We start from the raw sequence: 57,671 nt of genomic DNA, 5'->3' as shown, positions 1-57,671 counted from the left end.
CTCTCGGCTTTGGCGGTCATATGAACGCCATCGAAGGGGCAGCTTCATTTGCTGAAGTCTTAAAGCTGAACACAGACCGTGAGCTTGAGGAAGAACTGCAAATAAATGAAGAAGATAAACAGGCGATTGTCACACTGGGATTGATCAATGATGATGAAAACAGTGTTGGCAAAGTGCATATCGGTATTCTTTCTGCGCTTCAATTAAAGCCTGGCGCACAAGTGGAAGTGAAGGAGAAAGAACAAATTGCGGGTAAATGGATGAAAGTTTCTGAATTAAAACAGGATGACATCTACAACCGTCTGGAAACATGGTCACAGTTTGTTGTTGATATTCTTGAATAAAAAAACCCGGTTTCTCGCGATGAGGAGCCGGGTTTTTTTATGAGACGCTCGTCCCCGTCTCGGCTATGATTCTAGGATCACAATAGCGTCAAAGCCGGCATTTTTCGCTCTGGCAGCGAGGGTGTCTGCATTGTCTTTGGATGAAAATGCGCCAATCTGCACTTTGTATAATCCGTCCTTTAAAAGGACAATCGAGTCAAAACCTTTGGCTTCGGCTTTACTTGCGAGCGAGTCGACATTCGCTTTGACTTTAAATGCGCCGATTTGAACCTTATATAACCCTGAGCTGGAAGTCTTTTTAAGGTTAAAGGCTTGCTCCAGCCCGTTTGCATGTCCTCTCGCTAAGCTTTGAATAAAACTGCTCGTTTTCAGCTTATTTGCATCGGCAACGGTATCAATGAAGCCGTTCTCGGTCAAGAGGGCAGGCATTGCCGACTCCCTTAGGACGTGGAAGTTCGCCGTTTTTTTGCCGCGATCGGCAAAGTCGACAGCTTGTATCACTTCAGAGTGAATTGCCGATTGATAAGTCGTCGTCGGGGCTCCTACACCTGGATAAATATAGCTTTCAAAACCTGTGCCTCCCCCGGAATTAACGTGAATGGACAAAAAGAAATCTGCTCCCCAGTTATTTGCGGCATTTGTCCGGTCGTTTAAGCTGACAAATTGGTCGCTTGTCCGGCTCAGCAGCAAAGAAACGCCTTCATATTCATTAGTTAATATCGTACGTAAGGCTAAAGCGATTTGCAGGGTTAACGTTTTTTCCTGAAGGCCATTACCTGTTGCGCCTGGATCAGACCCGCCATGGCCAGGATCAATAAAAATTTTAACCATTTTTCATCACCTCATTACAGGATATGAAAAAACACGGCTTCTGCTTGTACGATTATCATTCAACTGAAAAATGAGGAAATAACCCTTTCACACCGGGAATTATTTCTCGGGAAAGCGCACAATTCAACATGAAGCGACAACAGATACGGCCCAAAATGAAATATGTGCATATGCCATATGTTTGTATGTACTATGGGTTCGGTTAACCTGCACTGATTCCTGCTGATTTTAAGCTTTACGTTCATAAGCATTTGAAACGTAAATTGATGAGAAAAGCTCCTTTCATTAAAGACACCACTTTATAAATCGAAAAAAAGGAAAACACTTCAGGTATCTTAGGGTGGGTAATACGCTTCGTACAAAAAATAGCCCGTTGTATGAAAAAAGGATTGGCGAATGGAGAAAATAATGAAAAAGAAGTTCACCATAATACTCTGACAAGATGATTAAAAACAAAATCTCATGGTTTGTCCACCCCATGTCCGTGAATACAATAAGAAATAAAGTATTTCTCGGGAAAGCGCAGGATTCCTTATTGTTCCCGAAAAAAGCAATTGTTTCGACACATGATAGGCGTTTGTCACAATCGGCATCCGCTTGAATATCATATAGAGAGAACAGAGAGGTGAAGATGTTGGAGCGCGCTGTGACTTATAAAAACAACGGACAGATCAACATTATTCTGAACGGGCAAAAGCAGGTTCTGACGAATGCTGAGGCAGAGGCGGAATATCAGGCTGCATTGCAAAAAAACGAAGCAAAGCACGGCATTTTGAAGGAAATCGAAAAAGAGATGAGCGCATTAGTTGGGATGGAGGAAATGAAACGCAACATCAAGGAAATATACGCCTGGATTTTTGTGAACCAAAAACGCGCGGAGCAAGGCTTGAAGGTTGGAAAGCAAGCGTTGCACATGATGTTTAAAGGAAATCCGGGAACGGGAAAAACGACGGTTGCACGGCTCATCGGCAAGCTGTTCTTTGAAATGAATGTCCTGTCAAAAGGCCACTTAATAGAAGCGGAGCGGGCTGACCTGGTCGGGGAGTATATCGGACACACCGCCCAAAAGACGAGAGACTTAATCAAAAAGTCATTAGGTGGCATTTTGTTTATAGACGAAGCCTACTCGCTGGCAAGAGGCGGCGAAAAGGACTTTGGGAAAGAAGCGATCGACACACTTGTCAAGAACAAGGTTTTAACTTTTATGCCACTTCTCAACTCGATATCCCTCAGCCTCAACGTCAGCATAAATACGTATGGCAGCAATATTTAGAGCAATTTAATGAGATCAAAAAAATGCACTTTGAAGAGCTTAAAACTGTAGGAGAGATTTCTAAGGAACTAAATATCTCAGATTGGATTATTTTAGATTTATTTAAATCACAAAATGTGGACAAGCTTTCATTTCAGGAATTGTCTAAGCGTAGACGAACTAAGGACTTTGCTTTTCTTTATGATCTGCATTTCAATAAGAAAATGAGCCTGAAGGAAATTAGTCGAGCTTTCGATTATTCTCCACCTTATATCCGTCAAGTTTTTAAGGATCAGGGAATTAAACACTTAACCTTTAAAAATCAGTATAAAAATTAAATTTGATTCTACATCTAGTTTTGGCTTTATCGGATATGTCTGTATATAATAATTAATTCTCGATAAAATTCCCATTTTATTCAAATCTGAAAGTGGCTTGATTGCATACCAAATATAAGGTACCCTGTATATGTATCATAGGGGTTTAACAGCCACTATAACTCCAGAGAGCTCCCTCACATAGCTCTCTGGTTTTTTTAATTTATAGGATGAAGAAAAATCTTATGGTAATTAATTAAAAGAACAGGAGACTATGAATGGAAATCTTAATTAGACAAGAACTCACACATGAATATAATACGACTGAAGAAATTGTTAAAAGAGCTTTTTTAAATGAAGAATATAGTGACAAAAAAGAGCATTTACTTGTAAATAGGATTAGAAAATCAGATGCATTCATTCCTGAACTTTCATTAGTCGCATTAAATCAAGATAAAGATATCGTAGGACATGTCCTTTTATCTAAAATAAAAATCATAGATGGCGATAACACTGTCGATTCTTTAGCACTTGCTCCAGTTTCTGTTGCGCCTGATTATCAGAAAAAAGGAATTGGCAGTAAATTAATTCGTACTGCGTTAAAAAACGCAATAGAGCTTGGTTATCGTTCAGTAATTGTTTTAGGACATAAAGATTATTATCCAAGGTTTGGTTTTAAGCCAGCTAGCTTATGGAATATAAAAGCCCCATTTGAGGTGCCTGATGAAGTGTTTATGGCTCTAGAATTAGCAGATAATTCTCTTGAAGATGTGCAAGGTATCGTTAATTATTCAAAAGCTTTTTTTGAGTAAAAATTAGATGATTGATTAGATATTTTAAAAAGAGGTTGTCCCGAGAATTTTTTAATCTGTGGATAGCCTCTTTTTGTGTAAAGAGCCCAAAAAAATAAAAAAGAAAGCCACAAAGGGCTTTCAATTAGCGTTCACATGCATAGTTGTCATGATCCCTGTCCATTTTAGATTGGTAAGCAGGGTGGGAGCTAGGCACTCCATTCGGATATTTCTTTCTTAACTCTGTGCAATTTTTAAATGTTTCTGTTTCTCCAGTTGTCTCTGAAGAAGCTTCTTTTTCAGTTGTAGTCGAAGTTTCACTTGATGCTTTTGGAGTAGTAGGCTGTTTAGCTGCCGGTTTAGATGTTGTTGCTTTTTTAACTGCAGTGGTTTTCTCTTTCACACAGCCATTAAATCCTCGGTCGGTCACATATCCATTCTTGCTCCAGATTGAAAGCTTCTCTGATTTTGCTTCCTGCTCGTCTTTCTTAAATTGGTCTATGTATTTGGTGTTTGGCTCATATACATATGCTACTCTGGCCAATCCTTCTTTTAGCAATGTTTCCTGAACAGATTTGCCATCCACATAAACATAAGCTAATAGTCTTCCGTATTTATCTCTGCGGTCACCTTTATCGAACTCCAGTTGCAGCTTACCACTGTTGACCAATTCCTTGTTTCGCTTAGACGCATCTTCACCATATGGTTGAACACAAGAATTTGGTTTCTTAGTTTCAGGTGTATCAACGAGCAAGTAGCGGACTGTATCTACATTTCCGTTGTAGGTAACTTTAATTGTGTCACCATCAACAGCTCTATCTAGAGTAACATCGACCAATTCCTTTTTGTCTTTTTCCTTAGACTTGTCAGCAGTTTTTTCTTTAGTAGATTCCTTTTGTTCTGTTTTCTTTTCTACATCTGTAGACGCTTGTGGTGTTTCTTTTTCTGTGCTTACTTTTTCAGAATCATTTGAGCTGCAGGCTGCCAATGATAAGCTCAAAGTGAATGCTGCAAAACCTAATAATACTTTCTTCAACTTCATTTCCCCTTTTAGAATGTTTGTTCTCTATTTATATCGGTAAACCATCAATAATTATAATCCTGTATCCAATTATTGCGAATTTAATTTTTCCTTAATATCATCTCATTTCTCTTTAAAACTTCCAGGCGCATGTTAAAATTTCACTGAATTCATAGTCAAAAGGGGAATGTTTTATGCTTGGAATCAACGTTAAAAAATTAAATGAAAACTTAATTATCAATTGGCAGCTATCCAGAATTGAAATTCCAATCAAAGAAATCAATGATGTTTTTCTTGATCCAAACTATGGGGGAGAGGAAAAAAGTGCAGTAAGGATTGGATTTCCTTATGGCTCTACGGATAGGGTAGTGATTAAAACAGCAAATAACACTTACATTTTGTTCACCACTAATGCTGCTACTATTATGAGTAAAATTGTTTCCTAATACCAATTAATGTCCTATTAGTAATGCTTTCCTTATAGCTGTATGACATGGTAAAATCTAGATAATTGTTGATAGGGGGATGGGATATGGAAGAAGGCAAACTTATTCATTTGACACTTGCTGGTATTAAAGAAGCTGTTTCTAAGTATGGCACTTTTCCAATGATTCAACCAGGTGGTTTCGTATTAGAAGATGCCACATTTGAATTTAATGAACCTGCAACAGAAGAAGAAATTAGAAAATTAGAATCACATTTCAATGTAAGTTTACCGAGGGATTATAAGGAGTTCTTAGCTCTACATAATGGATTGGAATTTCTTGATGGAATCGAAATACTCAGTATTGAAGATGTTATGAAATACAATGAAACAGAAGACCTTCCAGAAAAATGTTTTTTGATTGGGTATCATTTTGATGGAAGGTATATTATAGATTCAAATAGATATGAAAAAGGGAACTTAGATTACCTATTTTATTTGGATTCAATTGAACATTTTGATGAAGCGGTGGATTTAAAAGCCAATTTTGAAATTTGGTTTGATCGACTTTTAAGTTCGAACGGAAATAAGTACTGGGAAGTTGAAAGAGATGCTAAAGCTTACTATAAGAACATAAATTAAAGATGCATCCAAAGATTTTTTAGTTTCACATGTTAATCATTAAAGGCAGTCATATTTGGCTGTCTTTTTCTGTTATTGAAATAGTTGATTGTGGTAAAATTTACATAGAGTAAGAATGGAAGGAGAATGATATGAAGGTATTTGAAGCTGATTCATTACTCTCTGAAGCGGATAAAAGAACTAAAGAGTATAAGGAACTAAGGTCACAAATGATTAAGCTCAGGAAAGCATTTAAAGACGTTGCTGATCTAGATGACAGTGAGTTTTCCGGTAAGGGTGCAGACAACATTAAAGCATTTTATCATGATCATGTCGGCGTAACAGACCAATGGATTGATTTAATTGATATGAAGATTGCTTTCTTAAGCAGCGTTTCTGCAAAACTTGAAGATGCTAAGATGTCTGATGCTTACATAGAAGAATCTTTTTTAGAACATGAGCTGGCTAACGCCTATAAAAAATCAAAATCCATTATGTCTGAACAGAAAAAAGCAATGAAAGACATATTAAACGACATCAATGACATTCTTCCTCTTGAAATATTCTCAACAGAAGACTTCAAAGACATACTTTCTTCTGCAGATGACAAACGTGAAAAAACAATTGATAAGCTGAACAAACTTGATGAGGATTTAAAAACAGAATACGCTGAGACTGAGCCTAACGAACAATTCATTCAGCAAGATTTTAAAAAGCTGCAGGAGTCAACAGGCAAAGGAAAGAACGCTACACCAATTCACTACAACGCCAAAGCGTACAGAGAAAGTGACATACATAAGAAAAAAGGCGATATTGAGAAGCATTCTGATGCTTACTTAAACGTGAAGAAAGAAGAAGCAAAAGAACGTGAAATCAAAGAATTAAAGAAAAAACTTAATGAAGGTGTATCTGATCCAGATGAGTATTTAGAGATTGCTAAGAAAGTAGGCTACGAGAATCTGGAGCCAGCTCAAGTGCAGCTTGCTGTGCAAATCGAACAGGCCAAACAGATGGAAGAAGCAGGAGAAATCACATGGGATATCGTAAAAGGTGTAGGAGTAGGTTTATATGATGTCGGAAAAGACACTGTAACCGGCATATGGGATTTTATCACCGATCCAGGGGAAACACTCTCAGCGCTGGGAAATGCAGTTCTTCATCCAGTAAAAACATATGATGCTGTTTCAGCAGCAATAGAAGAGTCATACCAAAAAGATATGGTGAATGGGGATGCCTACTCTAGATCAAGATGGGTGACCTACGCTGTTGGTTCAGTGGCTGTAGCTGTTTTTGGAACCAAAGGTGCAGGAGCCATTAATAAAGCAGATGCAGCAGGCAAGGTAATAAATAAAGCTAGTCAAGCAGGGAAGAAAATTAAGGACGTCAAGATTCCAGATTTGCTGCCTTATAACCCTAAGTACGATCTTGCTATGGCAGGAGGCGTGCCATACAATGTAGTAAACGGAGAAAGTTTAAAAAATAGGTTATTACAATTAGCTGCTTCAGCAAACCCACGTTCAGTATTGCCAAGGACTAGAGGGAAATGGATCGGTAAACCAGGTGATGGGCAATGGTATTCTGATATACCTGAAGTAAACACCGCGACAAAAGGCGAACCGATTACTTTTAAAGATGGGCGTCCTGATTTTACTCCATGGACTGTTGCCAACATTAAATTTAAACCTGGAGAGTTAAACGGAACTAAAAAGGATTTTAGGCTTGTATATAAGAAAATTAAAGAGATCAAAGGTTTTAAGTCTCAAGCACAGGCGAAAAAATGGCTCTCGCAACAGGGGCTTACCCCACACCATTTGGATAGTACCACAATTCAACTAGTACCTAGTGTAATTAATAACAAAATACCTCATATTGGAGGAGCATCTGACCTAAGAGGAGGATATTAAAATGAGCTTCACTAAGATCGAACAAAAGTTGAAAGAGTTTACGATAGATGCTGAAACAGATCCCAGCATTAATACAAACGAACAACTCAAAGAGCTTGAAAAAAATATGGGTAAACCATTACCTTCAGATTATAGGGACTTTTTGAAGAAATATGGAGGATGTTATCTAGGAAGTAAAAAAACAACAGATGAGATTGAGTATGACGTTTGCTATAAACCTATAGAGAAAGACCCTTGGATGGGTAAGGATGATGATACACAATTGTTAGAGGGTTTTTATGGTTTGGCGAACGATCACAACAATCTTCAGAAAGCGATCGATACATATTCTGATCGCTTTCCTAAAAATATTGTCCCGATTGCAAGCTCTGCAGGTGGTAATGAAATATGTATGGACATCGATGATGAAAAGATATTGTTTTGGGATCATGAATCAAGTCATCCTGAGAAAGACTTTTTCCTGATTGCTAATTCGTTTGAGGAGTTTATCCTAAGTTTAGTTGATGAACCAATTGAAACTGATGATAATGTTAGCGATGTTGAAATTGAGATTTTGGACAATGATTTTGGAAAGATGCTCTTTGGGAAAGACAACTAGTCTTTTTTAAAACGCTCCTCTAAGCAAAAGTATTGCAATTGTATGAGATGTTGCAGAAATAAGCATCTCCAATCTAAATAAAATAATGGTTTTATCCATAAAGCAATAGTATTGCAAATACCATTTTTATATGGTTATAATTAGGATGAAGATTATACGTTTTTACGTATAAAATGCATTTGTTTAATTGGATTGCATAAAATAAAAAAGACCAGGGTGCTACCAACACCCCGGCTCTGTACAAAAAGCTGCCCATCAAAGGGCTTGCTCGATGTGGTTTCTTGATAGACCTATCCCTTCAGGTTCTGACGCTCAAGGGAGGTCTATTTTTTATTTATATACGTCAACAGGGCAATTATAAACGACCCGAATGCAAGCATCAGCATTAATGCCTGAAATGTTGACATAGCCTCACCCCCTTTCATTAGGGGATGAGCAAGACTCCCTTGAGTGAGCAAACTAAATGTACAGGAAATATTATACTATACATAAATGCCCTTGTCGTTGAAAATTCACAATAAATTACCAATTTGAATCATATGTTTTAAGATTAGATAGAATGTATCTCACCAATTGATTTTAGAACCTCCTTTGCATCCTCTACAAAGAAAGGGTCATGAACTAAATTTAACTTACCTGGATTTTCACTAAAGTATTTAGCCAATTCAACTAATGTTTGGTCGCGCATTTCTTTTGTAATCAATTTTTCTGTATCGTAAAATTCAATCTCTCCATACCTTGCTTTATAAAAACCCACTCTATTTATGTCTAATAGGGGAGGAGCTCCTGTTGCAGCGTGAACTTCTTGAGCGAGTTCATTTAATATAAAATAGCCGATCAACTGAAGGTTATCATTTTTATCCAAAGAGTTCTTTTTCGTTGTTTTAAAATCATACAGCGTCCCATCTATCCAAATATCTGCGTCTGCACCGCCTACTAATGGAGAGCTGACGCCAAAAGAAGGATTAAAAACAACTTTGCTGTTTTTTGTTAATATGCCACTGTTTATGAACTTATTTTCGAAAACCTCTAGCAGGCTCATTAGGTCATTGACTATTTCATCAGAAGAATCTATGCAAGTATAAAAATCAACATTTGTCTCTCCAATTGTTGGAGATCTGTATAACTGTTCTAGTTTGGCTAGCTTTAATGCTTTTTGACATATATCTGGAGAAATTTTCGACTCACTTCTGATAAAGTCCAAAATGTCGTTTATTAAGGGTATATAGAAAGTATTCGTTAGCGAATAGTTCTTAGTTTTGTTACTTAACTTCCTCAGTCCCTCATAGGCAGTTAAATGATCTCTTGCCTCCTCTTTATTCGTAAACTGTCCAATTCTAAACCTTGCTAAGTAATCAAAAGCAACACCGACTAAACTTGAATCGTATTGATTTTCAAGCGCATAGGGAACATATGTTGAATATTCTTTTGAAAAAGGAAGTTTACCACTCAGGGTATAGTAGTCTTCTTTTAATGGCTCTATAGAAGCAAGGATATTTTTAAATTCCTTGTCTTTTTGTTTTTTGCTTGTTAGCTTGCTAACCAATGACATTACTTCATCTCCTCAATTAACTTATCCATTTGTTAATAAGTGTATCACGTTTAAATTGTCAAAGTATCGATTTATTACCAACATTTACATCGAACTTTTGTTCTGGTTTATCTTGAATAAAGAACGTTTGTTCTGTTAATATTAGATCAATAAAGGAGTGAGTCGATATGCTTAGGGATCGAGGAACAATCAAATGGACATCAATGATGCTTCCAGAACATTTAACACAACTTAAACAAGATTTGATTGATGTATCAAAAATTGAAAAACCATCCTTAGATGACCAACAAATTGAGGAGATGGATATTCTCGTCTCTGAGGCTTTGGAATTTAATAAAGAATTGAAATTCAAGCTTTTTAATAACGGATTCGTTGAAAATGTTATAGGCAGAGTACATTACATTAATTTTGAACAACAAAAGCTTCACGTAAAAGACCAGAACGACAATACAGTTTATATCAACATGAATAACATCATAGGAGTTACATACAATGATTGATTACTCACAATTTCCAAGAAAGAGTATACTTTGTGTCGATATGAAATCCTTCTATGCATCTGTATCGGCTGTAACAATGGGGCTTAATCCTTTAACATGTTATCTTGCCGTTGTAGGGAATATGGAGAGACAGGGAAGTGTAGTATTAGCTGCATCTCCTGCACTTAAAAAAGATTTTGGAATCAAAACAGGATCGAGACTATTTGAGATACCTGAAGATCCAAGAATACACATTGTAAATCCGCAAATGAAGCTTTTCATCAGAGTTTCAACTGAGATTACAAAGCTGTTTTACAGATTTGTGCCAGAAAAATGTGTTCATACGTATTCAATTGATGAATCTTTTTTAGATGCAGGAAAAGAAGATCCTGAAGAAATGGCCAAAGCAATTCAAAGCAGTATGTGGAGAGAGTTCGGTTTGTTGTGTACTGTAGGCATTGGAGACAATATGCTGCTAAGTAAGCTTGCGCTTGACCTGGAAAGTAAGAAAACGAAGAGTGGTATTGCACGTTGGAGATATGAAGATGTGCCAAATAAACTCTGGAATGTTCATCCGTTGTCAAAAATGTGGGGGATAGGAGGGAGGATGGAAAGAAATCTGAACCGAATGGGGATATCGACTGTAGGCCAGTTAGCCAAGTTTCCCTTAGAATTGCTTGAAAAGAAGTTCGGAATAATGGGAAACCAGTTGTATTATCATGCACATGGAATTGATTTATCTGAAATAGGAACTCCGTTAATGCAGGGGCAGATTAGTTTTGGTAAGAGTCAGATTTTACTGAGGGATTACACAATGAGAGAAGAGATTAAGGCTGTTCTTCTGGAGATTTGCGAAGAAGTCGCAAGAAGGGCACGTGCACATAATAAAGTTGGTCGAACAATCAGCTTGGGAATTGGCTACAGTAAAGATGAGCTTGGCGGTGGATTTCACCGATCTAAAACAATTGACCTTCCCACAAATATCACAATGGACATTTATAAATGTAGCCTAGTACTTTTTAATAAGTTTTACTCGGATAAGACTGTGAGAAGTATCTCAGTCACGTTGTCAAATATTGAGAATGATGTGAATCAGCAGTTGAGTTTATTTGAAGTGGATAATGAAAAGAGAAGAAAGCTTGGTTTCGTTATGGACGAGATTAGAAACAAATACGGATCAAAAGCGATTCTTAGAGCAGTTTCTTATACATCTGCTGGTACTACGCTTCACAGAGCAGGGTTGACTGGTGGGCATAAATCATAAAAATAACCCCCTTCAAAATTTGGAGGGGGGAACAAGAAAAGCATATTAAGAAGTATGACCTCTACTTGCAATTTCATATGAATGACCATCAGTAAAACTAATACTGGCTGTATGTCCTCTACGTGCTTCTTGGACATCTTTTTGAGTGTTAGTTAAATAAATGCTTGTAAATCCAATTAAAACAATGGCTAAAATAAAGATAGATGCATGCTTAAGTTTCATAAAGACAATCCCCTCTCTGAATTTGTTTACGGGCATAAAGCACTTTCTCATAATAAGCAACAGCCACTTTATGGTCTTCTTTTTCATTGTAATACTTCGCTGCATCTGATGCTAAATCCTCCACGTCTGAAAGCATTGACTTTAATTCTAAATAATTTAGAATTGAATTTAATTTTTCATTGTCATTATCTACATACAAGGCATGTATGAACTCAAACATTTTTGCCATAATCTCATCGTTTAAATTTTTGGACAAAGACAGACCGTGTGCGCACCAAGAAATTCCCTCGGAGTGATTTCTCATTTTAAAGGTGGTTTTTGTCAACATAAGTAAGATGTCTAATACACGATTTGAATGCTCATACCCATTATCCTGGTATACTCTAATGCCCTCCTTGAAGTACTCAGATGCCTTTTCATAAGCTTCCTCAGCAAATGAACATAAGCCAAGATTGTAAAGAGATGATCCGATTAATCGTGACATATCGATTTCTCTTGCTTTGTCTAGAGCATCTTTAAAATGAGGGATCGCTTTTTCAGGGTAGTCCATATCCAAATAGTTCAGACCGATAACAAATGAGCATTGAATAACTCTTACAGTGTAGTTTTCATGTGCTTTATAACTATCGATTGCTTGAACAATGTGGTGCATCGACATATGTGTTTGCTTCATATGATAATAAATTTCTGCAACTTTATAGTGGAATTCAGCTCTTTCAATTTCATCTGCAACAAGTGATAATTTTCTCTCGGCTTGCTTATAGAAGCTTATGGCATTAAGATATTCGTATTGTTCAAATTCATACATTCCCCGGAAAAAGTTAAAATAATATTCAAGAATCCCTTTCAAATCAGTTTGACTACTTTCGATCTTTTCTAATAAGTCTGAAATTTTAGGTCGTTCTTCGTTTAATGTTTTTGGTTCAAGGTAGTCCAGCATCAGCTGATGGCGAAAACACATGAGAGAATAGTACAGCAATAAATCTTGATCTTCTTTCATATGCCTTATTTCTTCCTCGACCTCAGCTTTCAATATTTCCGAATCTGGGACACTAAATAATCTTATGTATTTATACCACTCATTTATTTTCACTCCAACTTTAGAAGAAGAGATCATCTGCTCCAACACAAGCCCTCCTATATTAAATATCTAAATATGTAATATTTTATCATATTTAAATGAATAAGGAAGATTAATGTTATCTTAAATAACGAAAAAAATACCCTCCTCGATTAAGAGAAGGGTAGGGGTTTTATCTCGGTGAATCATAATCCATTGCTTGTTCACTATCAGAAATACCTTGAGTTGTTGGGTCAACAATGATACCCATTGCAGTTAAAAATGTTAGAAGTGCATTAAATTTCTCAGTCAAATCGTCACCAAATACAGTCAAGTCATATCCGAAAGCAGAGGCAATTGCTTGTACGAATAACAGCGATGCAGAGAAAATTGCGACAAGAAATGTTTTCTTTTTCAGTCTTACTTTCCAGTTGATTTTAGTCATTTAATCGTCTCCTGTTAATTTTATTTGAGGCCAAAATGTATGAGTAACCATGCACCGATAATAGTGGTAATTACACTTGGCAGCACCTTGTATACGAGGTCTTTCGTAAATTGTGAAGGATCAATTTTGCGAGTAGAATCAGAGCGTTCTAATATTTCAACTCGATTGTCCAGTTTTTCATACGATTTACTTAGATTTTTTAAACTGTTGCTCATTTCGTTAAGAGTACTGAATTGTTCTCTTGATTGTGCTTGAGAATCTTTATTAATTTCGACTTGCTGCTCAACAAGCGTAGCAATACGACCAATAACATTTGTTCTTTCTTCAAGAGAGTCAATCTTGTTATTGGTGTGTTTTGCTTTTTCTTCTAGTGCACTTAATCTTGAAATGGTGCTTTGCTCAAAGTTATCCATTTGTCACCAACCTTTAATGAATATAGGAAGGTGACTTTACATCACCTCCTAAATTAAGAGGATATTCGCTGATATGAATAGAGCAGCAAAAATCCTCCGAGATTATTGAATATAATTAAATCTTTGAACCGAATTGCCCTGAGATGTATCCACGTTTACCGTTATAAATAACTTCCCAGTAACCTTTTGAATTGTTTTTACCTTTAACTGAACCAGAAATTGAAATAGTGCTTCCAAGCTTAACTGTGCCAATATTTTTAGAACTATTTCGATCAGGTTTGTCCATTACGATTGCTGCACTTGAAACACCATTAATTTTGATTTTTCCTACTGATTTAATAGATGAGGAGCTTGAAGAAGTTGATGTTGTTTTTGGGGCAGAGGAAGAGGTTTTAACTGATCCTGTAACATCAACATATTTGTCAGAAGCAGTGATGTAGTATGTAGCGCCCTTTGAGTTCTTAACTTTGTATTGATAGGCAGATCCAACTTTAACTTTCTCTACAACTGTAGGGAATCCGATGCCTTTATTTACTGTGCCGACAACATCTTTATCTTCCCAAGATGGTTTTGAATAGAAGCGAAGTCCGTCAACTTTTGATTTTAGTGAACCACTTACTGCTGATGAAGAGGAAGGGGAGGAGGTTGTTGGTTTAGTTGGAGTAGTTGATTTACCACCGAGAGCTTTTAATTCAGTAGCAATTGCAGTTTTAACTTCATCCCAACGACCTTCATCTAAAACACGGTGAGGGCAATATTTACCTGACCACTCTTGATGTTTCTTAACTCGCTCAACTCCCCAGCCACGTTCTTTGAGTAGTTGTGCAATAAACTTGATTGCAAGAGCTTCTGCTTTTCTGTAGCGTTCCCCACCTGATTTAGAGTAACAAACTTCCACACCAATTGATTTGCGGTTTCCTGTACCGTGGTCTCCATCACCGCAGTGCCATGCATTCCGGTTTGTAGGAAGTCCTTGAACAACTTCTTTATCATCTACAGCGAAATGATATGATACTGTTGCGTTATTATTTCTCATATAGCTAATTTCATTATTTGCTGATGCATCATTGGCTGTATTATGGAATGTGATATATTCAGCTGTCATTGCATAAGGACATTTAATTGTATATTTACTTGATGGTACCAGCATTTGTCTCGCTTGAATTGTCATAAAAACATCTCTCCTAATAATTAAATTTGAGCACAAAAAAGAGAGAAGGGGACTAAACCCAATCTCTCTTTATCTCACGTATGCTCTTGTTATCTCTGTCTTTCAAGTATGTATTTTGAATAAAATCTATATTTTATCTAGAACATAACCACCTCCTAAAAGAAATACATAAAATTTATTATGCTTTCTTAAGAGCGGCTATTTCTTTTGCTTGCTCTTCAACTTTTGCTGAAAGCTCTTGTACAGCCTTGATTAGAGGAGCAATAAATTCTGTATAACCAATTGACATTACATCTTCGCCACCAGAAAGTTCATGGTGTTGGAAACCACCAAAATCGATACCTTCAGCTTCAATTACCTTTTGAATTTCTTGGGCGATAACACCGTGATGATATCTATTTTTCTTTTTAGAACCGTCTCGCTCATGGGTGATTACTGTACCATCTTCTTTAATTTCAACATACTCATCACGTATGTCCCATTTATAATCAACAGGTCTGACTTTATTTATGAAATCTAGGCCTAGAACTGTGTCTCGAATATCAGCTTTATCACGGAGGTCAGATCTATTTTGCAGTGCATTAAATGAGTATGGAGTAGAATTTCCATCACCAAGTTGAATCTGATTGCTTCCAGAAACCCTTGAATTGAAACCAACGCCGGTAGAGTTGCTTATATCTTTCATTTCATCTCCACCAGTTGTAAATCTTAATGCACCATATCCTAATGCAGTGTTTTGATTTCCTGTAGTGTTATTTTTAAGAGCCATGTAGCCAAGTGCAGTGTTATAATCGCCTTTGTTGTTTTCGAGTGAAAGACCACCGATAGCAGTGTTAAAACTACCTTTTTTCATTTTCCATGCAGCCTTTACACCAATAGCTGTATTATCATAATTAACTGCCATTGGTGTAGTGTCGGAGTACTCTGTGATTTTTACTGCGCCTGATTCATCTCCGATAATATCTGTAGAGACAGTGAAACCAGAGGATGTCGAATTAGCGACAGTAAAGTAAATAGCTTCCCGTCCACCTACTGACATTAAAACTTTATATCCATTTTGGAAAGGATGATTCCCCATGGAGACTTGAATATTATTGTCTTTCCATACGTAAGTTCCAGTAGTCGTGTAATACTCTGACACTTGAGCCATACCAGAGATTTCATTCTGGGCGATCTGTGTAGTGCTTACTGTGAAGGTATCCACAGTGATGCTCTTAACCGTAGTAGAAAACTTCTCTCCACCATCTAATGCTAAAGACAAGTTCTGGCCAACAATAAAGGTGTGACCAATATGAGTAAGGGTGATGTCTTGACCTATCCAAGTGTATCCTGCTTGAATACTAGGGAAGAATCTTTGCTTTCCTTCGAATGAGACATCAGAATCGAGTTGACTCATAGCATAGTAACCCATTGCAACGTTCCGCTGACTATTTTTAATTTCCCGTCCAGCGTTTACTCCCACTCCCACATTGCCAATTCCATTTGACCAATAAAGGGAGTTAGTTCCGACTGCAACTTGGTATCCGGCAGTTTGAGGGGAATTATTTATAATTGTTTTACTGTCCAGGTTTAATGGGGCATACCCAGACATAGCAGCAGCACCTAAAGCAGTGTTCCAAAGACTCTTTTCATTTGTCTGTAAAGCGTTTCTACCCATAGCGACGTTAGAATACCCGTCTTTGTTAAAGCGCATAGAATTATCGCCCACAGATGTATTCCGAGTCCCTTTGAAAGCATCTCCTTGTACACCGGTAACATAATATTGACTTTGTAAACCAATGGCCAAGTTATAAACGCCATATTTATTATTAAATAGTGCTCCGGCTCCTATTGCTGTAGTGTTTTTAGTGTATTCACTTGCATTTGAAAGTGCATTTTCACCGATAGCAATAATATTATGACCTGCAATACCTTTATATTGATCTCCTGGTCGGAAGTTTTTAGCAGCATTGTTCCCGATGATGATATTTGAATTTCCTGTTTGAAACGATGATACATATCCAGAGAAATATTTATTTCCGTCAATGATAAAGTAACCGTTCAAGTATTTATTTTTATTCGGAAAGCTATTAACGACATATGTTTTACCTGCCAAATCAAACACATTATCTTGGTAAGTCGATTCTATGGAAGAAAACACACTAGAGTCATCAGTTGTTCCATCGCCTTTGGCTCCTAACCAGGAAATATTGATTCCTCTATAATTAAATTCACTAATAATCTTTTCAGACAGTGTGTTTCCTGTGGCTTTAATAGCGTCTATATCGCCAATTTTATTAAATTTCTGACTGATGTCATCTGCAGTAAACCTATTATTCTCTGATTTTAAAGCTACAGCGTCAATAGGTACCCATTGTTTGGTTTCTTCATCATAATAGCCCATTGTATTTACTGGAATTAGATTGTCACTCAATAATGTTCCTCCTTATCCTTTCCTTATCCAAACCATGCTACCGTCAGGTGCATCTTTAGAAGGTTTTACTCTTTTTTTGCTAGGCGGGCTATTTGTCCTCAGCCACACTGTTCGAATATTGTAAGGTTCAATATAACTTGAAACAACGTTATAACCATCGAATTGGTCTGAAATGCTAATATTAATCCAGTCAAAACCATCCCAGCGATATTCAATACCTGTATCTCGAACAGTAACAACCCACCCAATTTGAGGATTTGGGTAAGTATCCATTAAATCTTGATATGTATAAACCATCGGCAAATATATTTTTCTAGTGTTCTCAACTACATACTCGTAATCAGAAGTTGCTTGTCTACACCAGTTTGTTATTTCGATGCATCGTTTTGTTACTCGTTCACATTCAGCAATTCGCTCATTCATCCGAATTATTGTGTCTTCAGCATCATCGATAAGTCCTTGTAGAGTCTCAATAACCATATTGCCTTGGCGTTTAATCCAAATTCGAGAGGCAGGGAAGAAGGAAGCTCCTTCACCACTATAATTAAAGGTTAGCGATTTCCCTTCATTTGAAGCATTAAAAAAGACAACTCCCATAAGGTAGTCAACCTTAAAATAATTGTCTTCTAGTTCACCATCTTCAATTTCTCGCCATTCCTTCTTATCTCCAATAACTTCTACACGAAACTCTCTGTTAGGAATCTCAGTTAGGAGTGCTCTTCCGTTGTATACAGTTAATGTCTCGCTATAAGTTAGATACGGGTCTTCAACAGAACCTATTCTCTTTTTACTTAAAATTGGGTCATTATATAATTCAGCAAAATCAGCCAGTTTAATCACCTCCGTTAATTTTGTTGGTAAGCTTCCCAGATATATTTAACGTTTAATTTATTTCCTCTGCAGTTACTATCTGAGCCTGTGATAAAAAGGTTGTTTCCCAAAGCACCATAGCTTAAATCTCCTCCAATAAGGGAAAGTCCGGTTGAAGTAACTTGATAGGCATAGCCCCCCAATTGACTTTCAATTACTAGTTGACTGTCTTCAGGTGAAATCGGGGTTATTCTAACTAAATCGGGGGTAAAGGCAAGCGGAATTTGTTTACTTAAAGTGCCGTCTCCTGTGTAAACACCTTTAGCAAACTTGGGAGGAACGGGGATATTTTCAGTTAATGCATAGTCAGAAGCTGCTCGTCCACCTAACATCTCTGCATTTCCATCTATTGAGCCACTAATGACCCCTGATTGATCACGTACTGGTATAGAGTTTGGTGAGGTGGTTAATGAAGCTGTAAAACCATTCAGAGAGTCTGCTGAACCAGCAGATGAAACAATCCATTCCTCTCCGTTAAACAGTTCCTGTTTATTAGTCTTTGGGTCAATCCAAATTGTTCCTGTCTCTGGATCTTCTGGCTTAGATTCCGTGGAAATTGTATAAAGACCATTAACTTTTCCACTAAGGCTTCCTTTTACTTCAATTGAAGGAGTAGGGAGGTAGGGGTTTTCAGAAGGATGATTTGACTTAACTATATCCGAAAGAAGAATTTGATTAATATCGATATCCGCATCTACTCTTCGATATGCTTGAACACCAATTGTATAGTACATATTTGAAGGCAATCCGGTAAAAGTAGCTGTTCGCCTGTCATATTTAACATTTTGTAAATTTTCACTAGCTTGCACAGAGCCAAATGTGTACTCCTCATTGTCATCACTACCGTGTAAGTAAACCTCAAACCCATCAATGTTGTATTTGTCTTCATTGGAATCAACATAGTTCCACTGAATGGTAATATCAACTGACCCGTTATCATTTACCTTATGGGTAATTGCCGTGCCGTCAGAAGCAATAACAGGGGGTGCTGGCTGCACTGAGATTCTGTCATTTCGAATATTGAAGTTTTCAGTTACTTTGTCCCATTCAATCTTTCTTTTGTTTAATTCAGTACTTATTTTGTTTGTTCTGTAAACGGTCTTAATGACTTTCTCAAAATCAGATTGAACTCTTTTTCCATTTGTAACTGTGACACTAATATTTGATTGTTCAAAATCAATTGTTATTGCTGAAAGAATGGCTTTAATATCGGTATTTAAATCACTCTGTTGAACTCCTACTATGTCTCCCAAACTGAACCTATCCCAGTTATGTTTTTCACTAATACAGTTAAAAAAGTTTACAATATCGAGTGTTACATTCACTGGCGGTGTATTACGACTTTCGAGTTCTTCGTTGGCATCATCATAAAGTTCATTCTCATCATAGATGCTGTCATTTGACCACTCAGTTGTCGAAATGAAACGTGAGAGCAGTTTTTGCTGATTTTCACTAAAATTGTTCTCAAAAGAAAGCTTTTCTTTAAGCTTAGAAATTGAAGCAGATATTTGAGAAATTGTTGATTCAATCGTAGCAATTTGGTTTTTCTTTTCTGCAACTGCTTTCTGCTTTACGGCAAGTTGAGCTTTTAGTTGACTTGTGTCATCTCCAGCTTTCTTCGCAACTTCAATTCGATCTAATAACTTTTGGACTTCTAGATCAAGTGTGTAAAGCTCATTATTCAATTCGGTTAAACCAGTTTCAGCTTCGTTCTTTTGGGTGAGAAGTTTATTAAACGCATTTCCTTCGCTATTAACAAGATCATTATAATCAAGAATTGCATGACAAAGTTCATCTGGCATATAGGCACTGTGGGAAATTACATTTCGTTGTTCGTCACGTTGAAAGGGGAAGAGGAAATAAGAGAAATCATCAATGTACGATTGACCAGTCGGGTTCACTGAATTAATACTTATGCCATCTTTTCCAGTAGCATACAGTCTTGTTACCAATTCGTCTGCATCATCAGAATCGTCCATGCTAATCATATATTGCCGAGGGTTCAGTTTGAGGCCTTTGTATTTCGAAATGTCTGATTCTTTATAAAAGCTTACAGTTTCTTTTAATGTATCAAAGACTGGAACTGCATCGAACTTCTCGCAGATTGAATATAAAAAATCAAGCTTGTTAGTTGATGATACATCAAACTGTCTTCGTTTTACGTTAAAGAGAGTATCTATGTATCCAACCGTCCAACTGGTATTCTTTAAACAGTCTGTAACTACTTCCTGCAGATTTTTAGATGTCTCCTCATATTTAAGAACGCTTATTCTGCTCAATTCATGTTGAAGAGATCTACACTCAACTTGTACAGTATCCATTTCACTGCTGAAAGACTTGGTTCTTTTTGTGATAATAAACCAAATCGCAAGCCCATAGAACTCAGTTTTAATTAGGTACCAGGGTTTTAGTAAATCTACAACATGATTCCTTTTAATGACCCCATCATAGGTGGCCTTAAGCGGAATAGAGAAGGAGAGTTCGTGAACGCTGCTTCCATGATTTAAAGTTACAGTTGGATTCAGAACTTCATCAATGTTGGCTATTTTAGTCTTATCTGGCTTAGCAAGGGATAAGCGTATGTTTTTTATCTCTGTATCCTTGCGAATAGTTATCAATTTTTCACCTTCTTACCGATACTTAAATCTGAAAGTGAATCTCAGTTTGCATTTTCCGGTCACTTTTAATCGATTTTTTCCGTAATCCAATCTAATATAATTGTCATTGAAATCATCATATCTTTCATTCCCATATAAAGACGACTCGATTATTTCTTTTTCACCATTCACTTTAACAATTTCTCTGTCTTTTAGATTGCTGAATATAAAGGGATCAGTATAATCACTCAGGTTCTCGATTTTTACATCGCCGTCGCCAATTTTAAGAATTTCAACAGTAGGGTAAATCGCAACATCGCCTTTGTTATGGAGTTCAATGGTTTTCATTCCTGATGATATATCAAAGGAATGAGTACTTGTGTTTCGACTATATGCATAAGGGGAGTTGCATTTCATTGTCAAACGAACATATCCATGTCTAGCCGCATTATGGACTAGATCACTGGTATCTACGGGCATTGCATAATACACAATGTCTAAATTTTCACTGAAAGCTAAGGGCTTGTAATCATCAACATCTAGCCAGCGCTTAATTGCTCTTATTTTTTTCTCATCATAATTTTCACCAACATAAAAGTTTAAAGGAAATTGTTTTGCTTCTCTTTTGACACCTTCAGTGTACGGCTCTGATCTTCCTTTTACATAAGTTTCATTAACTGATCGTGAACCCAAAAAAGATTCCTCAACTAACCCAGACTCTGTATTAACGTTTTCCACTCCGTAGTCAATGGACTTTTCGTTGTCAAACAGGAAATATTGGCTCTGTCTAATCAATTTTTCACCCCCAATATAAAAAGAGCCGGCTTTAGCCGACTCATGTTATGTTGAAATTCAGTCCAGTATTTTTAAGACCATTTGCTAATTGTTTGTACACTAAGCTTGCAGTTTCTTTAGCATTACTAGCTTCTGTTACATTAATTGTGAATGAGTTCTGATTGTTTGATGTATTTCCTTGAGGTGTAGAAGGGGTTACAGTAGGTGTCGAGAAGTTCTTAAGAGTTGGAATTAAGCCTTTAGTTAGACTTGTTTGACTAGCAACTGCAGCGTTCATTGCTGGTGTAACAAGAGAAATACTCTTACTTAAAACATCTGAAATTTTACCAGGTTGACCCCATTTAGAGGTAGTCTTTACTGAATTATCAGTGGACGTTTGACGAACTTGTTTCACAGCTTCCAGCATGTTTTCAGTATCTGTCTTGTTTAAAATAAGTTCCTTGTCATGTAAGAATGCAAGCTTTCCTGCTCCAAGTCCTGTGCCTGTATATCCACCAGAAGCAAATGATGACACCTTTTTACCTGTTGTATTTCCAGTTGTAACGGTATTTAATGCACTGGCAGCGTCCTTAAGCTTATCAATCAAGTTATTGGAAATACTTTTCCCAATCGACTTCATATTCTCGTTAATGAACTTGGTGAATTCATTAAGCTGTTTAGCGATATCAGTGATTTTACCATCCATAAGCTTATCTTCAAGCTTTTTGAATGCTCGTTCATCATTTACCAGGTCATCGTACTTGTTGTTAATTGATTCTTCATCTTTATCAAGCTGATCTTGAAGGGCTTCTTTCCGTTTTGTGTTGCTACGATCTTTTACATACTCATCCAAAGCTTCCTGTTGTTCTTGAAGTTGTTTCTCTAGGTCTTTGACTTGTGATTTAGCCTCAGAGGAGTCGTCCATGGAAAGTTTACTGATCTTATCTTTTGTTTCCTGTATTGCTTGGTTTTTCTCCTTCAATTCCTTTTGATATTTAGCTTCTTCGTCTTCTTTGTCGATCTCATCAATCTTATCTTGTGTCGCTTTCTGATGGGCTTTTAACTCAATATCCCGCATTTTTTCGTACATCTCTTTGTAGATGGATACAACTTCATCAGCCAATGATTTATAGATATCCTTGATCGACTTCTTGGTGTTATATAGCTCAAGGTTAAAATCTTTCTGTTTATCTTTCCAGTTTTCGATTTCTTCAGTGATCTGTTCCTGGATGTCAGGGAAACCTCTCGCAGCTTTCTTTTGCTCTTCAAGCTGTTTGATATATTTTTTGGCTTCCTTTTGTTGTTGCTGAATGAGCTTTATCTGCTTGCTATAGTACTTAACCTTGTCCTCATCTTCTTCAGTCATTGAAATTTTATTATCAACATCTTTAATTTTCCCTTGGGTTTTAGAAGATGACTTTTCAATTGACTTAAGCGTCTCATCAACTTTAGATTGGACAAGTTGCTTCTGTAGCTCACGAACCTGATCTTGAACAGAAATTAAATCTAGTTTGGCTTGTTTAAGCTCTTCTTGAAGCTGGGCACGTTGAGCGGAGTTCAATGCTTTATTTGTTTTTATTTCTTTTTGAATCCAATTAACTTTTTGTTGTTGGATTTTAGCTTGTTCTGCAACAACTTTTTTCTGATCAGAGGTGTATTTGCGGAATTCCTTGCTGTCAGAAGTGTATCGGTTAGCCATTGATTCATCTTTAGCTATCCGAACATCAAAATCCCCAATTCTTTTATCAAACTCATCGAGTTTGGATTGAACTAGTTCATACTGAAGTTCTTGAATCTGATCATTGACTGAATCTATATCTCCTTGAAGGGAGAGAAGATCAGATTTAGCCTGGGCTATCCCTTGTTGCCGTTCTGCCTCAGCTTGTGACGCATCTGAAATAGAAGTTCCAATACCTTGCATGTACTTTTCAGGATCGATTGTTTTTCCATTTTGTTCGATCTGTAAATGAAGGTGATTTCCAGTTGAGTTCCCTGTGCTACCAACTTTACCAATAGTTTGACCGGCTTTAACTGATTGACCTGTTTTAACAGAAGGAGTGTTAAGCATGTGCATGTACTTGGCAACTGTTCCATCATCTTGTTTAATAACAACCCAGTTACCTGCAGTTTTACTGTAGCCAGCAATTTGAACTTTACCACTTTGAAGAGATTTAATTGCTGTACCTGCTTTTGCAGCAAAATCAGTTCCTTTATGTGGGGAGGAGCGGAGACCAGATTCCTGTTGTCCATATTTGGAGCTTACCCTAAAAGCGCTATTATTTGTATAATAGCTGGCGATTGAAGAAGTGGCAGAGGAGAGGGATTTGCTGTAGTTGGCCATGATCTTCTTGACGTAATTCTGTGTTTCTTTAAAAGGAGGGATACCACCATATTTAATTACGTTACCAGGCCCAGCATTATATGCAGCCAATGCTTTTTCAACATTACCGCCAAACTTTTCAAGCTGTTGGGCGAGGTACTTTGTTCCACCCATAACATTTTGATAAGGATCGTAAGCGTTATTTACTCCTAAGCTTTTCGCTGTTGCTGGCATCAGTTGCATTAATCCCATGGCACCTACACCAGATCGTGCTTTAGCATTAAACCCTGATTCTTGCTGAATTACAGCTGCAATAAGGGCAGGGTCAACATTGTATTTACTAGCTGCTGAATTTATGTAGCTTGAATACTTGCCTGAATATGAGCCACCAGTTGAAGTAGAGGTTCCCCCAGATGAAGATGTAGTGGTTACAATACCGTATTGAGCAATGTTACCGGATTTAATTTGATCTTTAAGTAGCTTAGCTTGTTCCTGCATAAGCTTTTTCTTTTGCTGGAGTGCTTTAATTTCCTTCTTAATTGCATCTCGATATTTCTGAGAGTATTTCGGATAATCATTGACCTGCTTGTTGTACTTGTCAATCTCAGCATTAACTTTTTCTAATGCTTCCTTGTATTTATCAACAACATACATAGAAGTTTTGGTTTCTTCATTGGCTTTTTCTTGTTGATCTGTCCAATTCTCCAAAGATGTTCCAGCTTCAACAAGTGCCTGTTTATTCATTTCTTGCGTGCTGGCGGCTTCTTCAGATGCTGAAATATAAGATTCTAAAGCTGATTTAACGCTTTGCATTGCTTCAATTTGACTATTGGAGTACCCACCAGGTTGAAGCATTTTCTCTTCAAGCTTTTTAAGTTCTTTTTTTGCATCTGCAACATTATTAATTGACTTAACTTCTAGGTCTGAAAGTTCAGCCTCAGACATATCAAGCTTACGTTCTTTTCGTAGCTTTCTTAGGCTGTCAATCCGTAAAGTATCAGCGTTTAAGGTTTTGATAGCGTTGTTAACTTCTGTTTTCATCAATTTATTGCTATAGGTAACCATGTCGTTATAAGCATCAAGTTTAACTTTTCTTTGTTTGATAACTTCATCACGGTTAATTTTCACAACGCCATTTTCGATGCTAATAGCCTTGGCAAGTTCCTTATCTTTTTGAATAAGGGTATTAGCTTCATTTGCAGAAATGCTTTTACCTTCAGCCATTTTTTCTAGAAGATCATTGAGAGGAGCCACTTGATCTTTGGTGTTATTAAAAATATCCCCATTTAAGGCATCTTGAACGGAATCAAACTGCATAGCATCTGCCATTTCTTTAATAGCTACCTTAATATCATCGACACTATTTGCATCCAGAGCTTCTTTTAACTTCTTACCAAAATCTTCTGCCTCGTTACCTGCTTCTGCCAGCGTCTCACCCAAATCGCCAACTTCAGATTTAACGGAAGATAAGCTCTTATCTCCATCTTTTATGTTCTTCTGTGCTTTGTCGAAGCTCATTTTAAAAACATCAATAGAGGAATCGGATTTAGAGTATGTTTCTAAGAGACTTTGAAGATCTTTTTTTGCGTTATCGAAAGCTTTTTCATCGCCTGAATCTAAAGCTTTTTGCATTTTTTCTTGAAGCTTTCCTAAAGAGGAGGAAAATTTTTCTAATTCTTCAGGATCTAAATCATCTTTTAAGTTAAGTTTGTTGACAACATCACTAATACTCGTCTTTAAAGTATTACTGATATCAATTGAACTATAAGCATTTGCAATTGAAAGGACGCTATCTTTAACTTTAGCATTTCCACTCTCAATGTCAGATTGAGCTTTGAGCATGCTTTGTTTAGCTTTATCAGCAGCAATCTTATAGTCATCGTCATCGGCAATGAGATCCCATTTAGGTCTACCTTTATCATTGTAGTCCGCTATTTGCTTGTACTGCTTTAATTCATCCTTAGACTTTTTAATTTCCTTAGAAGCGTCTTCGAATGTTTTCTTTGCACTGTCTCTTGTTTCTTGTTTCTTTAAAGCCAAATACTCTTTAGTATTCTCAATCGCTTTTTCAAGCTCTTTATTTGTCTTAAGAATTGCATTTCCTTGAGAATCATAGCCTTTAACTAATGCAGGGAAAGTTTGTGCTAATTGCTGAGTGACTTGAAGGTATTCTTGCTCTTCATCTGAAGTTAGAGATCTGGACTCTTTAACCTTTTGAAGCTCTTTATATTGTTGTATTAGTTTATCAGTGGAATCCTTATTAGTTGTAATTGCTTCGACATTGGTTTGCTGGCTCTGCTCAAAATCATCTTTAGCTTTTTTAGCCTCTGCAAAAGATGAAATTAATGATTCAAGTGCCCATCCTAAAACAGCGAATGCACCGCCAACTAATGTTGACACAAACAACCCTCGAAGAGCAGTTTTTAGAACTCTTGAGGCGACAGCTGCACGAGTCATACCAGCTTCTAAACCAGCAGTCGCTAAAGTTTCTTGCCCCATTGCACGTGTACCCCAAATTAAGGCGGTGGCTAATGCCCGGGTATTCTTACTAAGCAAAAGGGTTGCAGTGCTTACCGCAGCTAAAAGGGGAGGTAGGAACCCAACCGATTTGATTACTCCTGTTGAAGCATTAAGCAAAGAACCAGCAGCCTGAGTAAATTCAATTAATCCATCGCTAATAAAAGCATCTGAAGCTGCAATAGCAAATTCAGTAAAGTTATTTTGAAGCTTATTTATCCTAGCTTGTAGACTATCAGCATACTTTTGCTGCTCACTCCATGCGCTTCCTGTCGAATTAGCTGCAGTTTTAGCCGCATTCTGAGCAATAGAGAAGTTGTTCATCATTGCATTAAAACGGGATAATTGATAAATGCCAGCTACTCCAATTGAAGTATTTTGTTTTTGAGCATCAGAAAGCGTATCCCACTTACCAGCAACTTCACTAATTAAATCACTTGCTGATTTAGCTTCACCGCCAGCTGTTTTAACTGAGATACCAATCTGTTCTAACGCTTTAATTGAACTTTGATTATTCCCAATCCGCGCGAAAATTGTCTTTAAGGAGTTCCCGACTATATTACCAGACTCACGGGTTGTACTAGCAATTGCTGTTGTATAACCAATAAGATCATTTAGCTCTACCCCGAATGTAGAAGCAGTTGAACCAGCTTTACGGATAGAATTGGCCAGATCTAGAGTTGTAACAGCATAGTTATTATCAACCTCATTTAATTTATCTGCAATTGATATTGAATCATTAGCTGCAATATTAAAGTTGAGCATTGCTGCCGTAAGAGTATTAACTGTATCATCGGGATTTAAATCGGAGACATTTTGAAGAACTTGAGCAGTTTTCGTTAACGTGGAGAGTTCACTTTCATCGAAGCCCATTCTTCCAAAATCACCTGTCATTTGGAGAATATCTGTGATTTTATTTGATAGTGTATCACCTAAGTCAATAGATTCTTGGAGAAGTTCATTATATTTATAGTCCGGCTCATTCATAACACGGCGAATATTTGTCATGAGAGTATCAATTTCAACTGCCTGGGATACCATTTCTTTAAGTCCAGAGATAGCTCCATAGAATAAGGAACCGGAGATTAAATAGGTGGACATGCTTTTGAAGGTTTGGGTTAGTTCTGCTCCATAAGAAGAGGCTTGGTTAGCAGCTGCTTGAGCGCTGGAGGCTAATTCTCTAAATTGCATATTCAAGCTTTGAATTTGTGATCTGATATTATTGCTTCCAGTGCTTACATTAAGACTATTTACTGCATTCAAATAATCTTGAACAGCTTGTCTATTACTAGAGCCCATAGAACTGCCATACCGTGTATTTAGGTTTTGAACATTTACTTGTGCCTGTCGCTGATATAATTCAATGGTTTTCTTTAATTCGTTGTTCTTCGCAACTGCCGCAGATTTATCATCTAACATCCTTATCCTATTTTGCAGTGCTTCAATTTGTTGAGCGGATTGAGCTGTGTTTATTTTTCGGCCAAGAGATGAGATGGTCGTATCAGTAACAATACCTTGCTGTCTAAGCTTCTCTAAATCTTGCTTAAGCTGCTCAATTGCTCTCCTTTGTTGGTCATAATTAGTTGTAGTTTTTGAAGAGGTCGAATTAGTTTTCGGATCAGTTGTATAAACAATATCATCGAACCCGTGGCGATTTTTCTGCACAACCTTTGTTGGTTGTCCTTGCAGATTTCTCTGCTCGGTCTTTTTTTGAACCTGTCCTAGTTTCTCAGTGGCCTGTGTAAGCTTGTTAACCTCTTGGGTTTCTTGCTTTAATGCTGAATTACGATTGTTGATTATTTTTGTTTCACGTTGGAGTATCTCACCATTTTTCTTATATTGCTGGGTGAGCTTTTCAACTGATCCGTCAGCATTCTTAATTACTGTTGAGGTTTCTTTAACTGTTTGATTATAGGATTTTAGTTTTTTCTGATATGTATCGACAGCAGAGGAGAATTCTTGCAGAGCTTTTAAGGTGGTAGAATCAATATTCGTATTGAGCTTGAGGGAGTTGAGTTTCTTTTCCAGAGATTTAATTTGCTGATTTAACTGTTCAACAGTTTTGGATGAGGTATCAGCTTGTGGGGTTAGTATGATTTTGAGGTTTTGACTCAAGTAAGAATCACTTCCTTTCAGTAGGGGAGAGGGCAAAATAAAAAGTCACCCAATTATTGAGCGACTTTACTTGCTTTACGAATAGCTAATTCAAAAACACTTTGCCAATATTCAACTTCCTTAATAGCGTTTATACAAACAGGATCAGAATTTAAAAATCCTTTTTCATTAAAAGGCAAGAAATTTATATAGTAATTTGGACAATTAAAATCGTCATTAATTATTTTAAGTACTACTTTTTTGATATACTTATGATTTACTGTATTGGCTGATGACCCACCTATTATCGCACCTATTCCACCAGCAACTACTCCACCGATTAGAGCTCCGGCTATCTGGTTACCTCGTTCAGCCTTAGCTATAGTTTGATCATCGATAATAACTGTTGATTCAATTACATTAGAGAATGGTATACATGTCTCACTAATATTTTCGCCATTTTTGGAATAAAGCTTGAAAAGTTGTTTGTCTTTATTAAAAGAGATTTTAGTATTATTTTCTGGTGAAATATAGTAACGATCAGCTTGAAACTCAATATCATGCTTCTGTAAATTATATTTCGAATATTGATGTGCCGTTTTATTTTCTTTCTGCTTTATTGAAGATGTAATTGCCCAAATAATTGAGATTGGCAATACAATACATAATAAGAATAAGATAAACCAATACATTGGATCCATAATAGCCACCACCGGTATCATTTTCCTACATTATACCACTGTTTCCAGTCATGGAGAACTGTATAAATGGAAGGAGAGATCATTTCTTTTCCATCTCGGATTTTACCTGTTCTAAGTAGCTTCTGTATTTAGCTGCTCCTGAACGATGTGTTCTACCTTTATTCATGCCCCAAGTCATCCCCCAAAAAATTAATGCGGAAAAAATAAGTCCAACACTAACCGAAGTAAGAGTAGGGTTGCCCTTATTTTCATATGCTAAGTAATATATAAGTTGGGTTGCGAAAAAAGTGCTTACTGTAGTTAAACCAGGTATAATCTTAGAATTATCAGAGGATTCCTCGATTTCTATCATTCTTCCGATTCCCAATATTATTATGTCCAAATCTAATCCTCTTATTCTTTGCAATTCAGCTATTTTATTTCTTTTCGTCCAATAGCCAAAGTACTCTGTGATATATGTAATTAATTCATCATCAGACCATTTAAGCAAGACTTCCTCTAGATTTTTTGCTTGTCTGTTGTAAATATTCTTTTTCCAGATTGGCCACCATTCTCTAATCTGAACTTCAATAAGATTATTGGCGAGCTTGGTTCTATTAGCGCTTTGGTTCACTTTATCTACCTTAGCTTGTTCGAGCAGTGTTTTAAAGTAGGTCGCTGTGGTCATAATTCTTATATCCAAAAGGACGGCTGATAACAGTATCAAGATGCAAAACATCGTATATATAAAATAAAATTCACTTTCAAGAGGTTGTTTATAATCACTAAATAGAATTTTATACGTACCAAGTAGTAAACTTAATATGAGAATAATAACCCCTGCGAACTTGGAATAAACAAAACCCGATTCAATTCGTGCCATACTTGCAATTCCAAAAGAGAGTTCATCATCATTTAGCTGTTTAAGAGATTCGTATTTCTTCATATCCTGTTCCGAATGAGGCATCCCTTTTGATGGGAACTCAGTTCGTATGAATTTTGTTAATCTTCTGGGCTTTAATGTTTCAAGCTTATACTTTACAATTTCATTAAAATCCACTATGATTCACCTCGACTATATTATCGGGTAAATATGGAAATTTATAAAGAGTTTCATGCATAAGATTTTATACGGCAGTTAAAATGACTAGTGAGTAGATACTAAATTGCAAATGATTTTTATACATAAGCAAAATCCCTCAAAAGAGGAATCTTGATTCTGAATAAAAGAGGGATTTTAACTAAACAAATATTTGATTCTTTTCTTCTTCAAAATCCCGTAAATCATAGTGCTTGATTGTTGTTGAGACATCTTCATGATGAGCTACATATTTGCTTATCAATTCAATTTTGATTTTCTTAACTTCTAGGAGATAAGTGATGCACGAAGCTTTAAAGAGGTGGGGGTTTATACGTCGACCAAGGATGTCTGATAACACATCAGAGCAAAAATAATCAGCCCAAGACTCTGACATCTGTTTAGGCTCTCCGCCATACTGAGTAGTGAAGAGGTATTCATGATCATAGCCACGTTTTTCATGCCATAAACGAAGATACTCCAGTGCTTCTGTGTTAATCATGTACTCAAGAGGTTTTCCTTCACCTTTACCTTTTCCAAATACCTTATGACTCATCACGTATGACTGACCCTCTGGAACAGGGTAATCTAATATTTCTGTTTTTAACTGTATGAGTTCTGCTCTTCGCCCGCCAACATTAAAGGCAGTAGCAAGCCATGCCATCCCCAAATAATTTTCGTCCTCTTTTAGGGCGTCCATCATCAGTTTATAATCATCATATGTAACTTTAACTTTTTCATAGGTAGTGGTTTTAGGAATAGCTGGAAGCCCGCGGGTGAAATTTCTGAATTTCTCATAATTATGATCATCTTCTGCAACAACATTTTCGATATAATTATTTAACGATGATACACCGGCTTTTTTTAAAGCAATCCCACTTGAAGACATCCCACGATTCTTTAAGAAACTTTGATACCTAATGAAATCACGCTTTGAGATCTTATAAAGTTTTTTCCCGTTAAGAGAGGTATGTACCCACCAAAAGAATTGGCGAAGGGAGGAGTAATACTGCTTTCGTGTTTTATCTCTAAATGAATGAGCATCTAAAAACTCTTGAACCAAGTTTCTGTGCTCTTCATCTACTTGCTCCCACATTGATTCCGTGACCTCGGGGAGTTTTATTGCTCGAGATCTGAGCATATTCTTTTCAATTGATTTGGCCATTAATTCACCGCCATTAGTCTGTTTTAATTCCATCTGCCTTTAAATCTTTTTTTAGCGCTGCAGTTAATCGTCCATCTTTTAGTGTCTCAGAGGTTTTCTTCATAAAAGGACGAGGTTTACCGTAGCCATATCCATATGAATCAGGGTATGTATACCCCTGTCCGGTTTCAATGACTGTAGCAACATCTTTCCCATCATCTTCTCTAATATTGTCCAAGGATACCCCGTTACTCTCGTTGGTGGTTATAAAAGCGTCTTTAAGCTTTCCTGTACGTTCATAAAGTAGGGGGCTATAGGTGCCGTAAACATCTTCTTCAACATGATCTTGACCTGTTTTCGTCATGACTTGCTTAACGTTAGAGGAAGATTTATGTATAGACTGAATTGCAGCTTGTTCAACCATTGCTTTGATTTCTTTTATGTTTTTCACCATTACAGTGGATCAGCGCTGCTTTCAATCTCTTCGACCTTTTGAAGAATAAGATTATTTGCTTCTTCCTGAGATTTTTTTGATAACTCATCTATGTTTTGTTGCAGCATAACAGTGGCTTTACCCAGTTTTTCTAAACTCTCTTTAGGGAAGCTGTTGATAATCAAAGGGAAGAACTCTGAATCTACAAGTTTAAGATACCATTTGACTTTATTTTTAATGTCATTTGGAATGCCCAAGTCCGTAAATTCTTTAACTAGTGAAAAGAATGCCCATTGAACTTGATTTATATCCTTAAATGATTTAATCCCTGCTTTTTTTGCTTCTTCTTGATCAGAAATCAATCCGGATAACATTTTTGTCAATCGAGAAGGAGAGAAGTATGGATAAATAAATACATGTACGTCATCAGTTAATTGGACTTTTTCCTTCTTGTCATATTTACTGACGCTCTCCTCAATTAAACCTAAATTCAACTTCTTTGATGTCATCTTATTTCCTCCTTTAATATCCTCCATATAATATTTCTTAAGCAGCTACATAGTCTTCATTAGTAATCTTTTTATATTCATCTGGAGTGATATCTCCAAGTTCTACAGCCTTTTTTAGATCATCTTTAGTTGCCCATTCATACCGGTATGCCATTTCCCAAAATTCAAAATCAGTCATTTTATAACACTCCTAATTTTATAGAAACAACAGTTTTTCCAAGATTGGAAAGCTTGTTCTCTAATTGTGTATTTTTTAGTTTTTCCGATACCAATTGCTTACCTAACGCATCATTCAGGGTTTTTAAATCTTCAATGGTTAACACTGGCTCAGGATGTGTTTCCGTAGTTGGTGGGATGACTTTATCAGCAATTAACTCTTCAGTGGTTTTAGCAACTACCTGACCATTTACAATCTTATAAAAGCCTTCCTCTAAATTTTCTCCGGTTGCAAAAAAGTGTTTTGATAAATCATATTCATTACTATCAAAGTAGGAAGAGAGTTCTTTATTGCTGTCATCAGGCAAGCCAATGTTTCTTTTTATAATTTTTTTCGTTATTTTATCGATAATAAAAACGTTTATAGCAAACCCTCCTTTCAATATTTCAAACCAATAATGTATCTTAAGGCATCATCTGCTTGTGTAATGCTTATTGAAGTATTTGAAGTAATGCTGGCAGAGAATTTCCCCCTAGAAGTAGATACATTAATTGTGTCGGTCAGAGGCCTGAAGGTGTACGTGTAGAAACATCTAACTAATGACGTTCTAACATCCCCAGTTGAAACTCCTCCAGTTACAACAAGAAGTTTCTTGTACTTTGTTATGTCATCTTTTAAAGTGACTTCACCTGTAGTAACACTTAATAAATCAGTTAAATAAACCTCATTCTGTAATTCGGTTATCTTATCATTAAGTAATTTTGCGCCTTCTCCGTTTAATACTTTGGAAGTATCCCCACTGGTAACAGAGGAAGTGATATCGCTCTTTAAAAGCCATGAATTTCTTTCAGTAGCGGTAACATGTTTAGTTGTATCGCCAGCGTGCAAATCAAATTCACTTTTTGTAGCCTGCTTATCGTTAGTTAGATTTCCTAGTCCGATTTGTGAGGCAGTAACACCATGTGGATTAGATTTATTGCTGGCATGGGTATCAGTGTAAGCTTTTGCATTAGCAAGTGCTTGATCAGCTTTTGATTGAGATCCTGCTGTTGTTTCTTTGGCGTTCCATGAATTTCTTTCAGTGGTTGTAATATGCACAATAGTATCTGCGGTATGGGAGTCAAAATCTGATTTAGCTGCCTGCTCAATGTTTAATACTTTTCCTAGGCCTAACTGATCCTTAGTAACTTGGTGAGGGTTATTTTTATTTTCTGTATGACTCTTCAATTCATAATTTTGTTTCTCTATGAATTCATCAACTATTTCAGTGAGCTTTTGTTCGTGAACAACCATATGCTTTTCGGCTTGTGTAGTGATTTCCTTTAGGTTGTTTATTTGTTCATTGTTTTGTTTTAATTGACCAACAAATTTACTGCTACTCATTAGCTCACCGCATTTCCTTTAACAGATACATCACCATTAACTGCGGAAACTTCAAACATTACTTTAAACAGTCCAGCAATATCAAAGTCCCAATATTCATTTGTGTTCAATGTACTGCTGGCGAGTTGAAAATCAGTTTTGTTGGTGCCACTTAAAGCAGTCTTTTCACCGTTTTCATCGACTGCATAGAATTTAACTTCCCGGGAAGTAGAGGAACCAGAGATCTTAACAGTAAGTTCCCGAAAATGACTCACTACAAATTCTTCACCTTCTGATGGGGAAGTTGTTGCTTCATGAAATGTAAATGAAGTCTTGTCTGGAATCGTAACTACGACATTTTCAGTCGTTTCTGTCAACAACTCCACCTCCTTAATTTGAATAAAAACTGTCTTTTATCTAGAAAAACAAGAGGGGAGGACTTATTCAAAAAGCCCATCCTCTTGTAGCTTATTCCATATACCTTCCCAAGCTGGGGTAGAAGAAGGGGATGACTGAAGCGAACTTAAAGGTTCGTATTCATTGAAGTCGCCTTCAAACCGTTGCTTGAAATCATCAACACTGATATAGGATCCATCTGATAGCAATAGGAATTTTTGTTCCAAACCATCAAATTGTTTGAACAGACCACACACTTCATCAAATGTCATTATTCCATCCCCCAAACAACGATTTTTAACCCAGTTAGATCAACTGTACCGGCTGCTTTAACTGTCAGATGTATTTTTGGAGCAGTGAAAGTTAATTGTTTTTGTAAAGGGTAATTCTGAACAAAAGCAATGCTGTTGAATAGAACAGAATTATCATTACCTGATGTAGTTGCAGAATAAAATGGGATGTTTTTCGGTACGGAATAAATACTTGCTAAAACTTTGCTGTTTGAGCTGTCTGTTTGAGTTGTGTACATAGCAACACCGTAAGTTCTGAAAACACCAAGTGAATCGATTAGATCAACTGTATAAGACTTAGTTGCACCTGTAGCTACGGTATCAGCATCAGTAACAACAAATTCAGAATAGGATTTTTGAACTTGGGTTTTAATTGCTGCAGTGTTTTTAACCAAAACAGGGACAGAAGCCGTATTAGTTATATTTACATCAAGTGCAGTGTTGGCCACATTAACATTAAGAGGCTGGTCATTATTGAGACCAACCTCCAAGGGGACAGTGGAACGTTCAATTGATACAGCTGTTATGGGATTACCTGTCCCATCATCTTTTGCAGAGGTGTATTTATCACCGTCCTGGTTTAAAAAAGCAATAATAAACGCCTCCTTAATTATTCAGTTGTTCCGCCAAGATCTGAACTTTGAGATGAGCCAGTTCCTTCATCACTAGTGACAACGCCCTTTGTCCCATCAGCTTTACGTTTCACACGAGCAAAGTTACCGATTTTTCCGTTATTATCAGCAAGGGCTCGATAGCCGATTTCCGGAGTATATGCATTTCCTGCTTCAAACGACATATCTGCTTCACCAGAGAAGTTTACTTTAGGGAGCTGAATATAAAGGTCACTGTAGATTTTTGAAGTTTTAGGATCGTATTCAATTGTGTGAATTTCAAAGTAGTAATTCTCAGAGAATTTTTCACCGTTAATTTCAACAGTCTCGGCTTCAACTTCAATTTGATAATGAACTGCTAAAGCTTCACCCTTGGTTGCAAAGGTATCAGGCACAGTAACTATTTTAGATGCAGCGTCAACTTCAATTTGATCTCCATCTTCGTTAGTTAATGAAACTTTAGACAATGGGAGATAAGAAAGAGTAACCGTACCGGTATCACTAACTGTTAAGCTTTCATCTTCCCACACAGAAATTGTTTCGTTTTCAATTTTTACGCCTTGCTGCATTGCCATGAAATCAAGATCAAAGAAAGCATTTCGGACATTACCCGATACTTCTTTACTTGAATTAATAACATACAGGTCTCGGTTACCCCATCCGCCTTTTAAAAAGTCTTGTTGAACTTGTTGGGAAAACTGAGTCATTTGTGTAACACCTGAAGCAATAACCTTATTATCGCTCAGACGTTTAGCTGTAATTTTTCCAACTTCATGGATTACTGTTTGTTTTGCCAAATTGTTTCCTCCTAAATAAAAATAAAAAGAGACTAAAGTTAATTAGCCTCCAAATAATTGCTCGATATTTTTAGCATCTCTAGTGCTCAGGTGATAAGACTCTTCCTTGTAAAGATTAATGTGACTGCTCCAATCACTTACTTTGACATCAGGAGAGACAGTAGCAAAAAGTGTGGTTGTGTTATAATTCATTACTTCAGCCATCCTGTAGAACGACAAATATAGTTGATACATTGTCATTTCAGATATTTCTTCATATGTGTATCCGTTAAATGCAGCAACACAGCTTACTATATCCTTTAAATCACTTTGAGAATCTTGTTGCTTGAGTGATTTACTTATATCGTGGAACTCCTGAAGTTCATCATTGTCAACGACCTTGTCTTCAGTGATACAATGCATGTCTAGTATTAGTTTTCTGAGATGCGGAAAATTATGTTTTCCAATCAATGATAGGGAATCCTTGTTTATCAATACTTTTGAAAAAACTTTGAAATAAGCCTCGTGAAAATCAGGGAGTACCGAATGTACAATTTCATAAAGATCTCTCTTTTTCATTTCAATAATAAATGGGTCAAGCGAGCCATCCTCATTAAACCTTGAATATTCTTTAATGAGACTTTTCTTATTCATCCTCAACATGCTTAGTTCTTTGGTGTAGAGAGGATAATCTTTTAAGCGGATGAAATCAATCTCACCTATTTCAGTCTGGATCGGTTTTCCCAAGAAAAAGAAATCCTTTAACTCATTCATTTGCTTGCTCCAAAAGTAAAGATCATCTTGTAGCCCAGGTATCCGTCAGGAGGATTACTTATAAGCAAACGTCTATAATCTACTGTGACACCAAAACCAGCAATATTTTTATTGAAAAACAATTTTGAAACCCTGTCGATGATTTTCAAACTTCGATACTCAGATATCTCAAATGTATTAATGTGTGTGTATACATCGATCATCAAATCTTGATTTAATAACATAAAGCTTTGATTTGTCGGCTTAGGCAATGCGTTCCCTAAATAAACACACATCCTACATAATGGTGAATCCGATAGATCATCTGTTTTAGGTGCTCGCTTGAATATGGTATTGATTATAGCGGGAGAGTCATTTGTGGAGTCATAATAATTTTCGAGTGATTGAACATCAGGATGAGAAGGGGAGAGAGGATCAGTTTTGTAATACAAGAGCCGATTCAGTTCAACATCATCCATAACTAATCTGAAGACTTTTGTCATCTGTTCAACAGTCATGCTCATGTCTTTTCACCAACTTTCTTTTTGGCAACCAATTTTATTGTTCCGTGGTCTCCATAAACTTTAGAATAGTCTATATCATCGACTTGATAATCTTCGCCAAAGAAGGTGAGGGTAAGTCCGATTTTCAATTTTTCATGAACAAGATAAGGAATTGTAATGTTTGCTTGACCATCTGGAAGATTTACCGCCAATTCAGTGCCTTTTATTGAAGTTGTCCTTTCGAATATGCAGGGGACTTCAGTTTTTTCGCCAGGTACTTTTTCATAAATTGGCTTACCAGTGATTTCGTTAATTTTGCCAGTATCGATTAGCTTGTCTTCTGAAGTAAGAAAAAATGATGTTCCACATATTTTTATCTCAGCCTTTTTGTAAATCTTATTACTGAGAGGGTGGGAGGTGATGAGCCATGTTTCATCATTAAATTTAACAACTCCGCCACGATAAATGTCAGCAATTTCACCTAATATATATCTTGCAGAACCATCGCCACTAGAGTACTTAGAAGTGATCATTACTGTTTTTTCGATTCCATCAATTGTGACTTTTTCAGATTCAAACCCCTTAAGGCCTTGTTGGAAAATAAGCTTACCATCATGAAGAAGTTTATTATTAATGTTAACCTTGTGGTAATTACTGTAGTCCTTCATTCGAATCACCGTCTGTTACTAAGTTATCCCTAAGTCTGCTTAATTCACCACTTACTGTTAAAATAGTGTCCCTGATTTCTGTGAGTTCAGGATCACTTAGCAGCTTTTTATTAAGGTATTTCTCCAATTTGAAGAGGACTGAATTGTTTTTCTTACACAGTTTATTGCAAACAACATCTAAGTCCTCAAGCTTTATTTGTCCATCTTTATGTGCTGATTTAACTTTAATTGTACTCATAGATAATCCACCGCAGCGTTCAATATCAAGCGCTCAATTTCGTCTTTCTGATCTATTACACTTTGTTTAAGTGAATTGAGTTGCGTACTAAAGTTCTTGATCCCCACGTCATTAGTGAAGGGCTGCCACGTATTCTCAAATAAGGTCTTTTTATTTAACAAAAAGATGTATCTCAAGAAGTGTGCAAGAATAAGAAGATCATCCTCAGATAATTCCCGATTAACAGTTTCAGTTGAATTATCAGCTTTTAAATTGTCTCTAAGCCGGTTATTGAAATGAAGGATTGCATTTCGAATTGATTTATAAATGTCCTCTTCTTCTTGAGGAACATCAAAATCGGACGTCTCGCAGTTGTTTAAAAAGGTTTCCCATATTTGATCATAAGATGTCATAAAAATCCCTCCTCTTAGTCAAAGAGAAGGGAAGGATCAGCGACTCCCATCCAATCAGCCAAAACTTTTAATTTGCCTGCAGCAATGTCATCACTAAATTCTGAAGCAACGTCAATAATAAATTGCTTCTCAGAATCCACTGTGATTTTATCGAGCTTATTTTTTAGTTGAGCAATATTTCCCGATTTAATCATCTTTTCAATTTCTTCTTTGGTATGAATGTTATTTTCATAAGCCTCCGACTCAACAATAGAATCTTTAATCTCTTTGGTTGTCTCGTTATCTTCAACAATAACTAATTCACCTTTATCGAAACAAACGCTGTTCATTGTGAGCCATTCAACAACTTCTTTTGGAACTTCTTTAATATCAGCCTTACCATTTTTACTACCAGCCCAAGTGTATTGTTTATGTCCACCATCGCCGGTATACCCAACAAAATAAGATGTACTTCTGTATCGTGCTAACTTAATTTTTTCAGTCAAATTTATATCCTCCTAAAAAATCCTCATATTTTGATTTAGATAGATACTGCAGCTTGTTCTTCAATAATTCCGATTGCTTCTCCAAAAAGAAGGTTAACAGAAGCATCTTGAACAATTTTCATTTTGATTCTTTCATCTTCGATATCTTGTTCTGTCAATTGACGCAGTCCGCCATACTCAACAACAGAAAATGGTTTTTGAGAAACGCCGCCGGCAAACATATAACCTTTGTTGACAGGAAGTTCGACTTTACTATTTGTATCATCTGTAAATGGGTTAGTGAGGTTAACAGCAGTTGTTCTGCCGATAGTTGTTGGATTTAGAGCAGTAAGGAGCTCGCCTTTTACTTCTTCTGTTAAGAAGTTCTTATACGTAGAGTCTGTTCCTTGTTGGAATGCGAAGTAGTCAATGAGAAGAGTGTCAGCGACGAAGATTGGTTTTCCACCATAACGTTGAAGTACGGAAGCAACTTTGTTGTATTGTTGAAGAGTAAGGTTTGAGCCTGTTTGAACATTTTTTGCAGGGATTTTACCAGCTGTAATTGCGCTTGCAGTTAATTGATGAATTTTATCGAGGTACAAGCGGACTTTAGCATCTGCAATATCATTCACCAATTTATTGAAGTAAACAATTGAATCTGTTACGAGATCTAGGGGTTCATAATAGAAACCTGTTGACATAGTTTTAGGAACAGCAGGAACTGTTTCTTGTCCTTCAACACGAACTAAATCAACACCAGAGCCTGTAGCAGACCAAATGACTTTTGCTTTATTCTTTTTTGGAATTTTAATTTCTTTAATATTGCCTCGTTTTTCTTGTTGGACATTGGCCAGAAGGGAGAGGAGCTGTGTTACTTTTGGTTTCGCAATTTCATCAGCTTGTTCAACGACAAGGTTATTAAATTGATGGAGCATGGAAGGGTCAGGTGTAGTACCGCCATCACCAAACACTTTCTTAATGTAAGTTTGGATATCAGCTTGGTCTGTACCGTCCATTTTGTTATTTAATACACGGCTAAACAAGCCTTTAATTTTCACAGTATCTAATTTCATTTATAATACTCCTTTTATTGAAATTTATTTGTTATGTATTAGGCCTCGATTACTTCAAGGCGAACAAGCTTTTGTCCCATTGTGTAAACAAGGTCATCTTCATTATTTACAACTAGGAACTTAGCAGAAGAATCAGCATAATCCTCATGAGGTGAAGCAGGATCACTAAGAATATACTTTTGAGTAGCAATATCAAAGTGAGCTACCTGACCTTGTTTAACCTCAGTCACTCCTGTATTAAATGAAAATGCAGAAACATCAAAACGGGTATAAGCTGGCTCAAGGATAACAATTCGAGCATGTTCTCCTACACCGTTATAAAAATCTCTCATTGATTCACCAAGGTAGCGTGCTTCAGGAGATGCAATTAAATATGCTTTTTTTGTTTTATCTGATAGTTTCGAAGCTGTACGGTTCCCCTCAGCATCAAAACCAAGTTCAACAAGCATAAAGTTATCAATGTCTGAACCAGTCACTTTTGCACCGTGAGCAACTGTTTTGATTTTTAAAGAATTCAAGTTTCCAGTAGTATGATTACCTACTTCAGTAAGGGCTTTTTGTAATCTTGTAGCCATATTTTATTCCTCCAAGTTTAAAATTTATTGTGAAAAGCGTGATTCAAAAGAGTCATCGTTAGGGATTAAATTTTCCCGTTTACTTGAAAATTCTCTAATGGTTGTATTTGTTTCAGTAGGAACACTAACTAAATCAACTAACATTGTGTTAAGTTGTAATACAGCTTTTTCTCCTTCTTCATCTTGTTTAACCGAAGCATGGATAAGGTTTTGTACTTCTTCTGTACTGAATTTTTCCTCAGCATTTAAAGCTTCAAATTTCGCTTTATAGAATTCATTTTTCTCATTTAGTTTTTGCTCTAATAAAGTTTTCTCGTGTTTTTCTTTGTAAGGCTTCAATTGTTCCACTTCAGAATTTAATTGCACAAGCTTTTCACTAGCAGTGTTGAATTGCTGTTCAATATCTGCCTTATTCTTATTGATTTGATTTACTTGATTCGTTAAATCTTTAATCTGTTCATTTTTTTGGTTAAGTTGTGTTTGAATAGGTTCAGGAAGAACTTCCTCCCAGTTACGTGTCATGAATACCTCGACTTTACTATCAAAATCAATTGAAACAGTATCGCCTGTTCTTGTGTAATTGAACTTAAAATATTTGTCGTAGCTATTTTCATCTGACCAGCTATACACGTTTACGATGAAATATGTATCATATACATCTGCAATATAAGATGCTGACTCCTTGTCAAGGGTTGGATCTAATTGGTTATAAAGAAGTGTCCGAACGTCAGAATGAGACAATTCAAATACTTTTCTAAACTTATTCATTTTTTCACCTTCCTCATTATTTTGTCTTGTAGCTGCTTGAGCAACTAATCTTTCAAATTGTTGAATTTCATTAAAGCTAAGAAGTTTGGAAGAATCATAAGCGGGGAGGACAATGTCATGCTCTCCACGTTTCTCAGAATTTAAAATTGCATGACCTTCGAAATAGATAGGGGACTGTAGGTGTTCAATGCCATCTTGCATACTGTAATTTGAATAAAGGATCTCACAACTTGTATTAATGTTAATACCCCGACCATACCATTCAAGTAAAAGTTCACATGCATCTTTAAATCGGGAGCACCAAAGTATTGCATCTGCTGCCAATACTTCTTTTTTACCTTCTGGGGTTTCAATTTCAGTTATGTATCCCTCAGATGTAAAGACTCCAATTGGAGCAGTATCTCTTTTTACTTCAAGTTCTCCGTGCTTGTCCGTGTCTAGATAAGCTTCATGAGTTCCCAATGCATCTGTAGAAGTATTTAATTCATCAACCTCGTAATATTTTGCAACAATCGGTTTATTAATAATTGTTGAAGCAGCTTCAAGAGCAACATCCTTAGAAATTACTGCGTTATTGTGAGAGACATCGAAATCAAAAATGACAAAGCTACATGACAACTTTGTTGGATCATCTGATGTTTTAATCTCATTTAATTGAAGTTGACATAGTTTTTTCTTTTGCTTCTTTGTCAAATAATTTCACCTCCCTTCAAAAGTGAAGTTTTAGATAGGATTGTCATTACCGTTGGAGGTAGCTGACTTCACTGTGTTGTCGTTGTTTTTATTTCCTTCATTTGGGCGACCTGATTTATTCCCAGTGAAGGTATATGAAGTTTGATAAGGTCTAATTTTTTCTTGGAGTTTCAGCTCCTCAGTTTCATATAGAGTTTGTTCAAGGTAACTTTCCCAAGACACTCCTGCCAAATTATCAACTACGTGCTTAATAGACCATCCCTTATCATTTAATTTAATTAAGATATCCATTTTTTCTTTGAGAGTGAGCGGCTTGTCTTTATCGTAATTCATATAGTAATTGTCTTTTTGGGCAGCTGGCAAAACAAGGTTGAATAACTTTTGATAAACCTCTTGTTCAATATCCTCCATTAAAACGCCAATACGCTTATAAAATGTATCCAAGTTTAATGATGAAGTAGCGTAGTTACCTCCATCACCATTTAAAAGGGAGCCGGATAAGCCGTAAGCAGACTGAATGTCGCTATTGATATGATCAAATTTTGCACCATCTAATCCATCTGCTTTAACATCTGGAAAATTGATGTCAGCAAAGTCAGGGATTGATACTACAGTTACTCCATCTTTTTGGTTTTTTTCCAAAGCTGTTTTAACGCCACCATGAATTTTTTGTTTAACTGCTTTAGGCAGCTTCATGTTTGTGTATTCGCCATTACCTTTATCTGTTCCAATCGTTAGAACTGCAACAGCGTTAATAATTTTATTTGCAATCGATCTTTCAACATCTTTAAGTTTCTTTTTATGGAGAACGTCATATAGACCTGGGGTAACCCAAGATGTTCCCAATCCTTGATTTCTTTTTAGCGTCCCTGTGCGTAGTGGAAAAGTTCTTTCTTGTGGCAATTCCTTAAATCGATATTTCTCTCGATCTTTCATGAAGTTTTCATAATCGCTTTGTTTAATATAAGGGGAGAGGCTTTTTAACAATTCATTTCTGTGATCATCTTTATACTTAGTGAACAGCTCCATGTCAACAACACATACCCAGTCCCCATTTCTTCTAAATGAGGGGAATACATATTTAATCTCATCAAAAATAAACGGATAGGGGTTCTTAGCATCCCCAAGCCATATACCAACAAGAGTGCCAGCTGTAGCTACCTGTTTTAACAGATCCCTAGTAAGTCTTTTATGTTTGACCTTATGTAAGGATTTATTCAAAAGAGAAATGTGCTTATCTGAAGACTTAACTTTATTAAAGGAGTCAATTTTATAGTTGAGGGTAGGGAGGGCTTCAATCAATTCGAACAATTGGTGTATCTCTGCAGTCGAAATATAAAAATACTCCGCAAGATCTTCAATTTCTTCTTGAAATTCATCGGGGCTAGAAAAATAATTCTTTAATTGTTCGGCCTCAATTTCCGTAACAATTCCATTGGAAAACATATTTGAGATAAAGCCGGAAGCAAATGTAGAAGTATAAGTTGAATAGTCATTCAGCATTTGCTTATACTCTTCAGACTCAATGTCAACTTTATTTAAGGTTACCATGTTTCACCTCATTTCTTTTAAAAATAGACAAGTTCATCATCTATGTCGTACTCTGACTTTTGAAGGTTTTCACCTTCTAAAACCTTTGCGAGATAGTTGCCATAAGCTAAGGAAGAATACCTATCCTTTCTTTTCCCTGACTTTTCTTTAATTCTGATATAACCGCCCACAATATCATGTTCAAGATTAACTAATTCGTTAACCAGTAACGTAGTTTGGATGTAGGGTGTTTTCATTCGGACTTTATCTTCAATGCTTGCATTTTGATACCCTGATTTATCCGATAAAAAGTCACTGCCTTCAATTTCACTAATCAGTAATTCGATATTAGAACTTTGAAGGTTTACACGTAGAGTTGAAGCGATTTCGTGGTTCAGTTTACCGTTGGCCTTAATTGAAAATACAACAGGAAGTGGATTAGGAGTTTTGGCTCTTTGTCTCATTTCCTCATCGTTAAACGAACACCATGCATCGTATTCTACATCTCGTTCTTCATCGTAGTTAACTTTAGCCAAGGCATCATAAATCGACATACCGTTGCCATGAGTATCAAGTGCCACATAGCTAGCTTGAAAATCCTCAAATAACTGTTTAATTCTAATTGCTTGATCGTCTGTATGATTACCTTCGATTGTCTCTATGTATGGAACTTTACGTTGATACTTGTCTCCATTGGGTAGGAGTCTAATGCAAGTAATAACGGTATTATCGTTTGCTTCTCCCCCCATAAGTGCAACGTCAACGCTTAAGATTCGCACTTCGCCGTCTTTTAGCTTTTCTTTGCGCTTATTTTTATGAATAGAGTAATCAATATTCTTTATAGGATAGAAGGGTTTTTTTAGAGTTCTATTTTTAGTAATATCGTTCAACTTAAATAGAGCGTTGGAATTTTGCCCATACATTAGGTTTTCATATTCCATCATAAAAGATACTTCATCAAAATCAGAGCTTTCACGTTCTTTATTGATCCGTTCTTTAGAAAGAAGACCGTGATAAATAGAGGTTAGATAGTCCAATGAAAATATCATTGTATCTCTACCTTTAAGCATTGCATCCCTTGCTGCTTTCATTGACTTCCACATCCAATGAGACGTGTACCAAGCAGAAGAAATGTATACTTCAATATTCTCTTCGGTTAGATGGCGGTATTGTTCTTTCTTTAGGTAAGGAGGTTGTCTGTAAACGTTTAGGAAGGGTTTCAAAACAGTTTTTAAGATGTTTTCATCGATCATGCGGAATTCTTCGAGGATTAGGATATTGCCGCGATAGCCACGTGAATTTTCGCTTGAAGTAACAGCTTCAATTGTTGATCCGTTATGAAAAACAACCATTGCTTCATTTGAGGAAGACCTTATTTGTTTAATTTCACGGGCAAAATTAGGATACTGCATTAGTTCTTTCTCAATTTTCTCAGTGATTATCAATTTTGCCTGTTTCTTAACTCCAGATGCAATAACTACTTTTGTGTTTGGATATAAAACACATCTTGCACAAGCAAAAATGGCAATCATAAAAGATTTAGATAAACCCCGAGCAGCGACTAGCATAAAAAATGTATTCAGATTCATGAAGAAAATAAGAATCTTTTGAAAGAAGAAAAGGTCAATTTCAAAATAATGCTCAACAAAGCGATGCATATTTAACCTATAAAAGGTTGTCCATTTTTTCATCTGATTTCTCAAGCGATCATTTGAGCTTTGCTTTTCTTTAACTTTTGATACATTCTTGGTTTGTTCTAGATGGTTTTGCCCCTTAGAGGCTTTATTTCTTTTGATTTGAAAGTGTCCCATTAATCATTCACATCGAAATCTTTAGAGATATTAAAAATATTTTTAAAAGGTCGAACAAACCATCTTTGAATATATGTGTTGAACTTATCATAATCCTCATATTCTTTTTTATGCTCGAATGCTTCACATGGTTCAGTTTGCTCAATAGTCTTAATCCATAATCCATAAGAAGACAAGCCTTTATCATCATTTGCTCCTGTGGATTGTATCGGCTTAATGTTGCCGTCATTGTGCAACTTAGACGACAACTCTAAAAGATCTTTGTACTGCTTAATACTGCCGTTAGCTAATTCCTTATCTGCCTGCAAATGAACTTTTGCGATATTTCTATATAGGTTAACTTGCACTGGAGTGTCAGTTGCATAATTTTCGCTGTAAGAGCGATAAAAATTGTTTAGATAGTCTAAATCTTGTTTAGAGAATCCATTGCCCCAAATTTTATCTTCATTGACGTCTTTAGGTTCTGTTGTATCAGTTTCCTGACTCGGATCATTAAATTCACTGTCTGCCCAAGTTTTTGACTTGTAATCTTTCATTCCGATATTTTTCATATATGTACCTAACACATTTCCAGCTGACTTTTTCTTGGACTCTGATTCATTAACAGCGGAGACCCACAAGTCGTAAACAAATGGACGATCAATCATTCTCAAGATGTTTTGTACATTCTTTAAGTTATCTTTGTCTTTTTGGAATTCATTTTGGAGACAGCTCTTACATACTGACAGTTTGCCAGTTGCAGAATTGAAAGGAGATTCTGAGATATAATATTGATTGGCATTCTGTTCTTTGCCGCAGCTTGAGCATTTTATTTTTTCAGCAGACATATTTCACCTCCATAAAGTTAGTTGATGTAAACACGTTTTATAAAACGCCCAGCAATAGAGCGGAAGGGGAGTACCGCAATCATCACTGGACGTTCTAAAAAAGTATTTTATTTATAAGTTAAGGCACCATTTTCGGACAAAACAACCTTGGTTCCTTTTAAGGTATCAGCAAGAGCATCAAGCAAACCTTTTCCAATACCGTTTGCATCAATTATTAATTTACTCGGTCGTTTGTCTATAATTACGGCTTTTATTTGACTAGCCTGATGTTTAAACGTTCCATATTCCACTTTCTTTGAGATGTCCTCAATACGGGAATTGTATAAATCAATAATTAAAAAGGTTGTTTCTTCTCCTCCAGGATTAATTACAGCAATTCTTTCAGGATTATAGCCCGAGCTCAATGTGTAGCTATTTCCGTTTAAGGGTTTAGTAGAGAATTTGACATCTTGGTTCAATTGTTCACTTTTAGTGTTTTTCTCAAATCCCATGCTTTTATGCAGACTTGTTAGGGCGTCTTTTAATTCCCTGTTACACAGATAACCACTATCATTAATTTCTTTTAGTAGCTTTACATATTCCCAAAGAACTTTAGTTTCTTCTTTCAATCTTCCTCATCCTCATCTTTATAAAATTAAAGTTTTATATCAATTAACAATTAAATTTACTAGAGCGTTCTTGCTTTCACGGGACAGGTTGTCCCACTGTTCTGCTAATATTCCTATAAATTCATTGGCAGACATAGACTCATCCCTTTACTTTTAATTTTTAAAACGAATTATGTAAGTAGCCTCAATCCCGTCATCATCAAAGACCATAAACTTTTGAGACGGTTTCGTACCAAAGCGACCCTGTATCGCATAATCATCAGCGCCAACAAGCGCTCCGTTTACCACAACTGTTGTGCTGCCATATTCTTTTTCATAGTTGTGATGAATATGACCACCAAATATGTAAGAAGGGATATAGCCAAGTAATTGAGGAAGGCGGGTTACGCATTGATCAACACGATCATAGTGACCGTGGACAAACACGACTTCTTGATTGTTGATTTTAGCGGGGATAAAACCATCTTGTTCCGGTTCGATGGAAATGTTTTTAATATCTCTTAATCTAGCTTCGAGATACCAATTAATGAGGTATTCAAAGTTTTCTTTTATTCCCACATCATTCTTAGAAGGGGAAAGACGACCGTGATTACCAGCTACATTGTAAAACTTAATTTCTTGAAACTCGCTGGCCAACATAGCTAACACCTCAGCAAGCGTTTCTGACACATATTTAATTTGCTCTACAGCATCTTCATTAGCCTGAACTCTTGTTGAAACATGTATAAGACCTCCAATTAAATCGCCAAGATTTGCAACGTGTAATGTGGAGACATGATTCTTCTTTCCATGCTCAATTACTTTGTTTGTGAGATGCTCAACTCGTTCATCGAATATTTCTTTATTGAACTTATTGATGCGGTTATCAATTTTCATTCCGAAGTGCCAGTCACTGAATAAAGCAAGCCCATGCTTTTCAGCAGTAGCTGGGAGGGGGAAAGTGAAACGAAGAGGTCTTTTTGATTCTAAATTAGCAATAGCTTGGACTACATCATCCTTGATTTTTTCAAAGCGAGCTTGATTCGCTATACTTTTTCTATATTCTCTTTTTTGATCACGAGTTCTAATCTTTTCCTTTTCAGATTGAAGTCGCACTTCTTCGTATTTCCTTAGAATTTCTTCATCCAAACTCTTGGACATTATGTAATCATTCCATCGTTCATATTGCTTATAATCCTTGCGCCATTTACTCTCATCATAATTTGTACCTTGATCTTTGTTTAAGAGTGCGGCAATGGTTTTAGTATCAATGTGATAAGTATCTTTATTTTTAAAAAGTCGGATGTGATAGTCAGTAAAGGATTCTTCCTTTTCACGGTGCAACACAGGGTTTAAAATAGCTGACATTCAGTCACCACCTACTCATTGATTTGTGGAAGTTCGTCTTCTTCGGTAATAGAAATTTTCACTTTCCGACCATCAAATGATTTTAAAATTGAATTCAGATCATAACGCTCAATGTCTGTTTTTGTTTCTTCTTCAATAATTCCATCAATGTAAGTATAGTTACCTTTTAAATTTACTGTATGAACTTTCTTAGCCAAATTAAATTCCTCCAATATGTGTTTTATTTACGTACAATAAGCTCCTTCGGAAGCCCGATGATCCGAAGCATCGGTAACATCCGAAAAGGGGATATAAAGGAGATGAAAAGATAAGTCGGATAGGCGTTGGGGAAACGCCCGAAGGAGATTACTGGAAAATCAGAATAAGACTTCTCTTCTCGCACTTCATAGTAATAAAGTGAAGTTTTTGATTTCATTGAAGGCAATTTATCATTGTTATTAATCTAATAGCCTTAAGAAGATGGAAGTAAAGTTACTCAAGCATTATATTTCGGAATGAATATTCAAAAAACAAAAGGAATCCGAAGGAAAATGTCGAATTATGTAAATGAGTGAATGTTTTAACAGACTTCTAAGAGCAACAATGATGGATTAAGTAGAGATATTGAAGTTATACAATACTCTTTATTTTTAATGTTAAGCAGTGTTCCTATAGCAAGAGATTTTTTGTTAGACATTAAAAGTTCGACGCCATAACACCCAATAAAAAGTCTGTTAGTGAAAATTTTTATTTTCATTTCATTCCTCCAATAAATAAAAAGGGGTCAAATATATGAAAAAAAGTAGCAACGAAATACTCTCGGATTTGAAATTGTTTTATCCATATCTAAGAAAAGGACTTGTTATGCAAAAACTTGAGTTCATGAATAAATTTGCAGAATTTAATAAGTTCTATGGTGATGTCTTGGCACAGAAAGATGACGAAGACAGGGCCATAAAAGTGGCAAAAACACTAGTCAAAGGAATAGAGGAAGGTTTAATAACAGAAGTAGACCTTGACGAATTACTCTTTCTTCTGATAGAAGATACATTATTTAACTCGTATCTTTACAAATTACAGGTCGAAAATATTTTATGCAATAACGAAACAGAATTAAAGGACTTGCTTAGAAAATGGAATGTTCCTTCTGACAATAAAATACTTTCAAACGTAAACAATGATTCAGAAAAAGATTTTGTTATCTGTGGGTACAGAAGGTACGATTTTGATAATTTAAGGTTGCTTTTATTAGATAAGAAACCAGTTAAAATATACAGTCAAGATAGTGACAATCTTTATGCAGCATATCCTACAATAATTGACATAGATTTTCGAAGAAAGTTATTGCATATAAGAATAAAGGACGTTGATCTAATAGAAAGCAGTTCTAAAGAAATTCGCACCTTTAAAGGTCGTATTGAAAACACTTTAAATTTTCTATACGGATTCGAGCCCAAGATCCATTGCAAGGAAATTGAGAATGTTAGAAAATCACTTTTTTTAATTGAAGAAAATTTGTTGAAAAGCCAACGTGAAAAAGCTCAGCAAAAATCAGCTGATTTCCAACCTAAAATCGATGAATTTGTAGACAAGGTTAATCAAGAATTCGGCACAATAAAAGAAGAGGGGATAACCTCTAAAGAACATATTACAACAGCAGTTCTATGCATAATTTCGAAAAGTCTCGATCCTAATGAACAAGGCGATATTGTCGGAATAAAATTCCGAAATAAGCATGGAGAAGGAAAAGAAAACTATGCAGAGGTATCCATTATTGAGAAAGATTATAAATGTATCTCCACAGATGAGCTCTATTGGATAAACTTATCTGTTTTATTAAACCAGCAAGAAATTGAGTTTTTAAAAATAGGAAAATTGTTCGATGCTGGTTTTGTCATTTTTAACTTGTCTGCTTCATTAAATACAATAAACATTAGACTAATGCAAAGATCTTCTCATCCAGATAATGAACTAGAAAGACAACCAAATGATCAAAAATATGATGAAGTAATTGAGTTTGTAAACAAGTTTTTGGCAGAACATTAACAGGTTTTATACTGAGAGGAATGTCGATGAAATTTATGACATTCCTCTTCAATTAGTTAAGCTTTAACTGCATCCTTGAGAGCCTTTGCCGCCTTAAAGGCAGGTGCTTTTGTTGCTGGAATATCAATTTCCTCGCCTGATTGCGGATTTCTCCCTTTACGTGCTGCACGTTCGCGAACTTCAAATGTACCAACTCCAGGAATCTTGATTGATTCACCTTTTGCTAGTGTTTCAACGATGACATTAAATACTGCTTCTACTTTAGGAATAGCTTCTTTCTTAGTAACACCTAATTTTTCTGCAACTGCTCCAACAAATTCTGTTTTGTTCATGTTTTAATTCCTCCTAGTGATTTCGCTTATTTTTGTGTTAAAGTATAATTACGGTAACGTTTATGATTTTTTTGAAAAAACGGGAGACTTACTCACCCTTTTATGTGGAAATTAGCTTTCTTTCTCCCTTATGGCGATTATCTCAAAAGGGGCTCCCAGCCCAGTCGTATCAAGGGTTCAAGATGCTTTTTTTGTTAAACTTTTTCCGGTAAAATCGCTGTACCCCTTGGGGGAGTAAGGCTCATGGCACTTTCTATTTTTCTTCTTTCCTCCATTTATCCCTTTTCCACTTGTTTTTTTGCTTTTGTGCTATTTTCTTTGCACAGGTTGGACAATATTTCGCCTTGTTCGATGCTGATTTGAACATCTTACCGCAACTACAGCATCCTCTATAAGTCTTTAAGTTATGTCTTAGATTCTCTAATAGAGTCTGGCCAAAGCACTCCCATAATGTTGATTTAAATTTGCTTTTCTTTTTATATAAATGCTTAACCAAAACATCAGAAACATATTGCTCGTCGTTGTGAACCTTCATCAATCTGTCTTTTATAACCTTATAAACATAAAGTTTTTGTCCAGGCTTAATGTCTTCATCATTCATCAGCCATTTCTTGTTCTGGTCTAATCGTTTGTATTCACTAATAATTGCATCGTCCACTTTAATCTCCTTGTTCTTAAGCAGGAAACGATAATCGAACTTTCCTGCAACAGCTGCGAAATTAATTCGGTCAGAAGGGATAATGGAGTCTAACTTATTTACTGTGCTTTCATTAATTAACTCAACGCTATGTTCTTCTTTATCCTTTGCATTGATGAAGAAGTGGGGCACTTTATTTTTTATGTAATCTTTGATTTTCTCATCAACGTGATCAGGGCGGGTGGGCATGAATAAGGTTTTTGCAAAATCGATAGTAAAGTTATTCTCCATGCATAACCATTTGATCACGTCCAGGTTTATATTGTCACTGTTCCATATCTTAGTGATGTTGTTACTGTACTCCCCGATATTGATCCCATAAGCAAGAGTTAGTGCTTCATAGATGTTTCTGCTATTAATCTCTTGTTTCTGGGCTACAGACATTTCATAATACAAAGGAACGATGTTCTCCATATTACGCTTGGCAATATTGACGATTAGCTCATCAGAAATAATTAAGGCCTTATCCCCGTCATTGTCAAACTGCAGCAGCTTGGATATCGGGTCATGAATGCTGGTATAAACACCTGGGGTAATGAACCACTTTTCATATTCCTTATCTTTTTTGTTCCACCTAACTCCATGCTCTCTGAATAGATGAGGGGAGCGAAGGATATCAATATACCCTTCATCATATAAAGAACAATGGACATCGCTTCCTGAAAGCAGTCCTTTCGGATTCTCAATCCCAAGAAACAATCTTTCACAAAAAGCATATAGATCAGGACATAAATATGTATACCTAGCATCACTGACAAGTAATTTTCCTGATTTGGCGTCCTTAATCATACTCTTCTTCTTATTCTTAATGATTTCTTTGGTGTGATCATCATTTAGCAGCTCAGGATATATTAGAAGAGCTTCTTGAAGGCTTGTTTTATGTTTATTTTTCTCGGTAGCCCCTAAAACTTTCATCATTGTTTCTTTATCAGTGCCTAATTGAGTAATCTCACTAACAGTCTTTGAGCTGATTTGTTTCAATTCCTCATCTGTGATATCAGTGAGTGTTTGTAGCATCTGGTAAGTCAGTTTTCCCTCAACAGATGGATCTTCTTCATTTAATTTAGCTCCTAAACATCCATACTTTTTAAATTTATAGCGATAATCATCCCAAGAATCATAGTACTTCCACATCTTAAACTGGCTTTTCGTAAAAATTATTTGGATATCATCTTTAATAATATCCCATTCTTTACCGTAGACGTCCTTAACTATAAATGAACTGTGTTTTTCAGCAAACTTTCTAAAGTCAAATGGAACAAGTAGACCCTTAACCCAAGGTAATCTGACCATAAAGCTTTTCTGGCTCAAACTAGGAAGCATCATTCCACAACCATCTGTATGTTCTATAGGAATATCCATAATCTTACGAGTGATTTCATATGTATCACGGTCAATATAATCAACCAGGCTGGAAACGTTTGTTTCTAAGTCATTCACGACAATTGCTTTATCAATATCGATTTCCCATGGACTGCTGGCGCTATTAGATAAGGCCATGTAGCTATTCCATTTGTTTATGCTGCTTCCACCTTGAGCATTGATTTGCTCCACACTAAGGCCACAAGTTAAAGCATTTTGATACTTATCTAAGGTGCTTTGCTTGATAAAACAAGATTTTTTGGTTCGTATTTGACCGGCACTGCTAGTGAAATAAACGTATTTCTCATTGTTATGTATGAATCCTTTATCAATAATGTCCCTTAAAATTTGAAAGTGATAAGTTTGGACAACCATGATCTCTTCAGAGAGAGAGTTTTCTTTGATTCCCAGCGTTCGAGTTAAGACTGAATCAAATAATGAAATCACATTATTATCTTTCAGAGAATCTGTTCTAAGTGTTCTTATTTGAATATGATCGTTAAAGGCGTTATAAAGCTTTTCTTTTAAGGAAATAATCCTTTGCGTTATGTACTTCTTATGTTTTTTATCAACATGTTCAAGTTTTTTGAGATGATCTCTGTACCTGTATGATTTTAAAATCTTGTTATGTAATTTGTTTTCTTGATCATTATAAAAAGCAGAAGTATCAATACTGTAAATATGTACTTGCTTATTTAGACCGTATTTTTTTCCTTTCAATAAATTCTCCCCTTATTACTTTTATACATATTTTTTGATTTAATAATCGCTTTTTAGATACTTATATACAAGTTTTTTGAATGCATAGCTCTTTTTATCGATTGTTCCAAATAGTTTATAGTCCTCATAAAGAGTGTTTTCTTCTTGTGAAGCAGTTCCATCGATAATAGTAGTCTCCAAAAATTCAATTAAATCCCTAGACATGTACGTTACTTTCTCTGAATCCTTTTGCATTATCTCACCTCCTCGCTTATGGATTTATTATATACATATTATTTGTATTTGTCTATTGTTTTTTCACTAGTGTGTTAACAGATCCAGGTAATTGAGGTGTATTCTGAGGCATATGGAGATGGAGTGATTATCGTAATCTAAAAACATGCCTATCGTAAAAATATTTAAAGAGCTTAAAAATCCAGTAAACATAAGGGTATTTGCATTATCGAATGGTAATTAGGGGATAAGCGATCGTAAAACATAAGTGAGAGTAGGGGGAAGTGGTTGTTTTAAGGAGATATTGATGAAAAAGGGAAAATTTTAAGAAGGAAAAACGTTGATACTAAAGGCTTTTACGATAGCAAATACGATGTGAAAAAGGGTGATTTTGAGGTGGAATTAGGAAAATGAAAATTTGGATAGGGTGTGGAAATGGAAGTGCTATGGGTACATCCGTTCCCTTAATTTTACCATTAGATGTAAATATACCCCCATATATTGGTATTGTAATACGTGTATAAGGAACATTATACATGCATTTGATGACTTGGGGAGGTCTGCACCAGTGCTAACATAATTCCAGGCCAAACACAAGAATTAATTTTAAAAAATTAAATTGATTAGTAATTTGAAAATGAATACCTATTCATTAAAAATAATCGTATTTATAACGAATCCGAGGGAATCGAAGACATATTTATTTTAACCTTATCCTCATCACTATACATATCCATATCTTATTCCAATCATCATCCAACCTAATCACACTCAACGCTTTCAGAAACAATATAATACCTCTCTAAGCATCCTTAATCAATTCCCAATCAATTACATTCTTGTTCATTCAAACAGCACACAAAGCATCTTAATACCATCCATCAACACACAAATATCTCACTACAAATATAAAAAATATGTATATAAAAATCATGAATTATGTTATAATAGAGTCATAGGAAAGGAGGTGTACATAGTGCTTGAGAAAGTGGGTATCGTAGTTGCTTTCCTCATATCTTTAACGGTTCTTACAATCAACAGTCTAACAATAGTTGAGAAGGTAAGAAACCTAAAGAATGGGACAAGCAAAAAGAAAAAGCGTATACGCAAGCGGCTCCGACCAAAGAGACAACGCCAACGTATACGCCGATGAGAGCTAAGCTAAAGGGGAATGAACTTCTCCTTTAGTTCCTACCCATATTATAACATGATCAAGCACATTGTAAACATGAAACGATTCTCACTATGGTTTACCCATATTACATTCATTGGCTTATTCTTAATGTTTCAACTCATCAAAGATTACTTCAGCAGCGAAGGAAAGGCACTAATCAACACAATATTTGTAGTCACATGTATCATTGCCATACTGTTATGGATCATCTATTTTGTATTCCTTAAACTAAGAAACAAGTCACACTAATCATATAGGCCTCATGGTATAATTAAATCATTGAGGTGAGATGAGTGGAGAAAAAATTCCTGGATGCTATTCGGCAGCTGACAAAGGAATTGGAAATGCTCAAGAAAGATATTGACTCCATCAAAGAAGCAACTGTCAGAATTGATAAAGACCTTTTAGAGTACAGAGAAGAGATAAGCAAAGTAAAACAAGGTGATTCAGTATTAATCATGCAGCAACATAAGGATAATTAAATATGCGTTATAAATAAGGGAGCGGTAAGGCAATTATCGTTCCTTATTTTTCAATACAAAATTAAAATATAAGGAGAATATATGGAAAGAGTTAAAGTGATCGATTCTATTATGGGTAGCGGTAAAACATCTGCAGCAATTGACATGATAAATAATTCAGGGACAGACGAAAATTTTATTTTCATTACACCGTACTTGGATGAAGTGGATCGCATTAAGAAGAGCATAAGCAGTAAACAAATTTATGAACCTAAAGTAAAGAAGAAAGGTGACAAAACACAATATAAGTTTGAGTCATTTCATGAACTTTTATCTCAGAACAAAAATATTGTTGCTACACATAATCTATTCAAAAATGCTAATGACGAAACAAAGGAGCTGATCCTTTCAGGCAACTATACATTGATATTAGATGAAGTTATGGAAGTAGTTGAACAGTTACGCGTTAAGAAGCATGATCTTACTACACTATTTGAATCAAAGTTAATATATGTTGAAGACGGATTTGTCAAATGGAACGAAGAAAAAAAGGACTATGAAACACGTTATGATGATATTCGCGATATGGCTTTAAACAATAATCTGATGTACTTTAAAGACAATATATTGATTTGGAATTTTCCTGCAGATATATTCAAGTTGTTTAAAGAAGTTTATATACTCACTTACATGTTTGATGCTCAAATACAAAGATATTATTATGATATAAACAATATCAAGTATCAAAAATACGTTTCTGAATTTATAAATGGGCAATACAGGTTTACTAAACATAATACTGAATATGAGAGTATTCTAAAGGCTCAATTAAGAAATAAAATAAAAATATATGAAGGTAACTTAAATACAGTTGGCCAATTGGATTATTCATTATCATCTAATTGGTATAAAAATAAATCACCATATACGATCAAGAAGGTAAAGAACAATGTATTCAATTACTTTAACAACATTGTTAAGTCATCAAGTGATGAAGCTATGTGGACGACTTACTCAGAACATAAAAACAAAATAAAGGGGAATGGATATACAAAAGGGTTTGTATCATGTAATGCTAGAGCTACCAATGATTTTAAGCACAAAAAACACTTGGTGTATACAATAAACAGATACGTTAACACTGTTCTATATAATTATTTTAAAGAGAAATATCAAATATCAATTGATCAAGATGCATTTGCATTATCCGAATTAGTACAATGGATTTGGAGATCTGCAATTAGAGATGGTGAAGAAATAACATTATACATACCCTCATTAAGGATGAGGGAGCTGCTAATTGAATGGTTAAATGGGTAGTTAAAGAGAATAAACCTCTTAAACTCTTAAAAAAGCTCAATAATACCAAGGGTTTTTCCGTCTAAGTCTTTAAGAGAGACAAAAATAAATTAAATAATAAAATAAGAGAATGGGGGTGCTGTTAATTGTTCAAAACGGTTCGTTCCTCACCTGAACAATTTTTGCTCACACCACCCCCAAACCCCCTCATGAGCAATTAATATTAATGCTATATCAAATACAAAAAATATGCATTTAATTATTGATTATTATAGATTATCAAATTATAATATAATTAACAAATACAAAAAATATAGAAAAAGGGGATATTAAAATGAAAACACAAACAGCAGCTAAAACAACGGAAGTAGTTTCATTGAGACACCCACAGTTCCCAGCACATCGTACATATGAATATCATCTAAACGGATCGGAAGTGGTTAGTGTTATTGACATCGACCTTCTTGATGGAGAACGCCGTGAAATGCCTCACAGGAAAGGGAAGAGGAATGTTTTTGAGGACAACAAAGGGAAGTACATTATGCTGGAAAATTACAAGCACTATTTGAAAGGGGAATAAATATTAAAGCGTCCTGTCCTTGTGGCAGGCGCTGTTTTGTATCATTCAAATCAAAATAAAATGCATATTTTAAACAGAATGGAGACATTAAAATGAGTACATATCAAGTAGATTTTAATCAATTCAGAGGAAGTATGGAAACAACATGCGACCTATATAATTTAGATAACAATACAACGCTTCAAACCAGCCTTTACCGTAATACTAATAGCCTTTGCATTGAATATAAGGTAATTCAGCGTGATGATAATTCAAATAGTTTTGCGGAGTACGATACACTTGCCCGTGGTTACATTGAAGTACCTTTGACTTACAATCAATTTAAGAAGCCTGTAAAAAAAGTTTATCTAAATAAAATAATTAACGCACTAGATTCTATTATTAATCAATATCTTATTATAGAAGATACTTCTCAAGAAATTAACGAACGAGTTCAAATGAAAGTGAGTGCAACTAAAATAAATGAGGAAGATCAATCTGACTTTACGAATGAAACCTCTAATTCACCAATTGATCAAATTAGGATGGAAAGATGGGACAGGGAATATGACGAGGGAGTTAAATATTTCTTTGATAATTACGGGAATAAACGTATAGGGGATATTATTTATATTGATACACAGCAAGAGCTTGAGCATTTAGAACACATAGACTGTGATAATGTGATAAGGATTTTTGTAGACAAAGAGCATGAAAATAAAATTAAAGCTATTGTACTTAAAGATATAAACAAACATTATCAAAGAAGTGGATAAAACAACAATTTTATCTCAATTTAGTAGAGAGTTCCCTAAAATATGCTAAAATACCTTAAGGGTAAAAATTGGA

Annotated in this window: 58 protein-coding genes and 3 pseudogenes (1 of these 61 running past the window's edge); 17 read left to right on the top strand and 44 right to left on the bottom strand. The window is 35.8% G+C overall.

Annotation, left to right across the window (positions count from 1 at the left end; all coding sequences use genetic code 11):
• On the top strand, positions 1-344 hold the 3' portion of the coding sequence (locus SB658_RS06025; RefSeq protein WP_003245105.1) for a hypothetical protein. It extends 277 nt beyond the left edge of the window; 344 of the gene's 621 nt are visible here — the last part of the coding sequence; the start codon falls outside the window, past its left edge; the stop codon is at positions 342-344.
• Between the two features lie 63 nt (positions 345-407).
• On the opposite strand, the gene cwlC is transcribed toward SB658_RS06025, so the two are convergent.
• Positions 408-1,175: a sporulation-specific N-acetylmuramoyl-L-alanine amidase gene (gene cwlC, locus SB658_RS06020; RefSeq protein ID WP_410601351.1), complete on the bottom strand. Its 768-nt coding sequence runs from the start codon at positions 1,173-1,175 to the stop codon at positions 408-410.
• 631 nt (positions 1,176-1,806) lie between these two features.
• On the opposite strand from cwlC, the pseudogene SB658_RS06015 reads away from it, so the two are divergent.
• From SB658_RS06015 to SB658_RS06005, 3 genes and pseudogenes are all read left to right on the top strand, one after another.
• A pseudogene (locus tag SB658_RS06015) lies at positions 1,807-2,364 on the top strand (AAA family ATPase); the annotation flags it as partial.
• 107 nt (positions 2,365-2,471) lie between these two features.
• Positions 2,472-2,765 carry a hypothetical protein gene (locus SB658_RS06010; RefSeq protein WP_032721590.1) on the top strand — a complete coding sequence of 98 codons (294 nt, stop codon included), beginning with the start codon at positions 2,472-2,474 and terminating at the stop codon, positions 2,763-2,765.
• A gap of 257 nt (positions 2,766-3,022) precedes the next feature.
• The gene (locus tag SB658_RS06005) at positions 3,023-3,556 is read left to right on the top strand and encodes a GNAT family N-acetyltransferase (protein WP_144500948.1); all 534 of its coding nucleotides are present in this window, start codon (positions 3,023-3,025) and stop codon (positions 3,554-3,556) included.
• 124 nt (positions 3,557-3,680) lie between these two features.
• On the opposite strand, the gene yokF is transcribed toward SB658_RS06005, so the two are convergent.
• The gene (yokF, locus tag SB658_RS06000) at positions 3,681-4,571 is read right to left on the bottom strand and encodes an endonuclease YokF (protein ID WP_019712866.1); all 891 of its coding nucleotides are present in this window, start codon (positions 4,569-4,571) and stop codon (positions 3,681-3,683) included.
• Positions 4,572-4,750: 179 nt separating this feature from the next.
• On the opposite strand from yokF, the gene SB658_RS05995 reads away from it, so the two are divergent.
• From SB658_RS05995 to SB658_RS05980, 4 genes are all read left to right on the top strand, one after another.
• Positions 4,751-5,002 (top strand): SunI/YnzG family protein, encoded by a 252-nt coding sequence (locus tag SB658_RS05995; RefSeq protein WP_341107981.1) that lies wholly within the window; start codon positions 4,751-4,753, stop codon positions 5,000-5,002.
• Between the two features lie 86 nt (positions 5,003-5,088).
• Positions 5,089-5,622, top strand: a complete 534-nt coding sequence (locus SB658_RS05990; RefSeq protein WP_341107978.1) for an SMI1/KNR4 family protein — start codon at positions 5,089-5,091, stop codon at positions 5,620-5,622.
• A 131-nt stretch (positions 5,623-5,753) separates the two neighbouring features.
• Positions 5,754-7,505, top strand: coding sequence for a T7SS effector LXG polymorphic toxin (locus SB658_RS05985; protein ID WP_410601347.1), 1,752 nt, complete (start codon positions 5,754-5,756; stop codon positions 7,503-7,505).
• Between the two features lies 1 nt (position 7,506).
• Positions 7,507-8,103 (top strand): SMI1/KNR4 family protein, encoded by a 597-nt coding sequence (locus tag SB658_RS05980; RefSeq protein WP_144500946.1) that lies wholly within the window; start codon positions 7,507-7,509, stop codon positions 8,101-8,103.
• Between the two features lie 323 nt (positions 8,104-8,426).
• Here SB658_RS05980 and SB658_RS05975 read toward each other — a convergent pair whose 3' ends face one another.
• Positions 8,427-8,510, bottom strand: a complete 84-nt coding sequence (locus SB658_RS05975; RefSeq protein WP_082786706.1) for a putative holin-like toxin — start codon at positions 8,508-8,510, stop codon at positions 8,427-8,429.
• Positions 8,511-8,653: 143 nt separating this feature from the next.
• On the bottom strand, positions 8,654-9,655 hold the full coding sequence (locus SB658_RS05970) for a hypothetical protein (protein ID WP_144500945.1): 1,002 nt from the start codon (positions 9,653-9,655) through the stop codon (positions 8,654-8,656).
• Positions 9,656-9,822: 167 nt separating this feature from the next.
• Between SB658_RS05970 and SB658_RS05965 the strand changes: the two genes are divergently transcribed.
• Both SB658_RS05965 and SB658_RS05960 read left to right on the top strand, forming a co-directional pair.
• The gene (locus tag SB658_RS05965) at positions 9,823-10,155 is read left to right on the top strand and encodes a YolD-like family protein (RefSeq protein ID WP_033885374.1); all 333 of its coding nucleotides are present in this window, start codon (positions 9,823-9,825) and stop codon (positions 10,153-10,155) included.
• Complete coding sequence (locus SB658_RS05960; RefSeq protein WP_144500944.1) at positions 10,148-11,398, top strand: Y-family DNA polymerase; 1,251 nt, start codon at positions 10,148-10,150, stop codon at positions 11,396-11,398. The genes SB658_RS05965 and SB658_RS05960 overlap by 8 nt, the downstream gene beginning before the upstream one ends.
• A gap of 45 nt (positions 11,399-11,443) precedes the next feature.
• Here SB658_RS05960 and SB658_RS05955 read toward each other — a convergent pair whose 3' ends face one another.
• From SB658_RS05955 to SB658_RS05775, 37 genes and pseudogenes are all read right to left on the bottom strand, one after another.
• Positions 11,444-11,620: an aspartate phosphatase gene (locus SB658_RS05955; protein WP_144500943.1), complete on the bottom strand. Its 177-nt coding sequence runs from the start codon at positions 11,618-11,620 to the stop codon at positions 11,444-11,446.
• A complete protein-coding gene (locus tag SB658_RS05950; protein WP_144500956.1) occupies positions 11,610-12,746 on the bottom strand; it encodes a Rap family tetratricopeptide repeat protein in 1,137 nt (378 codons plus the stop codon). The genes SB658_RS05955 and SB658_RS05950 overlap by 11 nt, the downstream gene beginning before the upstream one ends.
• 127 nt (positions 12,747-12,873) lie before the next feature.
• Complete coding sequence (locus SB658_RS05945; RefSeq protein WP_144500942.1) at positions 12,874-13,125, bottom strand: phage holin; 252 nt, start codon at positions 13,123-13,125, stop codon at positions 12,874-12,876.
• Positions 13,126-13,145: 20 nt separating this feature from the next.
• Complete coding sequence (locus tag SB658_RS05940; RefSeq protein ID WP_069322719.1) at positions 13,146-13,538, bottom strand: hypothetical protein; 393 nt, start codon at positions 13,536-13,538, stop codon at positions 13,146-13,148.
• A gap of 115 nt (positions 13,539-13,653) precedes the next feature.
• Complete coding sequence (locus tag SB658_RS05935) at positions 13,654-14,709, bottom strand: peptidoglycan recognition protein family protein (protein WP_144500941.1); 1,056 nt, start codon at positions 14,707-14,709, stop codon at positions 13,654-13,656.
• A 178-nt stretch (positions 14,710-14,887) separates the two neighbouring features.
• Positions 14,888-17,122 (bottom strand): tail fiber domain-containing protein, encoded by a 2,235-nt coding sequence (locus SB658_RS05930; RefSeq protein ID WP_068947496.1) that lies wholly within the window; start codon positions 17,120-17,122, stop codon positions 14,888-14,890.
• Positions 17,123-17,134: 12 nt separating this feature from the next.
• On the bottom strand, positions 17,135-17,953 hold the full coding sequence (locus SB658_RS05925) for a hypothetical protein (protein ID WP_068947646.1): 819 nt from the start codon (positions 17,951-17,953) through the stop codon (positions 17,135-17,137).
• Positions 17,954-17,967: 14 nt separating this feature from the next.
• Complete coding sequence (locus SB658_RS05920; protein WP_068947497.1) at positions 17,968-20,610, bottom strand: DUF7359 domain-containing protein; 2,643 nt, start codon at positions 20,608-20,610, stop codon at positions 17,968-17,970.
• A 12-nt stretch (positions 20,611-20,622) separates the two neighbouring features.
• Positions 20,623-21,384, bottom strand: a complete 762-nt coding sequence (locus tag SB658_RS05915) for a distal tail protein Dit (RefSeq protein WP_042976268.1) — start codon at positions 21,382-21,384, stop codon at positions 20,623-20,625.
• A gap of 40 nt (positions 21,385-21,424) precedes the next feature.
• Positions 21,425-28,315: a phage tail tape measure protein gene (locus tag SB658_RS05910; RefSeq protein ID WP_144500940.1), complete on the bottom strand. Its 6,891-nt coding sequence runs from the start codon at positions 28,313-28,315 to the stop codon at positions 21,425-21,427.
• 53 nt (positions 28,316-28,368) lie between these two features.
• Positions 28,369-28,995 carry a hypothetical protein gene (locus SB658_RS05905; protein WP_128992108.1) on the bottom strand — a complete coding sequence of 209 codons (627 nt, stop codon included), beginning with the start codon at positions 28,993-28,995 and terminating at the stop codon, positions 28,369-28,371.
• A gap of 79 nt (positions 28,996-29,074) precedes the next feature.
• Positions 29,075-30,034 (bottom strand): hypothetical protein, encoded by a 960-nt coding sequence (locus tag SB658_RS05900; RefSeq protein WP_144500939.1) that lies wholly within the window; start codon positions 30,032-30,034, stop codon positions 29,075-29,077.
• Positions 30,035-30,215: 181 nt separating this feature from the next.
• Entirely contained in the window at positions 30,216-31,217 is a 1,002-nt protein-coding gene (locus tag SB658_RS05895; protein WP_033885229.1) for a tyrosine-type recombinase/integrase, read from the bottom strand.
• 13 nt (positions 31,218-31,230) lie between these two features.
• Positions 31,231-31,650: a hypothetical protein gene (locus tag SB658_RS05890; RefSeq protein WP_113712857.1), complete on the bottom strand. Its 420-nt coding sequence runs from the start codon at positions 31,648-31,650 to the stop codon at positions 31,231-31,233.
• Positions 31,650-32,138 (bottom strand): hypothetical protein, encoded by a 489-nt coding sequence (locus tag SB658_RS05885; protein WP_064814696.1) that lies wholly within the window; start codon positions 32,136-32,138, stop codon positions 31,650-31,652. Before SB658_RS05885 ends, SB658_RS05890 begins: the two co-directional genes overlap by 1 nt.
• A gap of 37 nt (positions 32,139-32,175) precedes the next feature.
• Positions 32,176-32,316, bottom strand: coding sequence for an XkdX family protein (locus SB658_RS05880; protein WP_072692670.1), 141 nt, complete (start codon positions 32,314-32,316; stop codon positions 32,176-32,178).
• A gap of 1 nt (position 32,317) precedes the next feature.
• Positions 32,318-32,737: a hypothetical protein gene (locus SB658_RS05875; protein ID WP_042976260.1), complete on the bottom strand. Its 420-nt coding sequence runs from the start codon at positions 32,735-32,737 to the stop codon at positions 32,318-32,320.
• Positions 32,738-33,128: 391 nt separating this feature from the next.
• A pseudogene (locus tag SB658_RS05870) lies at positions 33,129-33,678 on the bottom strand (hypothetical protein); the annotation flags it as partial.
• The gene (locus SB658_RS05865; RefSeq protein WP_033885222.1) at positions 33,678-34,034 is read right to left on the bottom strand and encodes a hypothetical protein; all 357 of its coding nucleotides are present in this window, start codon (positions 34,032-34,034) and stop codon (positions 33,678-33,680) included. The gene SB658_RS05865 and the pseudogene SB658_RS05870, both read right to left, overlap by 1 nt.
• A gap of 63 nt (positions 34,035-34,097) precedes the next feature.
• Positions 34,098-34,325 (bottom strand): hypothetical protein, encoded by a 228-nt coding sequence (locus SB658_RS05860; protein WP_009967521.1) that lies wholly within the window; start codon positions 34,323-34,325, stop codon positions 34,098-34,100.
• Positions 34,325-34,936: a hypothetical protein gene (locus tag SB658_RS05855; protein ID WP_074794686.1), complete on the bottom strand. Its 612-nt coding sequence runs from the start codon at positions 34,934-34,936 to the stop codon at positions 34,325-34,327. The genes SB658_RS05860 and SB658_RS05855 overlap by 1 nt, the downstream gene beginning before the upstream one ends.
• 17 nt (positions 34,937-34,953) lie before the next feature.
• Entirely contained in the window at positions 34,954-35,751 is a 798-nt protein-coding gene (locus tag SB658_RS05850) for a hypothetical protein (protein WP_144500938.1), read from the bottom strand.
• 42 nt (positions 35,752-35,793) lie between these two features.
• Positions 35,794-36,504, bottom strand: a complete 711-nt coding sequence (locus SB658_RS05845) for a hypothetical protein (protein ID WP_144500937.1) — start codon at positions 36,502-36,504, stop codon at positions 35,794-35,796.
• The gene (locus tag SB658_RS05840) at positions 36,501-37,007 is read right to left on the bottom strand and encodes a hypothetical protein (RefSeq protein ID WP_071580916.1); all 507 of its coding nucleotides are present in this window, start codon (positions 37,005-37,007) and stop codon (positions 36,501-36,503) included. Before SB658_RS05840 ends, SB658_RS05845 begins: the two co-directional genes overlap by 4 nt.
• Positions 37,004-37,654 carry a hypothetical protein gene (locus SB658_RS05835; protein ID WP_144460152.1) on the bottom strand — a complete coding sequence of 217 codons (651 nt, stop codon included), beginning with the start codon at positions 37,652-37,654 and terminating at the stop codon, positions 37,004-37,006. Before SB658_RS05835 ends, SB658_RS05840 begins: the two co-directional genes overlap by 4 nt.
• On the bottom strand, positions 37,638-37,892 hold the full coding sequence (locus SB658_RS05830; protein WP_144460154.1) for a hypothetical protein: 255 nt from the start codon (positions 37,890-37,892) through the stop codon (positions 37,638-37,640). The genes SB658_RS05835 and SB658_RS05830 overlap by 17 nt, the downstream gene beginning before the upstream one ends.
• Positions 37,889-38,284, bottom strand: a complete 396-nt coding sequence (locus tag SB658_RS05825; protein ID WP_041054460.1) for a hypothetical protein — start codon at positions 38,282-38,284, stop codon at positions 37,889-37,891. Before SB658_RS05825 ends, SB658_RS05830 begins: the two co-directional genes overlap by 4 nt.
• Positions 38,285-38,298: 14 nt before the next feature.
• On the bottom strand, positions 38,299-38,769 hold the full coding sequence (locus tag SB658_RS05820; protein ID WP_019712890.1) for a hypothetical protein: 471 nt from the start codon (positions 38,767-38,769) through the stop codon (positions 38,299-38,301).
• Positions 38,770-38,804: 35 nt separating this feature from the next.
• Entirely contained in the window at positions 38,805-39,821 is a 1,017-nt protein-coding gene (locus tag SB658_RS05815) for a hypothetical protein (RefSeq protein ID WP_003230962.1), read from the bottom strand.
• 38 nt (positions 39,822-39,859) lie between these two features.
• Positions 39,860-40,396 (bottom strand): hypothetical protein, encoded by a 537-nt coding sequence (locus SB658_RS05810; RefSeq protein ID WP_010328108.1) that lies wholly within the window; start codon positions 40,394-40,396, stop codon positions 39,860-39,862.
• A 24-nt stretch (positions 40,397-40,420) separates the two neighbouring features.
• Positions 40,421-41,857, bottom strand: a complete 1,437-nt coding sequence (locus SB658_RS05805; RefSeq protein WP_144500936.1) for a hypothetical protein — start codon at positions 41,855-41,857, stop codon at positions 40,421-40,423.
• A 30-nt stretch (positions 41,858-41,887) separates the two neighbouring features.
• Complete coding sequence (locus SB658_RS05800; RefSeq protein ID WP_113712862.1) at positions 41,888-43,408, bottom strand: hypothetical protein; 1,521 nt, start codon at positions 43,406-43,408, stop codon at positions 41,888-41,890.
• Positions 43,409-43,425: 17 nt separating this feature from the next.
• The gene (locus tag SB658_RS05795; RefSeq protein WP_144500935.1) at positions 43,426-45,198 is read right to left on the bottom strand and encodes a terminase large subunit domain-containing protein; all 1,773 of its coding nucleotides are present in this window, start codon (positions 45,196-45,198) and stop codon (positions 43,426-43,428) included.
• A 491-nt stretch (positions 45,199-45,689) separates the two neighbouring features.
• Positions 45,690-46,025: pseudogene (locus tag SB658_RS05790) on the bottom strand (hypothetical protein); the annotation flags it as partial.
• Positions 46,026-46,132: 107 nt separating this feature from the next.
• Positions 46,133-46,633 (bottom strand): capsid protein, encoded by a 501-nt coding sequence (locus SB658_RS05785; RefSeq protein ID WP_144500933.1) that lies wholly within the window; start codon positions 46,631-46,633, stop codon positions 46,133-46,135.
• A gap of 153 nt (positions 46,634-46,786) precedes the next feature.
• Positions 46,787-47,980, bottom strand: coding sequence for a metallophosphoesterase family protein (locus SB658_RS05780; RefSeq protein ID WP_144500932.1), 1,194 nt, complete (start codon positions 47,978-47,980; stop codon positions 46,787-46,789).
• 11 nt (positions 47,981-47,991) lie between these two features.
• A complete protein-coding gene (locus tag SB658_RS05775; RefSeq protein WP_019712268.1) occupies positions 47,992-48,177 on the bottom strand; it encodes a YonK family protein in 186 nt (61 codons plus the stop codon).
• A 574-nt stretch (positions 48,178-48,751) separates the two neighbouring features.
• Here SB658_RS05775 and SB658_RS05770 point away from each other — a divergent pair.
• A complete protein-coding gene (locus SB658_RS05770; RefSeq protein ID WP_144500931.1) occupies positions 48,752-50,005 on the top strand; it encodes a hypothetical protein in 1,254 nt (417 codons plus the stop codon).
• A gap of 56 nt (positions 50,006-50,061) precedes the next feature.
• On the opposite strand, the gene SB658_RS05765 is transcribed toward SB658_RS05770, so the two are convergent.
• The 3 genes from SB658_RS05765 to SB658_RS05755 form a co-directional block, all read right to left on the bottom strand.
• Entirely contained in the window at positions 50,062-50,337 is a 276-nt protein-coding gene (locus SB658_RS05765) for an HU family DNA-binding protein (protein ID WP_144500930.1), read from the bottom strand.
• Between the two features lie 253 nt (positions 50,338-50,590).
• The gene (locus SB658_RS05760) at positions 50,591-53,116 is read right to left on the bottom strand and encodes a hypothetical protein (RefSeq protein ID WP_144500929.1); all 2,526 of its coding nucleotides are present in this window, start codon (positions 53,114-53,116) and stop codon (positions 50,591-50,593) included.
• Positions 53,117-53,155: 39 nt separating this feature from the next.
• Complete coding sequence (locus SB658_RS05755; protein ID WP_061891094.1) at positions 53,156-53,350, bottom strand: hypothetical protein; 195 nt, start codon at positions 53,348-53,350, stop codon at positions 53,156-53,158.
• A 955-nt stretch (positions 53,351-54,305) separates the two neighbouring features.
• On the opposite strand from SB658_RS05755, the gene yonT reads away from it, so the two are divergent.
• The 6 genes from yonT (at position 54,306) to SB658_RS05725 (ending at position 57,598) form a co-directional block, all read left to right on the top strand.
• Positions 54,306-54,482, top strand: coding sequence for a type I TA system toxin YonT (gene yonT / locus SB658_RS05750; protein ID WP_032721653.1), 177 nt, complete (start codon positions 54,306-54,308; stop codon positions 54,480-54,482).
• 18 nt (positions 54,483-54,500) lie between these two features.
• Positions 54,501-54,752, top strand: coding sequence for a hypothetical protein (locus tag SB658_RS05745; protein WP_134853524.1), 252 nt, complete (start codon positions 54,501-54,503; stop codon positions 54,750-54,752).
• Positions 54,753-54,796: 44 nt separating this feature from the next.
• The gene (locus SB658_RS05740) at positions 54,797-54,985 is read left to right on the top strand and encodes a hypothetical protein (RefSeq protein WP_003230987.1); all 189 of its coding nucleotides are present in this window, start codon (positions 54,797-54,799) and stop codon (positions 54,983-54,985) included.
• An 81-nt stretch (positions 54,986-55,066) separates the two neighbouring features.
• Positions 55,067-56,284, top strand: a complete 1,218-nt coding sequence (locus SB658_RS05735; protein WP_144500928.1) for a hypothetical protein — start codon at positions 55,067-55,069, stop codon at positions 56,282-56,284.
• A 313-nt stretch (positions 56,285-56,597) separates the two neighbouring features.
• The gene (locus SB658_RS05730) at positions 56,598-56,843 is read left to right on the top strand and encodes a hypothetical protein (protein ID WP_144500927.1); all 246 of its coding nucleotides are present in this window, start codon (positions 56,598-56,600) and stop codon (positions 56,841-56,843) included.
• Between the two features lie 92 nt (positions 56,844-56,935).
• Positions 56,936-57,598 carry a hypothetical protein gene (locus SB658_RS05725; protein WP_144500926.1) on the top strand — a complete coding sequence of 221 codons (663 nt, stop codon included), beginning with the start codon at positions 56,936-56,938 and terminating at the stop codon, positions 57,596-57,598.
• The last annotated feature ends 73 nt before the right edge of the window (positions 57,599-57,671 follow it).

It is taken from the genome of Bacillus sp. SIMBA_008, assembly GCF_046535495.1.
Lineage (GTDB): Bacteria > Bacillota > Bacilli > Bacillales > Bacillaceae > Bacillus > Bacillus subtilis.
This window is presented reverse-complemented; position numbering and strand designations above follow the sequence as displayed.

Bases quoted from the DNA above. Each gene is read 5' to 3' on its own strand.
- cwlC (WP_410601351.1), bottom strand. From the start codon at position 1,175: ATGGTTAAAATTTTTATTGATCCTGGCCATGGCGGGTCTGATCCAGGC.
- SB658_RS06010 (WP_032721590.1), top strand. From the start codon at position 2,472: ATGCACTTTGAAGAGCTTAAAACTGTAGGAGAGATTTCTAAGGAACTA.
- SB658_RS06005 (WP_144500948.1), top strand. From the start codon at position 3,023: ATGGAAATCTTAATTAGACAAGAACTCACACATGAATATAATACGACT.
- SB658_RS05995 (WP_341107981.1), top strand. From the start codon at position 4,751: ATGCTTGGAATCAACGTTAAAAAATTAAATGAAAACTTAATTATCAAT.
- SB658_RS05990 (WP_341107978.1), top strand. From the start codon at position 5,089: ATGGAAGAAGGCAAACTTATTCATTTGACACTTGCTGGTATTAAAGAA.
- SB658_RS05985 (WP_410601347.1), top strand. From the start codon at position 5,754: ATGAAGGTATTTGAAGCTGATTCATTACTCTCTGAAGCGGATAAAAGA.
- SB658_RS05980 (WP_144500946.1), top strand. From the start codon at position 7,507: ATGAGCTTCACTAAGATCGAACAAAAGTTGAAAGAGTTTACGATAGAT.
- SB658_RS05975 (WP_082786706.1), bottom strand. From the start codon at position 8,510: ATGTCAACATTTCAGGCATTAATGCTGATGCTTGCATTCGGGTCGTTT.
- SB658_RS05970 (WP_144500945.1), bottom strand. From the start codon at position 9,655: ATGTCATTGGTTAGCAAGCTAACAAGCAAAAAACAAAAAGACAAGGAA.
- SB658_RS05965 (WP_033885374.1), top strand. From the start codon at position 9,823: ATGCTTAGGGATCGAGGAACAATCAAATGGACATCAATGATGCTTCCA.
- SB658_RS05960 (WP_144500944.1), top strand. From the start codon at position 10,148: ATGATTGATTACTCACAATTTCCAAGAAAGAGTATACTTTGTGTCGAT.
- SB658_RS05955 (WP_144500943.1), bottom strand. From the start codon at position 11,620: ATGAAACTTAAGCATGCATCTATCTTTATTTTAGCCATTGTTTTAATT.
- SB658_RS05945 (WP_144500942.1), bottom strand. From the start codon at position 13,125: ATGACTAAAATCAACTGGAAAGTAAGACTGAAAAAGAAAACATTTCTT.
- SB658_RS05940 (WP_069322719.1), bottom strand. From the start codon at position 13,538: ATGGATAACTTTGAGCAAAGCACCATTTCAAGATTAAGTGCACTAGAA.
- SB658_RS05935 (WP_144500941.1), bottom strand. From the start codon at position 14,709: ATGACAATTCAAGCGAGACAAATGCTGGTACCATCAAGTAAATATACA.
- SB658_RS05905 (WP_128992108.1), bottom strand. From the start codon at position 28,995: ATGGATCCAATGTATTGGTTTATCTTATTCTTATTATGTATTGTATTG.
- SB658_RS05895 (WP_033885229.1), bottom strand. From the start codon at position 31,217: ATGGCCAAATCAATTGAAAAGAATATGCTCAGATCTCGAGCAATAAAA.
- SB658_RS05890 (WP_113712857.1), bottom strand. From the start codon at position 31,650: ATGGTGAAAAACATAAAAGAAATCAAAGCAATGGTTGAACAAGCTGCA.
- SB658_RS05885 (WP_064814696.1), bottom strand. From the start codon at position 32,138: ATGACATCAAAGAAGTTGAATTTAGGTTTAATTGAGGAGAGCGTCAGT.
- SB658_RS05880 (WP_072692670.1), bottom strand. From the start codon at position 32,316: ATGACTGATTTTGAATTTTGGGAAATGGCATACCGGTATGAATGGGCA.
- SB658_RS05860 (WP_009967521.1), bottom strand. From the start codon at position 34,325: ATGACATTTGATGAAGTGTGTGGTCTGTTCAAACAATTTGATGGTTTG.
- SB658_RS05845 (WP_144500937.1), bottom strand. From the start codon at position 36,504: ATGAATGAGTTAAAGGATTTCTTTTTCTTGGGAAAACCGATCCAGACT.
- SB658_RS05840 (WP_071580916.1), bottom strand. From the start codon at position 37,007: ATGAGCATGACTGTTGAACAGATGACAAAAGTCTTCAGATTAGTTATG.
- SB658_RS05835 (WP_144460152.1), bottom strand. From the start codon at position 37,654: ATGAAGGACTACAGTAATTACCACAAGGTTAACATTAATAATAAACTT.
- SB658_RS05830 (WP_144460154.1), bottom strand. From the start codon at position 37,892: ATGAGTACAATTAAAGTTAAATCAGCACATAAAGATGGACAAATAAAG.
- SB658_RS05825 (WP_041054460.1), bottom strand. From the start codon at position 38,284: ATGACATCTTATGATCAAATATGGGAAACCTTTTTAAACAACTGCGAG.
- SB658_RS05815 (WP_003230962.1), bottom strand. From the start codon at position 39,821: ATGAAATTAGATACTGTGAAAATTAAAGGCTTGTTTAGCCGTGTATTA.
- SB658_RS05810 (WP_010328108.1), bottom strand. From the start codon at position 40,396: ATGGCTACAAGATTACAAAAAGCCCTTACTGAAGTAGGTAATCATACT.
- SB658_RS05800 (WP_113712862.1), bottom strand. From the start codon at position 43,408: ATGGTAACCTTAAATAAAGTTGACATTGAGTCTGAAGAGTATAAGCAA.
- SB658_RS05795 (WP_144500935.1), bottom strand. From the start codon at position 45,198: ATGGGACACTTTCAAATCAAAAGAAATAAAGCCTCTAAGGGGCAAAAC.
- SB658_RS05780 (WP_144500932.1), bottom strand. From the start codon at position 47,980: ATGTCAGCTATTTTAAACCCTGTGTTGCACCGTGAAAAGGAAGAATCC.
- SB658_RS05770 (WP_144500931.1), top strand. From the start codon at position 48,752: ATGAAAAAAAGTAGCAACGAAATACTCTCGGATTTGAAATTGTTTTAT.
- SB658_RS05765 (WP_144500930.1), bottom strand. From the start codon at position 50,337: ATGAACAAAACAGAATTTGTTGGAGCAGTTGCAGAAAAATTAGGTGTT.
- SB658_RS05755 (WP_061891094.1), bottom strand. From the start codon at position 53,350: ATGCAAAAGGATTCAGAGAAAGTAACGTACATGTCTAGGGATTTAATT.
- SB658_RS05745 (WP_134853524.1), top strand. From the start codon at position 54,501: ATGAACTTCTCCTTTAGTTCCTACCCATATTATAACATGATCAAGCAC.
- SB658_RS05735 (WP_144500928.1), top strand. From the start codon at position 55,067: ATGGAAAGAGTTAAAGTGATCGATTCTATTATGGGTAGCGGTAAAACA.
- SB658_RS05730 (WP_144500927.1), top strand. From the start codon at position 56,598: ATGAAAACACAAACAGCAGCTAAAACAACGGAAGTAGTTTCATTGAGA.
- SB658_RS05725 (WP_144500926.1), top strand. From the start codon at position 56,936: ATGAGTACATATCAAGTAGATTTTAATCAATTCAGAGGAAGTATGGAA.